This is a genomic window from Bacillus sp. SRB_8, from assembly GCF_003264205.1.
In the GTDB taxonomy this organism is placed as follows: Bacteria; Bacillota; Bacilli; order Bacillales; family Bacillaceae_G; genus Bacillus_A; species Bacillus_A mycoides.
Genome location: NZ_NADT01000032.1, coordinates 1 through 57,671, shown reverse-complemented (window position 1 = coordinate 57,671; position 57,671 = coordinate 1). Strand labels below are relative to the sequence as shown.

Genomic DNA, 57,671 nt, shown 5'->3' with positions numbered 1-57,671 from the left:
ATTGCAATCAACCTTTAACACTTGATCGAAATCTAGAAGGAAAAGAATTTGATGAGAAATATAATAAGAAGAGTTATAAATCATAGGTATATGGAGCTTACAAAACTAAAGAAGTTTCATCTCATTAAAAAGGTGATTTCTTAACTAAGAAATCACCTCTTGTATTTGTTCTTATTAAATTTGATTCTTCACTTAACATTTTAAATCCTCATGAGTCTAACACGATTCCCATATATAATAAAGAAAGAGGTCGACGTATAGCCGTCAGCCTCTTTCTTTATTATATATTACGCCTTATGACACTCTGGACAAACGCCATAAATTTCTAAGCGATGACTATTAATAACGAAGCCTGTCGTTTTTGCAGCTTCCTCTTCAAGCTGTTCCAATCCTCCATAAGGAAAATCAACAATCTTACCACATTTTTCGCAAATCACATGATAATGTTGACTTGTAACATAATCAAATCTACTTGAAGCATCCCCATAAGTTAATTCCTTTACAAGTCCAACTTCTTTAAACACACGTAAGTTATTATAGACAGTTGCAACACTCATATTCGGAAACTTACCTTCTAATGCTTTATAAATGTCATCCGCTGTTGGGTGCGTCATAGATTCCACAAGGTACTCTAAAATAGCATGACGCTGTGGAGTAATGCGTACACCCGTATTTTTCAGCATTTCTAGCGCTTCTTTTAATTCTTCTTTGACCACCGTCATGCACCCCGATTCTATACGGATTATTATTTTATAATTCTTATAAAGAGTGTACTCCTTTTCTTATAAATCGTCAATATTTCTACTATAAGTATGTGGTTTATTTTCGTATATAGCCTTATTCTTATGTATCTTCCCCCATTCCCTATACATTTACATAGAAAAAAGTGCGACATAATCGCACTTGGAATACTATCATCTGAGGAGGTATGCCCTACACTTTCACTTTATGTATCGCAAGAAAATATGTATAGACGCATGCCTTACATATGTATTTTTTCTCCTCATTAATATAGATTTATTTTATATAAGAAAGAACATCCTCAATATGCCCTTTCACTTTCACTTTACGCCACTCATTTACAAGCTCACCGTCTTTATTAATAAGGAATGTAGAACGCTCAATTCCCATGTACTCTTTTCCAAAGTTCTTTTTCAACTTCCAAACATCGTACAATTCTGCTACTTTATGATCTTCGTCTACTAAAAGTACAAATGGAAGCTCATGCTTCTCAATGAATTTCATATGTCTATTTGCTGAATCTGGACTTACACCAAGTATAACCGTATCCTTCTCTTGAAATAATCCATATGCATCACGAAAATCACATGCTTCGGTTGTACACCCTGGAGTCATATCTTTCGGGTAAAAATATAAAACTACATTTTTACCTCGGAAGTCAGCTAAGCGAATTTGTTCTCCGGTACTTCCCTCTAATGTGAATTCCGGTGCTATTTCTCCTACTGTGATCATTGTTATCACTCCTTTTCTTTTCTATTACTATAACAAATGCTACCTTATTTTTCATTGTCCATTACAGTCCTTACCACAAAAGCAAACGGTAATGTATATCCAATTAGTGCTTCTCCAATTGCAATCCATCTTCCGATTCCAATCGGAGCTATATCACCATATCCAACGGACAATAAAGTAACCGCGCTAAAATATAAACATATTTCAACGAGTTGAAAGGAATGAGCACTTAGCCTATCCCCATCTTCTTTTAAAACCGCAAAACCCATTTCCTCTAGCACAACATAGCTTAATCCAAACGCAATCAGTACCGTTGTATAAATTAAAAACAACGTAGCTAAATTGTACAGCGAAAAGAAACGATTGGAATTTGAATATGAACTCCATAATAATTGGACACTTCTCAAAATAGCGATTGCCGCAATTAATAGAATAAATCCCCATAACATGTCCTCCACCTCATTTTATATGTATGAGGACTATAGCTGATTTATCCCTTAGAAACGAACAAGCTTCTATAATTAATTCCCCGCACCACGATATCGTTTAACCCCTTGATTCCAGAGGGTAATTGCAATAGTAAAACAGATAACACCGACAATTGGCGTTGCGAAAGCATAGCTATTCCACTCTGTTTTTCTTAAAAAGTATGCTGCTGGATATACCCCAACAAATGCAAACGGTAAAACAAACGTTAAAACAAAGCCAATAACACGGTTATAAATATCAACAGGATAGCGTCCATAATTCCCTATGTTATACATAAGCGGCATAATGGAACTTTTCGCATCCGACCAAAAGCCAAGACTTGCAAGCGTAACAAATATCCCGCCGTACACAAGTGCCCCTCCCCCTACCATAAGTAGGAATAAGAAGAAATCATACCAGTAAAAAGATAATTGCAGCTCCATTGCTGCATAACCCATCACAATAATCCCCGTAATGGCTCCAATTAAAGATTCAAGTTCCATTCTTTCTAATATAATTTGAAATAAACTATGAATCGGTCTCGTTAATATACGATCCATTTCTCCTTTAATAATGTAACGATCATTAAAATCCCATATATTAAAGAAAGCTGAAAAAATGGCAAACGGTACTAAAAAGAAACCATAAATAAAGATTACTTCTTCTCGGCTCCACCCTTTTAGTGCTTGGGTATGTCCAAACACAACGAGAATGAAGATTAAATTAACAGCTTGTAGTGATAAATCTGAAAGTAATCCGACGATAAAATCGCCACGATACTCCAATTTTGTTTTTATATATTGACTTGCATATTGCAAAAATAATTTTATATATATCATCTCATCATCCCCCTTGTACGATTAGACGTTTTCTCGCCGTTTTCCACATCAGTACAATTGGAATAATAAGTATAATTGCCCAAATCACTTGAAATAATAAAGCTTCATATAACTTACTTCCTTGTATACCTTCAGAGAAAATCATACTTGGAATATAACTAATTGCTTGAAACGGTAAAAACACCATTGCTTTTTGGGCCCATAACGGATAAAAACTAATCGGTAATAATAAACCAGAAAATAAATCGATAACAACACGTTTCGCATACATAATTCCACTATTATTAAATAAGAAGAATGTAAGCATTCCTGTCATTAAATTTATTTGTGTATTAATGATAAAACTAAATATTAAAGATAGGAAGAAATATAACCACGTTTGAAAATTCGTTGTAATTTGTAATGAAAATAATAACGTAACAATAACCATGCCCGGAATCGAAAAGAAAGCGAAACGAAATATCCCTTCTCCAAGCCCTTGCATAACTTTCATACCTAAATAGTTGTACGGACGAATTAGCTCTACCGCCACACGTCCTTCTTGAATTTCCATCGCAATTTCTCTATCTATATTATTGAAATAAAAAGCGCGTGCCATCCATGCGATCGCAATATACGTAGTCATTTGTGAAATAGATAAACTTTCAATATTCTCTTTCCCGCTATAAATTGCTTGCCATAAAAAATAATACGCACCAATGTTAATCGTATAAATTAAAATCCCGCTGTAATAATTTGTACGATAAGCAAGCATCATTAAAAAGCGAATCCGAATCATTTCAATATACTTACCCATGCATAATACCTTCTTCATAAATGTTACGAATAATTTCCTCTGTAGACACTTCGTTAATTTTCAAATCTTTAATTTGAAAGGCTTGTACTACTTTAGAAATCAACATAGAAATGATAACTTCTTCATTCGGTATTTTTGCAACCCATGCGTTTTCTTCTTTCGCTTTTAACCAAACAACATGGCTATCTGGCATAACCATTGATAACTCCTGGTATGAAACTGGGGCAACAAACTGAAAATGTATTTCCTTCTCTACTCCCCACTGCGTACGAAGATTATCTAAAGATCCGTCATACATAATATTCCCTTCATCAAGCATGATGACGCGTTCACATAAAGCTTCAATATCAGTAATATCATGTGTCGTTAATAAAATTGTTGTTTTATAACGTTCATTCATCTCTTTTAAAAATTCTCGTATTTTCAATTTCACAAGAACATCTAGTCCAATTGTTGGCTCATCTAAAAATAATAACGGCGGATTATGAATTAACGCCGCTGCCAATTCACAACGCATTCTTTGACCAAGAGATAATTTCCGTACCGGTTTATCTAACAAAGGACCGATATCTAACGTTTCAATAACATGTTCCATATGTTCCTTATACTGAGCGTCTGATACACCGTACACTTTCTTCAATAAACGAAATGATTCTTGTACAGCAATATCCCACCAAAGCTGGGAACGCTGACCAAACACAACGCCGATTGTTCTTACAAATTCTTCTCTCTGTTTGTGTGGATTCATTCCATTCACTGTAATTTGTCCTGATGTCGGAGTCAAAATCCCTGTAAGCATTTTAATCGTCGTTGATTTACCAGCACCATTCTCACCAATATAACCAACCATTTCACCTTGCTTTACAGTAAAAGAAACATCATTTACTGCTGGTACTATTTTATAATTACGATTTAATAAATCGCGAAATGCACCCTTTAATCCCGGACGACTTGAATAAGCTGTAAACTCTTTACGTAACCCTTGTACCTCAATTACCGATTTCATAATCGGACCCCCTTCCTAAATGTCACAACGAATAGTTTACCCAACTGCTCCTTCTATCACAAACAATACGTCTTTTCAAAAAACATGTTAGAATAATACATAGATTTTTGTAAGGAGATGAATTGTAGTGAATTTCACAAAATCAGAAGCGTTACATAAAGAAGCTTTAGAACATATCGTTGGTGGTGTTAATAGTCCTTCCCGTTCTTTTAAAGCAGTTGGAGGCGGTTCTCCTGTTGCAATGGAACGCGGAAAAGGTGCTTATTTCTGGGATGTAGATGGAAATAAATATATCGATTATTTAGCAGCGTATGGCCCTATTATTACTGGACATGCTCACCCACACGTGACAGAAGCAATTAAAACAGCGGCTGAAAACGGCGTACTATACGGTACTCCAACAGCATTAGAAGTAAAATTCGCAAAAATGTTAAAAGAAGCAATGCCCGCTTTAGATAAAGTCCGCTTCGTGAACTCTGGTACAGAATCCGTTATGACAACCATTCGTGTTGCTCGTGCTTACACTGGCCGCACAAAAATTATGAAATTCGCTGGTTGTTACCACGGTCATTCCGATTTAGTACTTGTAGCAGCTGGCTCGGGTCCTTCTACTCTTGGAATTCCTGATTCAGCGGGTGTGCCACAAAGTATCGCTCAAGAAGTTATTACTGTTCCATTTAATAATGTAGAAACTTTAAAAGAAGCGTTAGATAAATGGGGACATGAAGTAGCAGCTATCCTTGTAGAGCCAATCGTTGGAAACTTCGGTATTGTTGAGCCAAAACCTGGCTTCCTTGAAAAAGTTAACGAACTTGTTCACGAAGCTGGTGCACTAGTAATTTATGATGAAGTTATTACTGCTTTCCGCTTTATGTATGGCGGCGCTCAAGACTTACTTGGCGTAACCCCAGATTTAACAGCACTTGGTAAAGTTATCGGCGGCGGACTTCCAATTGGTGCTTACGGTGGTAAGAAAGAAATTATGGAACAAGTTGCACCGCTCGGCCCTGCATACCAAGCTGGTACAATGGCTGGGAACCCTGCTTCTATGGCATCAGGGATTGCCTGTCTAGAAGTACTTCAACAAAAAGGCGTATACGAGAAATTAGATGCACTTGGCGCAATGCTTGAAAAAGGAATTTTAGATCAAGCTACAAAACATAACATCGATATTACAGTAAACCGTCTAAAGGGTGCATTAACTGTATACTTCACAACAAATACAATTGAAGATTACGATGCAGCCAAAAATACAGATGGTGAAATGTTCGGTAGATTCTTCAAGCTGATGCTTCAAGAAGGTATTAATTTAGCACCTTCTAAATATGAAGCATGGTTCTTAACGACAGAACATACAAAAGAAGATATTGAATATACAATTGAAGCTGTTGGCAGAGCATTTTCTACCCTAGCGAACAATAAATAATCTCTTCATTACAAAAGGAAAAAAGAAAGCCCATCTTTCTTTTTTCCTTTTTTCTATTTCATAAATCCCTCATTAATAGTATAATTATTCATAATTATCTGTTTTATATTCTTTTATATCCTTACTATCCATGTATACAAGGCAGTTCACGCCTTAAATAGTAAGATTATTCAAAATTCATTTTCCAGAGGGGGGATTGACGGATGCTCAACAAAAAAAATAAATGGACACCGTCTTTATTTCGGAATTATAAAAATGCAGAACACGATGCGTGTGGAATCGTTTCCGTTATGGAAAAACGAAGAATTCCTACAAAAGAAAACATCGATCTTTGTATACAATCGCTAGTCAAAATGAATCATAGAGCTGGTTTCATTAATGGCGAAGGAGATGGTATCGGAATTCATATCGACATGCCAAAAGCACTTTGGAATGAAAAACTGAAAAGTAGCGGATATAATCCAACGATTGTGGATCATCCCCACTTTATCGTTGGACATTTTTTTCTAAACAAAAAAGAAAACATTGCTGAGTTAAAAGATTACATTCGCACGCAACTAAACAATGAAAGCTTTACAATTGCTCTCGAAAATGATGATGTAATAAACTCAGATGCACTCGGTCCTCTTGGTAAACAAGAAGAACCTTTATTTTGGCAAATTGCCCTTATCGCCGAAAGTGAAGTTAAAAATATTGAACAAACATTATTTTCTGTAACAATAAAAATCGAAGAAAATGAAGCAATTCATGTTGCCTCATTAAGTCATGAACATGTTGTATATAAAGTTCTCGGTGCTGGCGATACACTCGTTGCTTATTACAATGATTTACAACACCCACTTATCGCTTCAACTATGACACTAGGACATAATCGCTATTCTACTAATACGTTATCTAATTTTTTTCGTGTACAACCATTTAGCATTCTCGGGCATAATGGCGAAATTAACACGATTGCAAAATTACGCGATCAAGCTGAAATGATTAATGTACCACTTACTGCCGGGGGCAGTGATTCCCAAGATTTAAACCGCACCTTAGAAACCCTTCTCGTTCAGTATAACTACAGTTTATTTGAAGCAATGGATATATTATTTCCACCAATTATTAATGAAATAAAACTTTACGAAACAAACTTACAAAACTTATACACTTATATACGTGAGGCTTGGGGGCATTTCGCACAAGGTCCAGCTGGTATTATTTCACGTTATAAAGATGAAGCTGTTTTCAGTGTCGATTCCCTTGGATTACGCCCAGTTTGGAAAGTAGAGACAGAGAGCTCCTATATTTTCTCTTCTGAACCTGGCGTTGTATCACCAACTGAATATGTAGCAGAGCCGAAACCACTCGCTCCTGGAGAAAAAGTTGGCTTAAAATGGAATCAACAAGATGAGCTCGTTCTCTATGAATACGACAATTATCAAATTGAAGTATATAACCGTTTTAAGAAACGAATCGATGTTACCAATTATCATGTAAACTTATCTATCCCTGAAACGAAAGAAACTGAGGGATTATGTGATTCGGTTCAAGTTGAAACGAATCAATACGTCGCTTTCGGCTGGGATCGAGAACATATTCAGCTCCTTGAACAAATGGCGACAAAAGGCGTCGAACCAATTCGGTCACTTGGGCATGACTCACCACTTGCCGCACTTGATACAGATAGACGAAATATTGCTGATTTCATTAAGGAAAGTGTAGCCGTTGTTACAAATCCAGCAATCGATCGCGATCGCGAAGTTGAACACTTCTCCACACGTACTGTACTCGGAGAGCGTCCGGGTTTATTAGATAACTCTAAACAACCATTTGTAATCGAGATGCTTTCACCCATTATTTTAGAAGGGAATTTAGCTCAATCTATCGCGGCAGACTTACACACGATTACGTACGAACAACTTATACAGCTATTCATTACTCATAGCTCTGTCTCTACAATTTCTGTTACATTTAGTCCATCAGAAACTCTACAAATCGCATTAAATCGAATTAGTTCCGAAGCGATAGCAGCCGTTAAAAATGGTGCTTCCCTACTATTATTAGATGACGCTAAATCTCATCAAAATGAACTGTTATGGATTGACCCACATTTAGTTACTGCTAAAGTACATCAAGCATTAACTGAAAATAAATTACGCCGGAAATGCTCTCTCGTTATACGTTCCGGTGCCCTTCGCTCCTTACACGATATCGTCACGCTATACGGATTAGGGGCAGATAGTATTAATCCATATTTATTGTTCGCAACGGTAAATGATGAAACAAAAGTACCAATTACTAATTTGTATACCGCACTTAATAAAGGACTAGAGAAAGTAATTTCAACGATTGGAATTCATGAATTACGCGGTTACGGTCGCCTCTTCTCCTCTATTGGATTACATGAGGAAATCACAAATATATTACAAATTACAAACTTCTGCGGTTCAAATAATTTAGCTTTTTCACTTGAATCACTTGCTGAAGATGCAAAAATTCGAGCTGAGGATTTTAACAATCCAAAAGTTAGAATGCGAAAATCATTTCATATATTCCCGCGGATTTGGAAAGCAATTGGTGATGTTGCAAAAGGAAACTCTTATGATGATTACCGCGACAAGTTAAGTGAATTAGAAGAAAACACTCCCATCGCAATCAGGCACCTTGTTCAAACAAAACAAGCACAGCATGTAGTTCCGACTGAAGAAGTGTCCATCGGCATTCACAATCATGATTTACCATTTATTATTAGTTCTATGTCATTTGGTTCTCAAAATGAAATTGCCTTTCGCGCGTATGCAGAAGCTGCCGATCAGCTAAATATGATTAGTTTGAACGGTGAAGGCGGCGAAATTAAAGATATGATTGGTAAGTACCCACATACACGCGGACAACAAGTTGCATCTGGCCGATTTGGAGTAAACGCTGAACTACTAAATTCATCAAATTTAATTGAAATTAAAATAGGTCAAGGAGCAAAGCCTGGTGAAGGTGGACATTTGCCTGGTTCAAAAGTGACTGCTAAAATTGCGGAAGCACGTAATGCTACAATTGGTTCGGATTTAATTTCACCTTCTAACAACCATGATATTTATTCAATTGAAGACTTGGCTCAAATGATTACAGAAATTAAAACGGCTAATCATCTTGCAAAAGTAGCTGTAAAAGTTCCTGTCGTTCCTAACATCGGAACAATTGCTGTCGGTATCGCAAAAGCTGGCGCTGACTTTATTAACATTAGTGGATTTGATGGCGGAACAGGTGCTGCGCGTATTCACGCATTGCAACATGTTGGTCTTCCTGTAGAGATTGGTGTTAAAGCTGCTCACAATGCGTTACTAGAAGCAAATATGAGACATAAAGTAGAGATTTGGGCAGATGGCGGTATTCGAAGTGTAAATGACGCCTTAAAAATCATGCTCCTCGGAGCAAACCGGATCGGATTTGGCACATTATCAATGATTGCAATTGGCTGTACAACTTGCCGTGGTTGTCATCTTGATACGTGCCACGTCGGAATTGCAACACAAATTGAATCTGAAGCTCAAGCGAAAGAACATGGACTGCGCCGTTTCGTTCCACGTGAATTAGAAAGCGCAGTTACAGGGCTATTAAGCCTATTCACTACTTTCGGTACAGAATTGAAACGTTTAACAGGGCAGCTCGGTTACACAAACTTACAAGATATTATCGGACGATCGGATTTATTAGAACAAACTCGAGGCAAGGACTTATTAGACTTACGTAATTTAATACAAACGATAGAAGATTCATCTGTGAAAATAACGGCATCTGTACAAGAAAAACAATTTGAAACAACAAATTCTCTCCAGTCAAAAGAATTAGTAAGCGTCGGCGTAGAGCAACGCGTAATGGGCGGTCTAGAATCCTGTTATCGTATTCGTAGCAAATTATATGAAAACACTCATCTTGAACCACTTACATTAAAGTATACAAACGGATCTGTTCCCGGAAACGGATTAGGCGCGTACAATAGCGAGAACTTATTTATACACGTAAATGGTGGCGCGCAAGATGGAATTGGAAAAACTTCATTTGGCGGTGGCATTTATATAACGAAAGCAAAAGGAACAGATGGAACATATTATAACGGTTCTGTCGGAAAAGGATTTGGATACGGCGCTCAAAAAGGTGCATTATACGTGCAAGGTAACGCTGATGCTCGTGCTGGCATTCGCCTTTCTGGAGCAGATATGATAATTGGAGGCAGAATTACAAAACCACTCCGCGAAAAAGAACACGGAAATATCGGAGTATATTCTAATATAAAAGGATTTGCTTTTGAATATATGACAAATGGTCGCGCTCTTGTTTTAGGAGATCCTGGTCCATGGATTTGTGCCGGCATGACTGGTGGTGTTGTTTATTTACATCATGAGCCAAACTTAGGTTTAACAGAACACGCTTTAAAAAGCAGAATTGCTAAAGGTGCAAATGTAACATTGCAGCCAATTAGTAAAAATGGTTTGCAAGATGTGAATGAATTATTATTAGACTACATTCGTGTATTAAATGAGCACGAACAATATGAAGAAGTCGCTTTGTTAACACCATTATTAGATGATATCCAGCTTCACTTCTATGAAATTATCCCGAAAAAAGAACAGGCGGATCCATCTATTTCAACTGAATGATATGTACAATATTTATTTTCATAAAAAAATTGACGAAGCGAGCATCGCATAGTAATCTAGAATAACAATTTGAAACCTGCTGAAATTCAGCAGGTTTTTTTATTAAAGAATAGATGTTTAAAGAGAATTTGGAGAAATTATAAATTGATTGGAATTTATTTATTAAACTTTTTAACGTCACTAAAATATCACTTGCTAACATATTGTAATGAATGTATAGTATCATGTTGTACATTCATTATGACAAGAGAAAGGATATCAATAAGGGTATGAAACTTGGTGCTCGCATTTTAAAAACGGGTATTGCCATTACATTAGCTTTATTTGCTTGTATTTTACTTCAATTACCGAGTCCTGTATTTGCGGGAATCTCAGCTATCTTTGCTGTTCAACCGTCTGTATACCGCTCGTATTTAACTGCTCTTGAGCAAATTCAAGCAAACGTAATTGGTGCTGTATTCGCTATCGTATTTGCTACTGCTTTTGGACATAATCCTTTTATTATTGGATTAACGTGTATATTAGTAATTGCTCTTACTTTACAATTACGCTTAGAAAAAACAATATCACTCGCTTTAGTAACAGTTATCGCCATTATGGAGTATCAAGGCGAAGATTTCTTTAATTTTGCCTTACTTCGATTCGCGACGATTATGATTGGAATTATTGCGGCTTCGCTTGTAAATTTAGTATTTATGCCGCCAAAATATGAAACAAAACTTTACCATCGCATCGTTGATAATACAGAGGAAATTGTTAAATGGATTCGTATGAACAGTAGGCAAGCTTCTGATTTTACAACGCTAAAAACCGATATTGATCGCATGAAAGAAAAAATGATAAAACTAAATCATTACTATTTGCTGTATAAAGAAGAAAGAAGCTATACGAAAAAAATACAATTCGCGAAAATTCGTAAGCTCGTTTTATTCAGACAAATGTTAGCGACAACAAGCCGCGCTTTAAGCACGTTAAAATCATTACATCGCACCGAAAATGAACTGCGCTATATGCCAGAAGAGTTTCAGGAATCTATTCAAAACGAACTTGATTCATTAACGCATTATCACGAACAAGTGTTATTAAAATTTATTGGTAAAGCAAAGAAACAACAATCCGTTGAGATGCTTGATGAAGTTGAAACCGGTAAACAAGAATTGATTGATATCTTTATGGATTATCAAAATAAGGACGATGAGGAAGCATATAAAATATGGTTACACCTCTTCCCTCTTATTTCTTCAATTATTAACTACAGTGAGGAAGTAGAGCATTTAGATTTACTTGTGGATAGCTTCTACACATACCATAAACCAGAAAGCGAACTCCAAATCGAAGATAAAAAAGAAGACGAATAAAAAACAGCTCCTTTTACGCTAAAGGAGCTGTTTCTGTTATATGCTGAAGTTGATATAGATTGTAATAAAATCCCCTCTTTTTCATTAACTCTTCATGAGAACCCTTTTCTTTTATTACACCATCTTCAACATAAATAATTGTATCAACATGCGTAATCGTCGCTAATCGATGTGCAATAATAATTGTTGTCCGATCTGCAGCTAACGTTTGCAGTGCCTCTTGAATATATCGTTCATTTTCTAAATCTAAAGCGGAAGTTGCTTCATCTAATATAAGTAAAGACGGATTCTTTAGAAAAACCCGTGCGATTGCTACACGCTGTCTTTGTCCACCAGATAATTTCACACCACGTTCCCCAACGACAGTATCATAGCCCTCTGGCAACTCTGTAATAAAATTATGAATTTGTGCAGCTTTGGCAGCTGAAATCACTTCCGCCTCTGTAGCTTTCGGATTGCCATATAAAATATTAGCCCCGATTGTATCGCTAAATAATAAATTATCTTGTAGCACAATTCCAATATGACTACGTAAATTTTTCATATTATACTTTCTTACATCTACCCCGTCTATATAAACTGCACCTTCAGAAACATCGTAAAAACGCGGAATTAAACTAGCAAGAGATGACTTTCCTCCTCCGCTTGCCCCTACAAGCGCAACCTTCTCTCCCGGGCGCATAGTTAATGACAGATTATGCAATATTTCTTTTTCATCCGCATTATAACGAAAAGAAACATTATCAAATATAACTTCCCCATCTAGCCTTTTCGTTTGCACCGCATTTGGCACATTAACAATATCGTATTTTTCATCCAACAATTCAAACACTCGATCCATCGAGGCGAAAGACTGTGTTAATGTTGTAGATGAATTAACAAGGCGACGAAGCGGACTATATAAACTATCCATATATCCAACAAAAGCAACCATCGTACCCAGTGTTAACGACCCTTGAATTACCTCATATGCCGCAAAACCAATAACAAGTAACGGCCCTAAATCCGTTAACGTATTCACTACCGAAAACGTTCTCGCTGTCCAACTCGTATGAGTTAGTGCTTTCGTTAAAAATTCATTATTTCTCTTTTCAAACTGTCCTCTTTCATACTCTTCTAATGCAAAACTACGTGTCACTTGCATCCCTTGAATACGTTCATGTAAATACCCTTGCATAGTTGCTAACGCTTGCGAGCGCTCTTTCGTCAATTTTCGAAGGCGCCCGAAAAAATATTTCACTGCAACTACATAAATAGGTAAGATTAATAAAGCAACAAAGGTTAATTTTATATTCATAGAAAACATAACGATAATGGCAATAACAATTGTTGCAGTATCTAACCAGACATTCATAAGACCAGTAATTACAAAGTCCTTCGTTTGTTCTACATCATGGATTACACGTGAAATAAGCTCCCCTGTTTTTGTGTTCGAATAATAACGTAAGCTCAATTTTTGCAAGTGCCCAAAAATGTATTTTCGTAAATCGTATAGTATTGTATTGGCAATGCGCTGCGCGAAATATTGACGATAATATTCTATCGGCGGTCTTACTACTGCAAAAATAAAAAAAGCAATCCCAATTGCGGTTATTAATTGAGACGTTTTTTCTTGAAGCGATCCCGTGCCTTGAATAACATCATCAATAATATACTTTAATAACCATGGCATAATAAGCGGGATACCGAACTTCACAAGACCAATAATAATTGTAATAGCAATAAGCCATCGATATGGTTTAACAAATTGTAAATATCTTTTTATACCTTGCACATAATCCCCCCTCTAATAGGACAAACCTGCCGGGAAATTCCCTGCAGGTTTGTTTTAATTTCTGTACATTAAATATCTTTCGTACCACATATCTACGAAATCCGGTGCGAATGGACCTTTTCTTTGATGAATCCACTGTGTTAAATGTGCTACATTTCGTTTTAAAATTGTATCAATAACAGGTGGATACTGCATGATTTGACTATGCTTCTCATACTCATCTTCATCTAAAAGTGTATATGTCATATCCGGATACACTTTAATATCTAAATCGTAATCAATATACTTTAATGCCTCAGAGTCATATGCAAAAGGAGAACTTAAATTACAATAATAATATACTCCTTCTTCTCTCAGCATTCCAATTACATTAAACCAATAATTAGCATGGAAGTAACAAATCGCAGGTTCGCGAGTAACCCATGTTCGACCATCTGATTCCGTAACTACTGTACGATCATTTGCTCCGATCACAAGGCTCTGCGTCCCTTTTAAAATTGTTGTCTCTTCCCACATTCTATGAATGGAGCCATTATGTTTATAACTATGTATTTGTACCTTTTCTCCTTCTTTGGGAAATCCCATATATGCTCCCTTCTTTCAACCGCAAATGCTTTTCTTAAGTTGTCTTAACTACCCCTTGAACTGCATTCACTTTTTTTCTATTATAACTTTTTTGTCAAAATTTTAAAACTAAAGCGATAGGACACTTGTTTTCATGAGGAATATAATGAAGTTTGTATTATTGAATACCACATCACTAACCCTTTTAACGAAGGAACATTTCCTATGAATTAGCAATACGTATTTTAGAAGATTAAACGAAGATATAACAAAAAGAAAAGCCCCCTCACCTCTGTTTAAGAAAGGACTTTTCACCTAAAATCAACAACATATCTCACCCTTAATTTGAAATTATTTTTTCGGTTTCAAAAGATTGAATCACATTATTCGTTTGCTGTTCAAATTTTTCATGCAAAAGTTTTAATGCTATTTCTGTTCTGTATATTTCTTGACGGATAAAATGCAATTCTTTTTTATCGCACGTATCCCTTCCACTCATTTCAATTTGCTGATACTTCTCTAAATGTGATTGTAACTTTAAAAGCTCATCCATCGTTTCCAACTGCTCTCCTACCAACTTATCAAAATCGTTCATCACTTACCCCCTTTTTGATTCATTCGCCAGTTATAATTCCTATTACATATTTTCTAATCGTGAACTTCTTTCTCCTTTGACTATATTTGTTGACTTATTAGAAGTTATGTCGTTCCCTTTATTTTCATTACAGTGACACGCACACAAAGAAAACACTTCTCTCGAATTGGAGAAGTGTTTTTCTTTCATTACTCGTTTGAACTAGAAGATTGTGATTGTTTTGCAGCTGATTGTGCATTTTGTTTTTTCACTGCATGCACATCTGTTTCAGTTGCAAACTCTGTACCATAACTAGCATTTGCACTTTGAGCAGCAGAAGCTTGTGCTTTCTGTGCCTCTGATTGTGCGTTCGCTTGTTTTACTGCTTGTACATTCGTTTCAGTTGCAAACTCTGTACCATAGCTAGCATTTGTACTTTGAATGCTAGCACCAGAAGTTGCCTTATTATAACCTTGTTGTTTTTTACTCATCTTTCTCACCTCCACAATCAATAATGTAACCAATTCACTTAGAAGTTATCCCTAATTTTCTTTTTAAAAATTCACGTATATATCTCTTATCACTCATTCAAACTACATATGATGGAGGTGGGAATATGTATACTGGACGTGATATGACTGAGCTAACTATGATTTCCAAAAATGAATGGAAAGAGGATGAATTAGCTTATTTTCATCATTCATTTCAGCAAATTATGCCTTATCTAAATGTAGAGGGACAAACGATTTATAAAGAAGTTGTGAAAGAAATCGAGTCACGGGGCGGATTATAAACGCGTGGATTTTCAACCTCAAAATACAAATTTATTTTCAATATAAAAAAACGTGTTCCAAAGTTCTGGAACACGTTTTTATTATTTATCCCGCTATTTGCCGGGCAGTAAGACCCCACCTCAAAATGCAGCGAAAGCAAAGAAGTTAGGTTGGGGTCGGGCTGCCCATAAAAGCCCGATTGGTGAGGGCTAATAATCAGTGGGGGATGAAGAAAACCCCCACTGATTAAAGTTTCACTTTACTGCATTGTAATTTTCTCAACACACTTTTCGTAAATTGTACGATGTGATTTCGAGAAAGGTAACTGTTCAAACGCTTCTTTCGATACAAACTTTAATGTATCCGTTTCGACAATATTACCTGTTACTTTTCCGTAAAATATGAAGATATCCCAAGTACGATGTGTAAAAGTATGTTGTACATTCATCGCGTATTCATCAATAGAAACAGAGAGATCAAAGCTCTCCTTCATATAATCCGTAAGCTGTTGTTTTTGATTACGAATACCTTCACTTAGTTCAATATTCGGGAACTCCCACATATTAGCCAGTAATCCCGTACTTTGGCGTTTATTAATTACGTAACGGCCATCTTCAGTTTGAAGTACTCCCGCAACGAGCGGTACCATTGTAGGTGCTTTCGCTTTACTCTTCACTGGTAGTTCTTTTTGAACACCTTCAGCATACCCTCTGCAATGTTCACGTACAGGACAAAGTAAACAAGATGGATTTTTCGGTATACAAATTAATGCCCCTAATTCCATCAAACCTTGGTTAAAATAAGATGGATTTTCTATAGAAATAATTTCACGCACAATCTCTTCAAAAACTTTTCTCGTTTTCGGTTTTGCAATATCATCCCACACTGATAAAATACGAGATAATACGCGCATAACATTTCCATCAACCGCTGGCTCTGGTATGCCATATGCAATACTTAAAATGGCACCTTTTGTATATGGTCCCACTCCTTTTAATTTTTCAATTTTCTTTACATCGCTCGGTACTGTCCCGCCGTATACTTCTTTTACCTCTTTTACTGCAGCATGTAAATTTCGTGCTCTAGAATAATAACCTAAGCCTTCCCATGCTTTTAATACTTCTTCATCATCGGCAGTTGCTAGCGCTTCAAGCGTAGGAAACTTCCCCATAAAATTTGCGTAATATGGTTTTACAGCCTCTACCCTTGTTTGCTGTAACATAATTTCTGAAACCCAAACACGGTATGGATCTTTATTTTTTCGCCACGGTAAATCACGTTGTTCTTTTTCAAACCAACCAATTAAATCATTTTGAAACTGTTCTATGTTAAACTCATTTAATATTTCAAGTGTCAAACTTGATCCCCCTCATTTTTTTGCATATACGTACTATTATAAAGATTTTAGGAAAAAATTTAAGTAAGATGACATAGGAAATAGAAGGCAAAGGACTTGAGGTATCGAATAAAAAGAGTTACATTAATAAAAAACGGAGGTGGATTTCTATGGACACAGCCACTCACCTTGTTATGGGCGTTACTCTAGGCAGTTTGGCAACATTAGATCCAGCTATAGCACAAAGTGATATTGGGCCACAAGCAGTGATGCTTGCAACAATTGCCGGTTCCAATATTCCTGACATCGATACAGTTTTAAAATTGCGTAATAACGCTAAATATATAAGAAATCATCGCGGGATTACTCATTCCATCCCTGCAGTGATCCTTTGGTCACTCCTTATAAGTGGCATCTCTTTCGCCTTCTTTTCAGACGCTCCCTATCTGCATCTACTACTTTGGTCATTTATTGCCGTCTTTCTTCATGTCTTTGTGGATATTTTCAATGCCTATGGTACACAGGCATTAAGGCCCTTCACAAAAAAATGGGTAGCGCTCGGCATAATTAATACGTTTGATACTGTCATTTTCTTTATCCATATACTTGCTATCGCCTGTATGCTTGTCGGAGCACATAAAGGCTATACTGCTTTAGCAGCGTATATATTAATGTTTGTTTACTATATCGGCCGCATTATGATGCATCGAAATATTAAAAGTGTAGTATACAAACGTTTCAAAAATGTAGAGAAAGTAATTATTTCTCCTTCTTACAAATTTTATCATTATCATTTAGCCGTCGTTACAACTGAACATTACTACGTCGCAAGATGGCACCGCGGTAACATCCTTGTATACGATAAATTCGATCGCGTACTGTTCCCGAATACCGCCATTATGCAAGCCGCTGTGCGAGATGAAAATATATCTGCTTTCTTATCTTTCTCGCCTGTATATCGCTGGGATATTTTCGATTATGATAACTATTATGAAGTTCGATTTATTGATTTGCGGTATCGAAGTAAAGATTATTATCCATTCGTCGCAATCGTTCAGCTCGATCAAAATTTAAATATTATTAGTTCATATACAGGATGGATTTTCAGCGAAGAGAAACTTCGAAAGAAACTGGAATTGCTTCCACATTAAAAAAAGCGACCTACGTCGCTTTTTTTAATGTTTCAAATGATCTTCTTGATTGATTAAATGGCTATACTTCGGATTATTTGTACGCATTTCATGAAGGCGCCCTCCATGATTATTAACCCATGTTCGTACCACTTGTTCAGTCATTTCCTCACCTTGGTAACGACCTGATTTAGCATAAGTTGTTCGGAAGTCTTCCCACAATAATTCAACCCATGCACGAGCTTGTGCGTAAGAAAGGTTGTCATTTTTATCTAATAATTCTTTCGTTAATGTTTCATAAATATCATTCATGTTCTATTCTCCTTTTACCTATTTATTCCCTTAATTTCTAAAGGATAGTTTCTTCTATTTTGCACATTCTATAAGTGATACTTCTTAAAGGGGTATCGACTGATAATGAGGGGGCGTTCTTAATGGGTAGACAAGCCGAATTTTGGTCTGAGTCAAAAAACAACAGCAAAATCGACGGTCAACCGAAAGCGAAATCACGCTTCGCTTCGAAACGACCTAACGGCACAATTAACACGCACCCACAAGAGCGTATGCGTGCTGCAAATCAGCAGGAAGAGTAGTACAAATTAAATTCCTACACGAGGTGATAAAGATGAGCTACCGTGACCATTTAGATCGTCGTTCTGAATTATTTAACCATACGTGGACTCGTCCAAAACATGCGAAGGCGCAAGTTAACGGACAGACGCAACAAACCCAGTCTCTCATTATACTGGCAAACGAATGTAAAAAACGCCAATTTTAGAATCTCCTATCTCCTTTAACGCCTACCAAAGATGAAAACCAGAGAGATTCGCTCTCTGGTTTTTATTTTTCTTGTAGCAAGGAAATTGGTATTCCAATCTCTTCATTATCATGTTGCTTATATCCCCAAGCAAATACCCCATTGAAATACGTAATTTTAAATACCACACCAGGTTCTTCTACTAATTCATATGTCTCACCAATATGGAATTTATTTATATCTATCATATAAGCACGAGCCATAGCCATTTTTCTCATTAATACATCGAATTCATTTACAATTCCAAGTTGCTCAGCCTTTACTGCTTGCTCCTTCAAAACCCCAATTTCTTCCCTTAGCTCATGTGGTGTCATTTCACTGTAGCGTTTTGGCGTACCCATCTTATTTCCTCATCCCTCTTCACGTTTCATTTGTAAAAATATATCTATCTCATCAATAGAGAATCCTTTTCGATATAACGCTTGCTTCACCTTATTTTCGAATGTCCAACCATCATACTTCTTATATTTCTCATAATATTTATTCCCATGATAGTGTAACGCTTCTTGTTGCTGTTCGTCATCTTTTTCGTCTTTCAATTCTTCCAAGCAAATTTGAATCACATCTCTAGAATATCCTTTACGAACAAGCATTTCATCTAACTTTAGCTTCATTTGTAAAAATGAATGCTTTTGATAAGATTTTTTCTTCTTTTCTATAAGGAACAAAGCATTCTCCATTTGCTTCTCCTTTGGATACTCTTGTAAACTATGTGTAATGATTAAATCCTGAACACCTTTACTTAATAGCCCTCTCCTAATAACAGTTGGACCTTTTTGATTCACATTACTTTGCGTTCGCACGTATGAAATAGCGTACTCTTTATCATTAATATATCGATCATGTAATAATTTCGAAACGACTTCAGAGATGATGGCCTGTCCCACTTCTTTTTTTCGTAAGAAATCTTCTATTTCTTGTTTTGTTCTCATTTGATAGGATAAATAGGAAATCGCTTGTAAATATGCTTTTTGTACCTCTTCATTGTACAAAATATTCCCTAACGCTACTTCATCAATTTCTAAGCCTTTTTGTAACCCATGTTTCATTAAGATTGATTGATTCACACTAAACCCGTACTCTTCGCCTTGACCTTTATCAATATAAATATTAAATCGTTCTTTCGATCGTTTTTGCACTTCTATTTTTGTAATGACAGTCATACTCTCACCTCTCTATTATTTTAACATAGTCAAGGAACGTTTTTTCTTTTCAAGAATATATATAATGAGGAGGAAATAATTGTGAAAATCGCAATTTCTGGTGGCTCTGGCTTTATAGGCAAATCCCTTTCTAGTTTTTTTATTCAAAAGGGATTTACTGTTTACATTCTTACTCGAAAAAAAATTGCTGAAACTTCACACACTAACCTTCAATACGTACAGTGGACACCGGATTTACAGACCTTCCCTCTCTCCTCTATCGATGTAGTTATTAATCTAGCTGGAGAATCTATTAATAGTAGATGGACAAAAAAACAAAAAGAATCAATTTTAAACAGTAGAATTCAAACAACAAAAGGACTCATTAAACAATTACAAACCCTTGAAACAAAGCCACACACATTTATTAATGCAAGTGCCATTGGATACTATGGGACATCTGAAACCGAATCTTTTACAGAACAGCAAGAGACTCCAGGAGATGACTTTTTAGCAAACACAGTATATTTGTGGGAGCAAGAAGCATCTAAAGTCCGCTCCATTGGAATAAGAACTGTCTACACAAGATTTGGAGTCGTATTGGGCGCAGATGGAGGAGCTCTTCCAAAAATGCTACTTCCCTATCAATTATATATCGGCGGTACACTTGGATCTGGAAACCAATGGTTATCATGGATTCATATAGACGATGTCGTTCGCATGATTGATTTCATCATTCAAAAAAAAGAAATTGACGGACCTTTTAATATTACAGCGCCAACGCCAATACGGATGAAAGAGTTCGGTGAAATTATTGCCACTATAACTAGGCGACCTCATTGGCTACCTGTTCCTTCATTTGTACTTCGCGCTTTACTCGGTGAGATGAGTATACTTGTATTAGAAGGGCAACATGTATTACCCAATAAAGCTATTAAACATGGATATCAATACACATTTCCAACAGTTAACCATGCATTACAAAATATCCTCTTGCATACAATGTAGTACTTTTAAAATACAGTTTTACGGGTAGTCTATCTCCTCCAAGACTTCTTACTTTTTAAACACCGGAGCATTACTACACGAAAAACCTTTCAGTTACTTTGTCTAAACCTATTCTACACATTACAAGGTGACGGAAATGAGGTCTCTATGAAAATATTGCTCAAACAAGCCATTGTATATCCTATTACATCCCAAAAGTTTCAAGGAGATGTACTCGTTATAGGAGAACGCATTGCCGCGGTCAAACCTCATATTGATACTACTCAGGATATGACCGTTATAGATGCACGAGCTCTTCATCTCTTGCCTGGATTTATTGATGTTCATACTCACCTTGGCCTCTACGATGAAGGTACTGGTTGGGCTGGTAATGATGCAAATGAAACATCCGAAGTTTCAACACCACATATCCGTTCTTTAGACGGGATTCATCCTTTTGATATTGCATTTCAAGACGCTGTACAAAATGGTGTTACGACTGTTCACGTGATGCCCGGAAGCCAAAACATTATCGGCGGTACTACTTGCGTAATAAAAACTGCTGGAACTTGTATTGATCATATGATTATTCAGGAACCTGCTGGTTTAAAAATTGCCTTTGGAGAAAACCCAAAAAAGTTCCATAGCAACGGTACAAAAGAATCAATAACACGTATGGGAATTATGGGGTTACTTCGTGAATCATTCTATGACGCACAACACTACGGGCATGAAGCTGATTTTCGAATGCTACCTATTTTAAAAGCACTCCGCCGAGAAATACCGGTACGTATCCACGCTCACCGCGCAGATGATATCACTTCAGCCTTACGCTTTGCGACAGAATTCAATCTTGATTTACGTATTGAACATTGTACAGAAGGACACTTTATTGTTGAAGAGCTTTCGAAACACAATTTAAAAGTTTCAGTTGGACCTACTCTTACGCGACGTTCGAAAATCGAACTTAAAAACAAAACGTGGGATACTTATCATATTTTATCGAAAAATGGAGTAGAAGTTTCTATTACAACCGACCACCCTTATACACCCATTCAATATTTAAATGTTTGCGCTGCCATTGCAGTAAGAGAAGGATTAGATGAGAAAACAGCGTTGGAAGGAATCACTATTTTCCCAGCTCGAAATTTACGTTTGGAGGATAGAATTGGAAGCATTGATGTTGGAAAAGATGCTGACCTCGTGTTATGGACACATCATCCTTTCCATTATTTAGCCAAGCCTGTACTCACTATGATTGACGGAAAAATAATTTACAAAAAAAATAAAAAAAACTAGTTTATTTTTTTGACTAGATACAGTATTATACGATTATAAACTGAATGAAACCATAATCAATTTGTGTCGTGATTATCATTTTCAAATTGATGAATGGGGAAGGCAAATGGTGCGCCACCAGCGTTAGAAACTGGTTCTAGTGGGTTCGATTCCCACCCCGAAATTTTTTAAAGATTGATATAAAAATTTCGAGGGTGGGTGCTTTTTCGTCATGCTACCCTCGTGTGAGGAGGAGTTAGTGTGTTGAAAAAACGCGACTTACACGACAGCCACGTTCTATACGAATTAATGGTGGATCCTGCTGTCTTCCCTTTTGTGCGTCAAAAGGCCTATTCTTATGAAGAATATTTATTTTTAACGAAACAAACAATCGAAGCCGAAGAGCGTGGAGAATTAATCTCACGCACAATTTTAGATGAATGGGGTAACCCCATCGGCACAATTACTTTATTTGATGTGCAAGAAAAAGCTGGATTCCTCGGAACTTGGCTTGGCAAACCATATCATGGTAAAGGATATAATAAATTGGCGAAAGATTCATTTTTTAGCGAACTTTTCTATGAATTAGATATTGAAACGATTTTTATGCGTATTCGTAAAATAAATATTCGGTCTATTAAAGCTGCCGAAAAACTACAATATGTAAATCTAGCAAACGAAACAAGAAAAGCCGTTTATGATGAAATTAACGCGCATGAAGAAGTATATAATTTATATGAAATTCCAAAAGATCAGTATACACTTGCAACAATGCGAGATACAACATTCCAAGAAGCACACCAATTAAAAGAAGCGTAATCTAAAAATTCAGAAATGATAATTAATCATTACTAGTTTGACATATATGTATATCACCCCATGTCTTTGGAAACGATAGATAGTGACTTTAGGACACGAGGTGATTTGTAATGGATAAAAAGAAACGTGATAAAGCAAAAAACACATTATCTAGTACACAAGAAGTTCTCTATCAGCGAGAATTTCGAAAAGCAGATCGTGCAGCGGGCTATCGCTCAAAAAGTATTTAAAGTGAAACTGAATAATTAGAAGGTTTCCCCCCTAATTATTCAGTTTCATTACATAAGATTTTCCAATAAATTAGTAAAAAAGGTTCCTTATTTATAAGGAACCTTTTTTGTGGACAACCTTATCCACAAAAAACGTAGAATTGTGCATAAATTACAAAAGTATTTTACGAATTCATTTATTTAAATGAATTCGTAACGTGAGAATTGTGGATATTTTTCTAAAAATTGTGGATTATGTGGATATAGCTGTTAATATTCCGATTTTACTGTCTAATGAAAGCGTAATCCCTTGTGGATAAAGTGAAACTTTAATCAGTGGGAGTTTTGTTTATCCCACTGATTATTAGCCCTCACCAATCGGGCTTTTGCGGGATAAGTTAATAATTCACGTTTATTTTTTTACAACAATAAAAAAACCCTCTTTAAATGCTTAAAAGAGGGTTTCATATTAAGTAAAAGATTCGGCAAGAACTGGTGATTTAATAGGTATATGATTCGGCTCTGCATGATTTTCTGCCAAAATTGTATCCACAATATGACCAGCTGGCTCAGGACGATAAATACTTTTCATTGCTTCTTTCATCTGAAGAAGCTTCATATCATCTTGTAATAACGCCTCTGTTTTTGCAAAAACTTCACTATCATCACGAATTACAACTGCAGCCCCTTTTTTTTCAAAATACAACGCATTTTCATTCTCTTGTCCTGGGACAGGTTTATATAAAATGACAGGTACTTGTAATGCTGCTGCTTCGCTTAATGTAATACCACCTGGCTTCGTAATCATACAAGAAGTAACACGGAACAATTCATCAATGTTTTCAACATAACCAAATACTTTTAAAGCATCAGAACTTTGTTCCTGTAGTTCCATTAAATCCTGCTTTAAAGCTTCGTTTTTCCCACAAACGACAACTACTTGTAAGTTTGGTACTGACATAAATGACTGGCATAGCTCTTTTACACTCCCTAGCACACCATGAGCACCTGCTACAATTAGTAACATCTTTTTATCCTTACATAACTGATATTTATTATATATAATTGCTGGATTTATCTTTAGCTCAAAACTGCTACGAATCGGAATCCCTGTTTCAACAATTTGTTCTGCAGGTACACCGATATCAACCATCACCTTTTTCACATGATCGGTTGCTACAAAATAACGATCTACTTCTCGATGGATCCATATTTTATGCACGCAAAAATCCGTTAATACGTTATAAACAGGAATAGAAATACCTATTTGCTTTTTCAATTCTGGTACAGCGATGATTGGAAAGGTATTAATAACAATATCCGGTTTCTCCACCTGTAATAGCGTCTTCAAACGCTTTCTCCCAAAATTCGCATACCAAGATGCTATTTTTTTATCATAAATTTTCTCTACACCATAATAAAACAAACGATATAATTCTTTTCCTACCGTATAGCTTTTTAAATATAAATATTTTGTAATATCGGTTATAACTGGATGTGATTCTCCAAACAAGTCGCATACAATTACATCTTCGATTCCTTTTTGGCGAAATGTTTGTTCTAATGTTTTTGCCACTTGCACATGACCGTTACCGTAATGTGCAGTTAATATTAAAACCTTGGGGTTTTTTATCAAACAAATCCACTCCTAGCTTTTTGTTTCTCCATATTGCATATACGACAATAGGAAAAACATTTTCCTTAAAAACTACATACTCGGATTCTAATACTTTCCTGTTAGCTATGTATCTGTCGTGGATATGCAAAGCATATAAGATTGACCCCTTAATCCTATCTGTGCTCATATCTTTACATTATACTTTCCTATAAGAGCTTTCGCAATAACTTACAAATGTTCTATATTCCATAATACTCACTCTTTTACTTCTTAATTCTTTTTACTATTTTGATTTCCCTTTACAATTATGTAAATTTCTCCGCTTATTCTTTACAAAAATATGGATATTCCCTTTTCAGTATACTCTTTTCTAAATATATACTCTAGATTTTATTATGAAGAAACAAAAAGCCTAACCAAATGTTTAGGTTAGACTGCTTGTAAAATATGTTTTGCATGTTCAACATTTTCTTCTGTCGGTGGATTCACATCCGCAAGTGGATACTTATGTCCAAGTGCCTCCCATTTATAAACACCGAGCTTATGATATGGCAGCACTTCCACTTTCTTAACATTAGATAGACTTTGAATAAAGTTTGATAATTTTTGCAAATCCTCTTCACCATCGGTAACACCGGGAACCAATACATGTCTTACCCAAATTGGTTTCTTTCTATCCGATAAATAACGAGCAAATTGTAAAATGTGTTCATTTGGTTTCCCTGTTAATTTACGATGTTTCTTTGAATCAATATGCTTCAAATCCAATAAAACTAAATCTGTATACTTCATTAAAATATCTAGCTTATTTTGGAATTCTGGTTCTTCAGAATAACAACCGCCAGAAGAATCGATTGTTGTATGGATACCAGCTTCTTTGCACTTTTTAAACAACTGGGTTAAGAAGTCTAGCTGTAATAGTGGCTCTCCACCGCTAACTGTTATACCGCCTCCAGAAGCTTCAATAAATGGAAGGTAACATGTCACATCCTGCATCACTTCTTCAACTGTTATTTCTTTACCTTTACCGATTTCCCATGTATCAGCATTATGACAATATTGACAACGTAATAAACACCCTTGTGTAAATATGACATAACGAATCCCTGGGCCATCAACAGTACCACAAGACTCTACAGAATGTATTCTTCCTTTTACCATGTTACTTCCTCCTTTATTGAAACAGCCTCCCTCCGCTATATATTAAAAGCGGAGGGACACTTTTTTCACTTACATGCTTTCATGCATTGTACGGTTTATTACATCAATTTGTTGTTCACGAGTTAATTTAATAAAGTTAACAGCGTAACCAGATACACGAATTGTTAATTGTGGATATTTTTCAGGATGCTCCATTGCATCCATTAATGTTTCACGGTTAAATACGTTAATATTTAAGTGGTGTCCTTCTTTTATTGCATATCCATCAAGCATAGATACTAAGTTGCGTACTTGTACATCATCTTCTTTACCAAGTGCTTTTGGAATAATAGAGAATGTATTTGAAATACCATCTTGTGCATCTTCATATGGTAATTTAGCTACAGATAATAATGATGCTAATGCACCTTTTGTATCACGGCCATGCATTGGGTTTGCGCCCGGTGCAAATGGTTCTCCAGTACGACGTCCATCTGGAGTGTTACCAGTTTTCTTACCGTATACAACGTTAGATGTGATTGTTAAGATTGACATTGTATGAACAGAATTACGGTATGTTTTATGTTTGCGAATCTTGTTCATAAATGTTTTCACAAGATTTACTGCGATTTCATCTACACGATCATCATTGTTACCGTATTTAGGGAAATCTCCTTCGATTTCAAAATCAACTGCAATACCATTTTCATCACGAATTGGTTTTACTTGTGCATATTTAATTGCACTTAAAGAGTCTGCTACTACAGATAATCCAGCGATACCTGTTGCCATTGTACGAAGAACATTTGTATCGTGAAGTGCCATTTCAATACGTTCATAGCTATATTTATCGTGCATATAGTGAATTACATTTAATGTATTTAAGTATAGACCAGCTAACCATTCCATTGTCATATCGAATTTACGCATAACTTCTTCATAATCTAATACTTCAGAAGTAATTGGTGCGTATTCAGGACCAACTTGTGCTTTTGACTTTTCATCTTTACCACCGTTAACCGCATATAGTAATGCTTTCGCTAAGTTTGCACGTGCTCCGAAGAACTGCATTTGTTTACCAATTCTCATTGCTGATACACAACAAGCAATACCGTAGTCATCACCGTAGTCAGCACGCATAATGTCATCATTTTCGTATTGAATTGCTGATGTTTTAATAGACATTTTTGCACAGTAGTTTTTAAAGTTCTCTGGTAATTGTTTAGACCAAAGAACTGTTAAGTTTGGTTCTGGTGCTGGTCCTAAATTATCTAATGTATGCAAGAAACGGAATGAGTTTTTTGTTACTAACGGACGACCGTCTAACGCCATACCACCGATAGATTCAGTTACCCAAGTTGGGTCTCCAGAGAATAGTTCATTATAATCAGGTGTTCTTGCAAATTTCACAAGACGTAATTTCATAATGAAATGGTCAACAATTTCTTGTGCTTTTTCTTCTGTTAAAGTACCATTTGCTAAATCTCTTTCAATGTAAACATCTAAGAATGTAGAGGTACGTCCAAGGCTCATTGCTGCCCCGTTTTGCTCTTTAATTGCTGCAAGATAAGCAAAGTATAACCATTGGAAGGCCTCTTGTGCATTTGTAGCTGGCTTAGAAATATCGAATCCATGAGAGGCAGCCATCTGTTTTAACTCTTGAAGTGCACGCATTTGCTCAGATAATTCTTCACGTAAACGCATTGTATCTTCGCTCATTACACCGCCAGTTAAATTATAATCAGCTTTTTTCGCTTCAATTAAATGATCTATACCATATAGCGCTACGCGGCGATAGTCACCGATAATACGTCCACGTCCATACGCATCTGGAAGACCAGTAATAACACCTGATTTACGAGCCGCTTTCATTTCTGGTGTGTATGCATCAAATACACCTTGATTATGAGTTTTACGCCAGTCTCTGAAAATCTTGCTAAGTTCTTTATCCATTTCATATCCATACGCTTCACAAGCTTGTTCTGCCATACGAATACCACCATATGGTTGTAAAGAACGTTTAAATGGTTTATCAGTTTGGAAACCGACCACTTTTTCAATATCTTTATTTAAATATCCTGGTTCATGTGATGTAATAGAAGAAACAATTTTTGTATCCATATCAAGAACGCCACCGTTTTCACGTTCCTTTGTTGTTAAATCCATTACTTGATCCCAAAGTTGTTTCGTTGCTTCAGTTGCTTCCGCTAAGAAAGAGTCTTCTCCCTCGTAAACGTTTACATTATTTAAAATGAAATCGCGAACATCAATCTCTGCTTTCCATTTTTCACCTTTAAAGTTTTCCCACGCGCTTTTTACATTTTCTAATACTTGAGTCATCCTAATCTCCTCCATTTTTGATTAGTACAGGACTACGATTTTTTATATAACAGCTTACACACTTAGAATACTACTTTTTTTCGGAAGTGGACGAAATAGTTGTGACATGTTTGTGAAATGTTGAGCAAACTACTACATGCATAGTGTTAACCTCATATAAAACTCTTTAGAATTAACCCTTTCTTTAATTGTATTTTTTTGGTATTCTTATATACGAGTCCTATTTTGTAATATAAGAACGATACCCATTGTAGAGCTGTAATACTCTTATCTCCTAATCTGTTATAGTTTTTATAACAGAGCAAAAAAGTGTACATACGTTGTACACTTTTTTTGTTACCACTATAAAACATCTCTTTTTCTATTTCCATCGTAAAATCCACCACGACTGTTTGTTAATGCAATTAATTGCTCTAATCCTTCTATATGATCACCAATAATTCGAAGGACAGCTGGAGGATGACCTATTTTTGCGAAATGTTCACTGGGACGAATACGGTTCATCTTATCAACATCGACACGACTTACACAAGCGATTTCAAAACCTGAAAGTACAGCTTTCACTTGTGCTACACAAGGTGACAATAATGATTTATACCCTATTTCCTTCAAACAAGTACGACTAAACGCATTAGGTACAGCAATAAGAGAGCCTACTCCTAAATCTTTTCTATCACAAGCTAAATTTAATGCATATTTAAATGCTGTTACAAGATGAAGTGGTACTCTCAAATCTAAATAATGATTTAAATCATTTAATGCGACATCCGTTCCATCTGCAATAGCTTTTGCAAAGGGATATAGCTCACTAGCTGGAATAACAAAATCACCGTCTATAAATAAAACAATTTCTCCTTTTGCAAAATAAGTTCCAAGCGAACGCCCCACATCGTTTCCAAGTGCTTCTTTATACACAATTGTTGTTGCTCCCTTGTCTTTTGCAATTGTTGCCGTTTTATCGGACGAACCATTTACAACAACGATGATTTCAAAAGGTTCAATTTTGCGAAGCTCTTCTATAACGTTTCCAATTGTTTTCTCTTCATTTTGCACAGGAATAATTACCGATAATTGCTCTCCTTTATACAAATTAGATGTAACGCCCCATCCTTGATAAAAATCTTCAAAATTTAGAGTATGATAGACACTCTCTCTTTTCCTATTTCCATCATAATATCCTCCGCGCCCATCGCTGCCTAATATCCGCTCTGCTACAGCTTCTATATGATCACCTATCATTCGTTTTTCAGATTGAGAAAGATCCGTGCCATATGCAGCATGCTCGAATGGACGAAATTTATTTGGCGTAATAACGTCAATTGCACAATGACGACTAATTCTCCATTTACTTTGTGCTAGGCGTAGATGAGCCACAATAGGATTAACAAAACATTCGTCTTCAATACTTTGCACAACTTCCTTCGTCAGCGCATGAGGTACAGATAATAAAGAATCAATTTTTAATTCTTCACGCTCTAACATTGCATTTAATATTTGGCGCCATACTGTCACGGAGTACGGTTTTTGTTTCTTTAAAAATAATGCGTCCAAATTATTTAAAACGATGTCCGCCTGATCATGTAAAATCGGATTAAGGAATAATTGTAATTTTGAAGTTTGAATAGCAAAATCTCCATCTACAAACAGTAATACATCACCTATCGCATGTTTTGCACCAACTGCGCGTCCAACGTCGTTACCAAGTGACTCTTTATGCTGGATTACTGTACATCCTAAGCTCTCAGCAATCGCTTCTGTACCATCATTACAACCATTTGCTACTACAATAATCTCTACTGGATTCAATGGTTTTACCGATTGAACCACATCTGAAATCGTATCCACTTCATTACATACGGGAATAATAACTGATAACGACTTAGCCATTGTTTTCTTCACGAAACCATTTAATAGTTTCTTTCAATCCTTGTTCCCACGTTACTTTCGCTTGAAACTGAACGAGTTCTCTTAATTTCGTTACGTCTGGTCTTCTATTTGGAATCTCTTCAAATCCATGTGGATATACTTCCTCAAATGGAACGTGCACAATTTTGGAAATAGACTTCGTTAACTTTTTTATATCTTCCGCTACTACCCTTATATTTTTTTCATTCTCAGAACCTATATTAATAATTTCACCATTTACCTTCTCATCCATTGCACGAATTGTTGCCTCGACCGCATCACTTACATACGTAAAGCAGCGTGTCTGCTTTCCATCTCCATACACGAGAATATCGTCACCTTGCAAAGCCGCACGAATAAATCGTGGAATTACTCCTGCGTACGGACCATCTTTCGCTCTTGGACCATAAATATTAAAATAACGAACAATCGTTACAGGTAAACCTTCTAATGCGTACCCTAAACATAATGTTTCCTCTAACGTTTTACAAATTGCATAACTCCAACGTATTTTGGAAGTTGCACCGTATAAACGATCTCCTTCTTCAGAGAATGGCGGCTCTCCCTTTCCATATACTTCAGAAGTAGATGCAAATACTACTTTCTTCTTCCCTTTTAACGCTGCTTGTAAAATATTTCTCGTTCCATCGAAATTTGTTTCAATAAGCTCTACACTTTTTTCCATTGTAGTTTTGACTCCCAAAATTGCAGCTAAATGAAACACCACATCATGTTGATTCACTAATTCATAAATTGAATTTTTATCTAAAACGCTTATTGGAATAACCCGGAGCTCTTTCATTAACTCATTATGATATTTATTTTTTCCTTTATAGAAGTTATCCACAATAGTAACTTCATAACCTCTTTTCACCAACTCTTCAGCTAAATGCGAACCAATAAATCCTGCTCCACCTGTAATTAAACATTTTTCACTCATACACTCACCTTCTTTACGATTCCACGTGTATCTATTAATCGCTCAATCCCTTTAAAAAGATTCCAATCGATGCTAGAGTGATCCGTTACAATTAAAATACAATTTGCTTGTTTAATTCTTTGTTCATCTAATGGAACAGATTGATATAGTGTATCTCCAATTTTCGCTGTAGAAATATACGGATCATGATATTCTATCTTGTATCCTTCTTTTATTAATAATTGAATAATTGGCAACGCCGGTGATTCTCTCAAATCATTTACATCTTTCTTATATGCAATCCCTACTATTAAAACCGTTGCGGGTGATTGCACCACACCTTTTACTTTCCCGATTATTTTCGCTGGCATTTCTTCATTAATTACATGTGCTGCCTCAATTAATTGACTAATTGCTCCAGCCTTTCTTATTCTCCATTGAAAATATAAAGGATCTACCGGAATACAGTGTCCTCCTATTCCTGGTCCTGGCCAATACGGAGTAAATCCAAACGGTTTTGTAGATGCCGCTTCAAGCACCTCATAAAAATTAATATTCAAACTTTCACAAAGTATATTTAACTCATTTACTAATGAAATATTAACTAAGCGCTGAATGTTTTCAAATAGCTTACACATCTCCGCTACTTTCGGAGAACTAACTGGAACAACTACATCAAATATAGTGCTATACAAATCCTGTACTTTTTGTTTACACTGCTCGGTTTGTCCACTAATAACTTTTGGAATTGTTTCAACTGAATACTGGCTATTCGCTGGATCAATTCGCTCTGGAGAATACCCAATATAATAATCTTCTCCTACCTTTTTACCTGTTTGAGAAATAATAGGAATGATAACTTCCTCCAGTGTACCTGGATATGTGGAGCTTTCAAAAATGAAGGTTTGTCCTTCTTGAAGGTGTTGTTGTATATAATGGGAGGCTGAAACGAGTGCACTTAAATCGGGTTCTTTATTCTCATTAATTGGCGTAGGCACAGTCACAATAACATACTCACTATTTTGGAACTCCGCAAAACCTTTATCTGGTGTATTTACTATTAATTTTCTCTCGTTCAATAAATTTTGTAATACGTTAGAAGAAACATCAGGAATATAACTTTCTCCTTTAATTATTGATTCTATCTTCCTATTATCTTTATCTAATCCAAGTACAGCATGTCCTCTTTCTGCAAAAAGGACCGCTAAAGGAAGGCCAACATATCCTAATCCAATAATGGTTACTTTACTACTAGCATTCATCTATATTCTCTTCTTCCCTTCTCAGTTGTAGTATTATATCTCTATCCCTTTCTCCGTCTGTAAAACTCCCGCGCCCATTCGTATGTTGTAATAAATAAGCAATCGCCTCAAGCTGATCACCGAAAATACGATCGAATGCAGGAATTCTTCCATTTACAAACCCATGTTGCTCTGGACGTACTCGATTTGTTTTTATAACATCTACAAATTCCACTGCTGTAATAGAGCATTCTTCTAAAATAGCTTTCATTTGAGCTAATGGTGGGATGATAAGGGAATCATATCCAATTTTCTCTATTACCTTTTTATGCATAGCATGTGGCACTGCCGTTAATGAGTTGTTCCATAAATCTGGTCGTTTCGCTACCAAATTCACGAAATATTTCCCCATACTAATTGGATCTGCCGGGTGAAACATATCTAACAAACATTGCAAATCATTTAACGCCACATCATTTCCGTCTTCAATAGCATGCAAAAATGGAATTAGCTTTTTTGCCGGAATAGCAAAATCACCATCAACAAATAAACAAATATCTGCCGTAGCATGCATAGCCCCTATCGCTCGTGCTACATTATGTCCAAGTGCCTTCTCGAATTCAACTACAATAACATTCTCTAGCTTTGCTTGTTTAATTGTCTCGGCATCTGCTCCATTCGCAACAACTATAATTTCATCTACACCTGCCTTTTTCACTTCCTGTATGACAGATCTTATAGTCATTTTTTCTTCTGATACGGGTATAATAGCACTGTATTTCGCTTTTTCCTTTTGTAATAAAACTGGTTTATACTTCCCTATAAACTCTCTATCCCTGTTTCCCTCCGAAAAACCGCCACGTTTACCATATGTTTCGATTACGTATTGCAAAGCACACAAATGATCACCCATAATACGACTAGTCGCCTTCGGATAAGGAGAACCAGGTGATGTACCCGTATGCACAGGACGAACCTTATTCGTGTGAATTACATCGACCGAAGCCATATCGGCAATATCTACTCCTCTAGACATCGCCATCGCTTGAAATAGTGCTGGATCTGCTAAATTCCACCACCCAAGATTCTCAATAACATCCCGATTCATCGCATGTGGAATTGCGATTAAAGAATCAACAACAAGCTCTTTTTTATTCAAATAACGATTCAACATGAATTTTCCAACTGTCGTATAGTGTGGTCTCATCTTTAAATAAACAGACCATGTTAAATTATTCACAACAATTTGATGCCCTTGCTGAACTCCTTTCACGAAACTTTGTAGCTCTTTACTCTCAATAACGATGTCACCATCTAAAAACAATACAATTTCACCTTTTGCTTCTCTAGCTCCAATTGCCCTTCCTACATCATTACCAAGAGAATGTTTATAATAAATTACATGGCAACTATGCTGTAATGCGACTTCATTCGTTCCATCTGTCGATCCATTATCTACTACAATAATTTCATACGGCTTCAGCTTCTCCACTTCTACTAAAACTTGTGATAAAGTACTTGCTTCATTATGCGCTGGAATAACAACTGATATTCTCATACTTGTATCACTCTTACCCTTCCAAGCGAACATAAGCAATAATAGGAATACGCACAAGTACATCTTCAGGTGGTCCATAAGAAGGAGATGTACGAACACTTACTGCCCCGTCCGTAACAGATAAAAGAATACCTGCAACAATTTCAACAGCTGTCACAACTTGCACTAATTCACCAACATGGTTACGCAATTCATCAGTAAATAACATATATAAGTCTCCTTTCTTACACTTCTTTCATTGATATAATACTTGTAAATGGTAATAAAACTTCAGTTCCTATTCCTTCTTGCAGCGTTAAGAAATCGTCACCAACTGCTACAATAACACCTGTTAACTGTCCAACTGTCACAGTAATTTCTACGTTTTTCCCTAAATATTGCTTTGCAATTTCTTTAAAAGGTGATGTATTACATTCTTTTAAAATGTTACAAATAATAGATTGAAATTGACTTGATTCTATAAACTCTTCCGTAGCTTGCTTAGAATTTCTTTGAATAAATCTCGCGAAGTTTTGCGAAAATAAAAGTCGTTCCACAGCAGGCAGTAACTTGTCATCTAAAAAATAACCTAATTGTCTATTAAACAGTCTGGATAATTTGTGCCAATATTTTCTGAACAGACACATACGCTTCTCCTCCTATTATTTTTAAAGTATAAAAATTTATATCCATACATCTTAATTTATACAAATCAGACTTTTTTTGTGATAGGTAAGGCATACATTTTCTAAAAGAAATAATTGTTTCAGGGCATAAAAAAAGATAGATGGTTTCCCATCTATCTCTTTGCTAATCTTTAATTTTTAATTGTCACAATGGCAGCTACGCCGTAATATACCGCTCTTGATAATTCTGCTTGTCCGGATATAGAAGCTGTAACAAGGGATCCACCACTTGCCGAAAAATATTTTGCAGCTTCTAACGGAATACCATCTTCTTTCACATCAATATGTGTTCCATCTTGCCAGTCTATTTTCTGCATTGTTGCTGAAAAGTCCCCAGTCACTTTACCAATTTCCTTACCATTCATCTCTAAAAATATCCATTCCCATTTTGTTAAACTTAGTACTTGTTTCAACTCTCCAATTTTCTTTCCATTTACACTATAAAATATATAGAAGTTACGCACGCCCATCTTCTTTTGAACACGCAGCAATCTTTCTCCCGATTGATTATATAAATAAAATTGTTGCTTATGTAGTCCCTTAAAAAGAAAAGAAAGTGCACCTTTCCATATACTTTGAATAACGGAATTATACTCTTCTTTTAAAAACCCTACTGCACTGCCATCTAATCCAAAGTACGTTATTACTTGAAATACCCCTACCTCTCTACGAACAACGAACTTTTGTTGTTCAAATAATCTAGAGCTCCCTATATTACAATTATCCTGTCTAAGCATTTTTGCTCTTCGTTTTTCTATAAAACTATATATTAGTAATCCAAACGCTGGTAGCAAAATACCTATTAATTTCAGAATTTCTTTATCTGAAGTGAATATTGTTCCTTTTTTATATTCCATAACTAATCCAATTACAACGATAATCCATACAATGATAGCTATAAACAAAGTTCGTTTCGCATTGCGTGCATGATGCTTATGTATACTCATAAACCTCCCCCTTTTCCATTTATTTCATTATCGCACCGCACATATATTTCCTCAATGCAAAAAAGACTATCCAAAAGGACAGTCTTTTACACTTCTATATTTCGTAACATCGTATAAATGTCGTTATTCACTTTACCAAATGATTTAATGTTATTTTGAATGTTAGATAATAAAACCACATATACACTACCATTTTTACTAAAACCATTTAAGCAATTCCAACCTGGCATTACACCGTGATTTGAATAGCTTCCTGGATCTACATACCAGCCAAATCCATAATCCTTTTTCACGGCTGTAAACATTTGATTATAACTCTCTTTTGAAATTAATTTTCCAGAAAAGAGTGCTTCATTAAATAAATATAAATCATGCGCGCTCGTATATATATCACCACAACCATATAGTTGTGACATGCTCGGAATATTAGGTGTTGTCATATTGTTATTCACTATTTTATAACCCGTTGATGGGAATCTTGTTTGTTCCAACGCTGTACCGAAACCAGAATGTTTCATACCCGCAGTCGCAAAAATATGTTGTTTTATATATTCTTCGAGCGACTGTCCACTTACCTTCTCAGCAATGTAAGCAAGTATAGAGTAGTTCGAATCGGAATACTTCCATTTCTCTCCTGGACTCCCGATACGCTTTTGATTTCCTATCCGCTTTATCAGTTCTTCATGAGAAATATCCTCTTTTCCCTGCTCATATTCCGGAATGCCTGATGTATGTGTTAATAGATGTTTTAACTGAATGCTATTACCTTGAGGAAAGTCTGGAATATACTTTGCAACTGTATCCTCTACTTGTAATTTATTTTGATCTTTTAATTGCATAATAGCAGTCGCCACAAATGCTTTTGAAATAGAACCAATATAAAAGGTCGTCTCTGAATTATTCGGCACTTGCTTCTCTTTATTAGCCATGCCGTATCCTTTATTCACAAGAACTTTCCCATTCTTCACAATAACAGCTGTCCCACTAAATCCCATGCTCTGTAAATATTGATCCAATTGAGCGTTTTCATTAATTTCTTGAGGCGGTCCTTCAGTAGGTTTCTCTATAACTTGCGCCTGTTTTATCTGTTCTTCCTGTTCTTTTTGTTTTCTTTGTTTTTCAGCTTCTTGCCTTTTCACTTCTTCTATCTTTTTTATCTCTTCTCGCTTCTTCATTTCTGCTGCTGCTTTTAAAGTTTCTTCTTTTTTATTATGCGCAACAATTTTTGTATACATGAAATATACAAGTGAAAATAGTAGGACGAGAATGATTGTTCTTTTTATGTATACAATCGGACGACGTACTTTCCCATTAACAGTATTTTTTTCCTGATCCATGATTACCTTTTTCCCCTTATTTACCGATAATTTAATTCATCTACACAAGACTTTCTCCAAATCATTTCAGTAGATTATAGACATTCCATTCTATATCATCCCTACTTTATCATGCGCTGAACATATTACCAACCTATATGTATAAAAAAGAAAAAGAAAATTTACAAAAGTAAGATTCCCTTTAAAATTTCAACATAATAAAAGAGGATATCCTGTAAAAGACTGGTGTTATCAATCTTTTTGGATATCCTCTTATCTAACTATTTATACGTGTTTTTTCATATCATCGGCAACAGATTCAACATTTGTACCTACGATAACTTGTACACTTGTGTTACTTAATTTCATAACGCCTTTTGCACCTGCGCGTTTTAATGCTGGTTCATTTACTAAACCTGCATCTTTCACTTGTAAGCGTAAACGCGTTGCACAGTTATCAATAACTGTTAAGTTTTCTTTTCCGCCTAAAGCTGCTACGTAAGTTTCACCAATTGAACCTGCAACTGGTGCATCACCCTCTTCAGCTAACTCATCGTCATCTTCACGACCAGGAGTTTTTAAGTCGAACTTCTTAATTAAGAAGTAGAATACTACGAAGTAAATTGCTGCGTAAATTAAACCGATTCCTGCTAGTAACACTGGTTTTGTTGCAATACCAAAGTTTAAGAAGTAATCAATTGCACCGGCACTAAATGTGAAACCATCGTGAATGCCAAGTGATGTTGTTACGAATAAAGATATACCTGTTAACACGGCATGAATACCATATAATAATGGTGATAAGAACATGAATGAGAATTCAATAGGTTCTGTAATACCAGTTAAGAATGAAGTTAATGCTAGGCCACCTAACATACCTGTAACCATTTTACGTTTTTCTGGTTTAGCAGCTGCAATCATTGCAAAACATGCTGCTGGTAAACCGAACATCATAACTGGGAAGAAACCAGTCATAAACATACCTGCTGTTTTATCCCCTGCAAGGAAGCGAGCGATATCACCATTTACAACATTACCTGCTGCATTTGTAAAGTCACCAAATACGAACCAGAAATATGTGTTCATTACATGGTGTAAACCAATTGGGATTAATAGACGGTTTAATAAACCAAATAGACCTGAACCAACTGCACCTAAATTAACAATTCCATGAGCTAATGCATCGATACCATTTTGAATTGCTGGCCAAATTTGTGCGAATAGAATTCCTAATATTAGCATTACAACCGATGTAACAATCGGAACAAAACGTTTTCCAGCAAAGAAACCTAACCATTCTGGAAGTTTAATTTTATGGAATTTATTATAAAGGAATCCTGCTATAACACCGACAATAATACCACCTAAAACTTTCATATCCACTTTAGTCGATAATTCGGCTGCCTTAGATACTTGTGTCATTGTATCTGCAAGCTTAGATGGATCTACATTTGCGCTATTTCCTATTAAATCTTGGACTTTACCTAATTTATCTTGTAATTCTGCAGTAGAATATCCCTTACTAAGTGCATCAATACTGTTTTTCATAACTAGATAACCAATTGCACCTGCAAGACCTGCTGCACCACTACCATCAACTGAAAGACCGATTGCAATACCAATTGCAAAAATAAGTGCTAAATTATCAAAAACCGCTGCGCCGGCCTGTGCCATAACAGGAATATTAAATACATCTGGTTGCCCTAAACGAAGCAATAATCCTGCTGCTGGTAGTACGGCGATTGGAAGCATTAACGCTTTACCAATACGTTGTAAAAACTGCAACATCTTAATTCCCCCTATCAAATTTATGAAATCGTTATCATTATAAGTACGCTTTAGAAAACGCTTTCTATTACATAACCATAATAACATATAGTTGTATAGATGTGTAGTTTTTATTTCCGAACTTTTTATGGATAAATCTCCTATTTCCAAACTGTTATATAAAAGGAAAATTTTCCTTTTATAACACGGAATAATCGAAACTGAAGACTCACTATAGAACATTCAACTTTCGTTTTATCATTCCACTTTTTCATGTTATTATTTATTTCCGAGCATATCGGGAAAAGTAAACTTAGCTAATTCGAAATAGGAGCGTTGGTACTATGCAGTGCATTGAAACAAACAACTTACAGCAGTTGTTAGAACAAGTAAAACCATATACGAAAAAAGGAAAACTTGCTACTTATATCCCCGAACTAGGAAATGCAAATCCAGATGATCTAGGGATTGCTATTTTTCATAAAGAAACAGAATATATCCATGCTGGTAACTCACAAACACTATTTACTCTTCAAAGTATTTCTAAAGTAATTACACTTGCCCTTGCCCTTTTAGACCGTGGTGAAGAATATGTATTTTCTAAAGTTGGAATGGAACCAACTGGTGACCCATTTAATTCTATTATTAAGCTTGAAACGACAAGTTCTTCCAAGCCTCTTAATCCAATGATTAATGCGGGTGCATTAGCTATTACAAGTATGCTAGCTGGTAATGATAACGAGGAGAAGATGGAACGCATTCTTCAATTTGTGCGTGATATAACAGACAATCCTACTATTAGTTATTCTTCTAAAGTTGCCACTTCTGAATTAGAAACAGCTTACTTAAACCGTTCACTTTGTTACTATATGAAACAAAATGGCATCATCGATAACGATATTGAAGAACTTATGGATTTATATACGCGTCAATGTGCAATTGAGGTTAACTGTATCGATCTAGCACGTATTGGTTTAATCTTTGCAATGGATGGATATGATCCTTATAAAAAGAAACAGATCATCCCTAAACATATTACGAAAATTTGTAAAACATTTATGGTTACTTGCGGGATGTATAATGAATCTGGTGAATTTGCAATTCGTGTTGGAATCCCTGCAAAAAGTGGTGTAGCGGGCGGAATTTTCGGCTGCGTAAAAGGCGAAATGGGAATCGGTATTTTCGGACCAGCTTTAGATGCAAACGGAAATAGTATCGCTGGTTTTAAAATTCTTGAATTACTTTCTGCCCAAGAAGGTTGGAGTATGTTTTAATTTAGAAGTTATCCTGCTATATTGGCAGGATTTTTTATTTCACAAAAATCCGTTCTACTAGGCATCAACACACTTCAAAAAACAGTAATAAAAGTTCTCTTTATTATGCATATTTGCTCCCCCCTCCTGAATAATATAGTACAACCTAGCGCTGTATGTGGAGGTGTAAAAGATGAAACTCATATTTCAAATGGAGAAACAACCTGTTCTCGAAAAAACAATTCTTCTTTTCATATTGAGTATTGTAGAAAGTTTGAAACTAAAAGTTGTTTCACTCGATGAAGCTCACCGATACATATTCAATTTAGAAGTGCTTGAACTATTAATGGATCGGAACATCGATGATCAAGTACTAGAACTTATTCATTTCGGAATGGGACTTGAAGACATTTACCATGTACTTCCCGAAGAACTTGAGCATAGTATCGAAGAACTGAAATGGCTTTGTATTCAAGTTTTAAGTGAGTACAGTATGCATGATGATGAATGTGCACAACTAATTGAAGATATACGCTAAAAAGCACCTATGCAGGTGCTTTTACTTTTTTAAACCTTTTTACACACAAAGATTTGTATAATACTTACAATCTTTCATTACCGTGAAAAGATTTCACGTCGATATATGCAATTTCTTAGTGTATTTCCAAGGAAATACTCGAATACTGTTTTCCCTATCATTCTTACAACAATTGATCAATTCCAATAAGAATTAATAACACACCTGCAATTACAGTTGCCCATTTCCCTAAGTATTCAGCTAAAAATCTTTTACCAACATACGTAAAACCACTAATACAAATAAAACTAAAAACTCCAGAAATACATGCCGTAAGCCAAAGATTTAAATTTGTTACTCCAGCATCAAATCCACCTGCAATATTGTTTATGGACAATACAACTCCTAAAACAATTGCTTCAGAAAAACTAATTGTTTTAGAACCATCAAAATCTGCTTTTTCTGGATTACGTAAAACCCCCATAAGTACACTACTATCTTTAGATTCTACGGTATCTTTTTGACTCAAGAAAGGCTGACATAAAATAAACACCCCGATTATTCCTAAAACGATTGCTCCAATAATGTTTGCTGTGAACTCTGAAATAAATAATGCGATCCAATTCCCAAAGAATCCAGCTAGTAAAGTAAATAAAAATCCAAAAAATGCGATGATAAAATTGTTAAGCCACGAAATTCGAATTTTACGAATGCCATATGCAATCCCAACACCTGCATTATCTAAATTAGACGCAATCCCGATTAAAAAAATTGAAAATAAACCTGCCGTACTCATCGTACAGTCACCCCTTTTCTCACTTTTCGTTGCATATTATGAAAATGTTGAGCAACTGTGCCTGTCTGTTTCATATACTTGTAATAAATGCTCAACATTTTTTCAACGATAGACAATAGAAAAGGAGTGCCTACATTATGCCCAATGAAAATCCAAATGAGCGGCTCGGTAAATTAATAAAGAAACTGTTAAAGGAGCGCGCTCTATCTATGCGCCAACTAGGAACACTTACAAATATTGATCCTGCAACAATTTCAAGAATAATTAATGGCAAACAACAACCGAAGCAAAACCATTTACAAAAATTCGCAAACTGTCTACAAGTTCCACCGCAATTATTACTTGATGAAATGTACCCTAACTCTCCACACATAAATAAGGAAAAAGCAGATATGTACACATCTCTCGATACAATTCAACAAACATTACAATCCTCTAACCTATTCGACTTCGAATACACAACAACTCGTGTAAAACAAGAACTTGAAAATTACGAGCGCTATGCTCAAACTACTGAAGGTGAAAAACGTATTCACGAGAGTTTCAAAAGTAAAATAGAACAAATTGATAGTGCTGGTCCTTTCATTGAGCAATTAACAAATATGTACCAACAATTTTGTACAGAAACCATTTCAACCGAAGAGCGTGCAATTATTGGGGGTGCCTTACTATATTTCATTTTATCAACAGACATTATCCCCGATTATCTTTTTCCAATCGGCTATTTAGATGATGCGATTGCCGTTGAATTAGCTAAAGAGAAATTAATTGAAATAAAACGAAAAACATAGAAAAATAAAGAACTATTTCAGTTGTTTATGTTCAACTCTGAAATAGTTCACTAAAAAAGCGTACAAGTACATACCTGTACAATTTCAATATACTAATCTATTTTTTTGTATGACACCATTCATATATGAACGCTGTTATTACTTTTGTAAATTCAATTAACTGCTCAACTTCAACTTTCTCATTTATTGAATGAGCTTCTTCTAATGTACCTGGTCCGTAAATAACAGCTGGAATGTTAAACTCACTAAACCATCCGCCATCAGTTACCGTTGCTGACATATCTAAAATTGCATTTTCAGATAAAATAGATTCATGTACTGAACTTAGCGTTTTGACAGCAACATGTTCGCTATCTACTTCTAAAGAAGGAAAAATTTCGCCACGATCCACAATCATTGATTCTCCGCCCCACTTAAATTGTGGTGGGTTCTCTCTTAACCATGGATCTGCTGCTGCCACTTTTCCTAAATACTCTTCTATTTCTTCTATTATTTGTTCATGCGTTTCATTTGGATAAAAATGTACGGTTATCCACAATCGGCACTCATCCGCAATAAATGCCGCATGACGTCCTCCTTCAATAACAGCTGGATTAATTGTTGTTGTTCCAGATGGATAGCCTTCATATGTTTTCATGACTGCCCAATGACGCTCTAACTCTTGTAAGCTTTGGACAATCTTCATCATTTTCTCAATCGCACTCGCTCCAAATAGACGTCCTCCAGCATGGATCATTTGTCTACGTGTTGCATCATGAAACGTTTGCGGGCTTTTCACTGTAATCCATCCAGTAATTACGCCGCCCTGCCCTTGCATATGTAAATTACTTGTATCAACTACTACTGCAAAATCAGCATCATAACCACGCTTACAACATTGAAGTGTCCCTGCTTCTCCTACTTCTTCGCCAATTACCGATTGAAAAATTAAATCTCCAGGTAATTCAATCCCCACTTCTTCTAAAAGCTGCATAGCAAATAAGGCTCCAGCTAGTCCACCTTTCATATCTGCCGCGCCTCTCCCAACTAACCAACCATCTTTTATAAACGGCTCAAACGGCTTTGTTTCCCACGGTTCGTCCTTTGATACTTCTGCAACATCTATATGTCCATTAATAATGAGACTTTTATGTGACTCACTTGCTGTCCCCTTTTTCACTCCAACAACATTCGGATCATTTGGATATACATCCCATTTATCAATACTAAAATTTCGTTTTTTTAGAAACTCCGCAACAAATTCTTGCGCCTCATTTGTATTTCTTGCTGGTGGTGCTGGTGTTTCAAAACGAATTAAAGTTTTTGTAAGTTCTAGTAGCTCCTCTTTTCGTAAATCAATCTGTTCTAATAGCTGTGAAACTTCTTGATTCATTGCTAATTCCCCTTTGCATACGTAGTATGTTTCCAAATTTATTTTCACAAAAAAAGAGACTGTTTACAATCTTACAGTCTCCAAATTAATCACTATTATAAACTTTCTAATTCGGTTGTATTTGTCTTTTCAGTATGTTCTACTTTACTTCTCTTATTTCTAGTAGCACGGTAAAACAGTAAACAAACGATCATAAATGGAATACCACAATATAATGCCATTCTTTGTTCTGGAATAAAAGCCATAGCTACAATTACTGTTAAATTTAATACTAAAGCAAGAATTGGAACAAATGGATACAGTGGTGTTTTAAATTTCAAATCCTTAATATCTCCCCCTTGCTTCACGTATGTCCTTCTAGCTAATAGGTTAGATAAAGCAATAGATGCCCAAACTAATATCGCTCCAAACCCAGCAATAGAAAGAAGCCATAAATAAACTGTATCTTCCGCATAAATACCTGATAGTAATGAGAGACACCCTACAAACGTACTTACAATCAATGCATAAATAGGAACACCGTTTTTAGATAATTTACCAAAAATCGGGCTAATCATTCCTTGATTAGACATAGACCATAGCATACGGGAAGTTGCATATAATCCTGAATTCGCAACTGATAGTACAGCTGTAATAATAACGAAATTTATAATATCAGCCGCATAAGGAATACCAATTTTATCAAATACAACTACGAATGGACTTTCTATCACTCCTGCTTGCTGCCAAGGAAATAGTCCCGCAAGAATAAAAATAGATAGTACAAAGAAAATAAGTATGCGCCAAACTGTATTATTAATTGCCTTCGGGATAGTTTTCTCTGGATTTTCACTCTCACCAGCTGCAATACCAACTAGTTCTGTTCCTTGGAAGGAAAAATTAACTGCAATCATCGTAATTAAAATGGCTGATAATCCATTTGGGAACAATCCACCATAATCAGTAAAGCTAGAAAACATCGGCGCTGGTTCATTTCCTTTCATATCTAGAAAACCAAACATTGCTGCCCCGCCCAAAATGATAAATGCAATAATTGTAATTACTTTAATACTTGCAAACCAGAATTCAACTTCCGCAAAACTTCTTGAAGATAACGCATTAATAACAAAGAGTAATACAGCAAACACTACGCACCAAATCCATGATGATACATCTGGAAACCAACGTTTCATTAATATACTAACTGCAATTAATTCAATGCCTATCGTAGCCGTCCAGTTTAGCCACGACATCCATCCCACTACATAACCCGCTGCAGGTGAAATATGTTTTGTAGCATATGTTTGATACGATCCTGCATCAGGCATCGCAACCGCTAACTCTCCAAGACAGAGCATCGTTAAATACATAACAAATCCACCGACAAGATACGCTACAATCGCTCCTCCAGGTCCAGCTTCATGAATTGTATAACTGGATCCTAAAAAAAGCCCAGTACCAATAACCCCTCCGAGTGCAATCATAAATATGTGCCGACTTTTCAATTCTCTTTTTAATCCTTGGTTTTGATCCATCATATAAATCCCCCCTTTTCACTTTGCAAACCCATTTAATGTAAGCGTTTTTAAAATTCTTCATAGTAAAAATAATTATTTAAAAGAGCAAAAATACATACTACTTATATTAATCACTACCTGTTATTAAAAGGTCATCCCTCACTGTTATTAATAGTTTTTGATCAGCGATAGCTTGTCCTTCTACCACTTCTAATGATTCGATATAACCACTGATTCCCACTTTAATTTCCACCTGCTGCTTATCTATTGTTTCAATTAACGCTAATTTTTCCCACTCATATACGTAAGAACTTTCAGTAACAAATAATTTCTCTACTTTCCCGTAACAAGGACTATACACGCCTTCTATAACCGTCTTCACTTTATAAATTCCTCCCTCTTATTAATTGAAACTGAAACGTTGCATACACTATAAAGATTCATAATCCCCCTACTCTTTAAATTTAGAGATCTTAACTACTATTCATGCAAAATACGTACCAACCTCAATACCTATGTAAAATTAGGATTTCTTACGAAAAAAATCTGCATAACCGCAAAATTTTTCTATCATTTGAAAATTTTTAAGAGAAAATAGCAAAAAAATTTTGCGATTTTATAAGAATTTTAATAAAATTATAAAAAGTCAGTCTTCATAGGGTATAACGAGGAGAAGATAATACATGCATACAGAAGAAATCAATTTTAAAAAGATTATTGAAATGAATGTGCTATACGAAACTTTACTCAATGAACTAGATATTGGGATCCATATTATTAATGAGGAAAGTAAAACGATTATCTATAACCGTAAAATGATGGAAATTGAATCAATGGATCGCTTAGATGTGCTAGATAAAAATCCTTTAGAAGTATTTGCATTTGAAGAAAATAAAAATAGTACTCTTATAGAGGCTTTAAAACTTGGAAAAACAAACAAAAATATAAAACAAACGTATTTTAACAATAAAGGACAAGAGATTACGACGATTAACGATACTTTTCCTATAATAGAAAATGGAAAAATTAAAGGCGCTATTGAAATTTCAAAAGAGATTAGTCATTTAAAACAAACAATGAAAACGAACCTTTCTCGAAAACAAAATACTAAGTTTACCTTTGATCACATAATTGGTGATTCTAGAGCTATTCAATCGGTCATTACAGAAGCAAAGAGAGTAATACGTACGCCATCCTCCATACTTATCATCGGGGAAACAGGGACCGGTAAAGAGCTATTTGCACAAAGCATCCATAATGAAAGCCAGCGTTCAACAAAACCATTTATTTCGCAAAACTGTGCCGCTATACCAGAAACCTTAATGGAAAGTTTACTATTTGGTACAAATCGAGGTGCTTTTACAGGAGCAATAGATAAACCTGGTTTATTTGAAGAGGCAAATGGGGGAACTTTGTTATTAGATGAAATCAACTCATTAAGCCCAGCACTTCAAGCTAAATTATTGCGTGCTATACAAGAGAAAACAATACGAAGAATTGGGGGGGCGCAAGAAAAAGAAATTGATGTTCGTATTATAGCAACTATTAATGAAGATCCTCTTGAAGCAATAGCACACAATCGATTAAGACAAGACTTATATTACCGATTAAGCGTTGTTACTTTATGTCTTCCACCTTTACGGGAACGAAAAGAAGATATTGCATATCTTGTTCAACACTTTATTGAAAAATACAATATCCAATTTGATCTTAGCGTAAAAGATGTAGATTTAAACGTAAATAACTTCTTCTATAAATACGATTGGCCTGGTAATGTGAGAGAACTAGAACATATAATTGAAGGCTCCATGAACTTAATAGAAGATGAAGATATCATTACAGCGTTCCATATGCCAACGCACTTTCGCGAACTAGCAAAAAAGGAACTGAATATGCAGACTCCGCTAACTAGTCACAATACTGATACGCCACAAACTTTAAAACGTATAATCGAAGAAATGGAAAAGAAATATATCCATCAAATTCTTAAAGAAAATAAAGGTAATATCTCACAAGCCGCAAAATTTTTAGGATTGAGTAGACAAAACTTACAATATCGAATTAAAAAATTGCACTTACACATATGAAATGAATCTTTCTCCAAGTGTAAAGAAACTGGTAAAATATGTTATAATAAACGTATAATATGCTAGAAAGGGGCAATGTATATGAGTAATGATAAGAAGTTGAAGTTATTACACTACTTAGGTCTTTTCCCTACCATTCTATGTATAATGCTATTCATTGATATGAGCAGCTTTCCTCATGCAAAGCTCTTAGGCACAATTAGCGGCTCCTTTGCAGCTATTATGCTTGCTGCTTTTTGGAATTTGAAGCTACGTATGAAGAAAGAGAAATCTTCTTAATTTCAGAGTGCAAAAAAATCGAGCCTTATCAGCTCGATTTTTTTACTTATTATTAAAATTCAACATTCTCCAAATACAATCCACTCGCCTCAGCAAGACAATTAATTTGATTACGTTGTTTTTCCTCTAAAATGTTTGGAATTGCGTCCGCCTCTAATTGCCCTAATCCAACTTCAATTAATGCTCCAACAATTTTCCGCACCATGTTATGAAGGAATCCGTTACCACTTACTCTAATTTGTACAAATCCTGATTCTTCGGAAACATCAAGTGTATACACTTCTCGAACCATAGATTTTTTCTTAGACTTTGCATTTGAAAAGGCAGTGAAGTCATGTGAACCAACTAAATGTTTCGCAGCTTCTTTCATGCTTTTCACATTTAATTGTTTATTCACGTGCATGCTGTATTTACGCATAAATGGGTTCGTATGCTCTTCATTCCAAATTTTATAAAGATATGTTTTTGCTTTAGAATTGTAACGAGCATGGAAACGATCTGGTACTTCTTCTACACTCGTAATACTAATATCATTTGGTAAATATTGATTTAAATACTTTTTTACTTTATGTTCTACTAACTTCTCATCACTTTGAAAGTTAGCTACTTGATTCAAAGCGTGTACACCAGCATCCGTTCTACTACAGCCGATAATTTCAATTTCTTTTCCGACCATTTCAGATATTATACTTTCGATTTTCCCCTGAATCGTATTGTCATTATTACCAAGACGTTGCCACCCTTTATAACGCGCACCATCATATTGAATCGTCAATTTATAATTGTTCATTATATTCTCCTTACTTCCATTCGCTAAATAAAATATACCCTCACATAGCTCCTGCTTTGTGAGGGACATATCCTTATTGAATGTTACTTTCTAACAAGTTTCACTACATTTTCTACATGCGCAGTATGCGGGAACATATCAACTGGTTGTACATACTCCACTTCATAGCTCTCCATTAATGTTTCCACATCACGTGCTAATGAGGAAGGGTTACAAGACACGTAAACAACTTGTTTCGGTTTCACTTTTAAAATCGTTTCAAGTAATTTATCATCACAACCTGTACGCGGTGGGTCGACAACAATGACATCTGGACGCCAGCCTTCTTTTACCCACTTTGGTAACCATTGTTCCGCTTTACCAGCTTCATACTTTGCATTTGTGAATCCGTGGCGTTTTGCATTTTTCTTTGCATCTTCAATCGCTTCTGGAATTACATCCATACCACGTACTTCCGCTGCATCATTCGCAAGCCAAAGTCCAATCGTACCGACACCACAATACGCATCCACAATCTTCTCGTTTCCTGTTAAAGCAGCTGCTTTTTTCGCTTCATCGTATAAAACAACTGTTTGTTCTGGATTTAATTGGAAGAATGCGCGTGCTGATAATTCAAATGATAAATCACCTAGTGTTTCTTGAATTACTTCTTTTCCAGCTAATTTAAATGTTTTATCACCGAAAATAACAGATGTTTTACGCCAGTTTACGTTTTGCATAATTGATTTAACACTTGGCATTTGTTTTTGCACTTCTGCGATAAATTGATCTTTATTTGGTAATTCTTCTTTTGTTGTAATAAGTGTGACTTGCACTTCCCCTGTTTGAACTGCAGTACGTGTCACAATTGTGCGTACTAAACCTTTTTGTTTTTTCTCATTGTAAATAGAAACATTTAATTTTTCTAATATACGTCTTACAACTTTTGTCGCTTCATTCGTTGCTTTATGCTGAATCATGCAATGAGAAATATCAATTAACTGATGTGAGTTTTGCTTATATAACCCTGTAATAACCTTTTCGTCTTTACGCCCCACTTGCAATTGACTTTTATTACGATAATGCCATGGATTTTCCATACCAAGCGTCGGACGAATTTTCTCTTCCAGACTGTTATTCATGTACTTCTCAAATGCTTGTACAACGATATCACGCTTTTGATTTAATTGTTCTTTATAATCTAAATGCTGCAATTGACAGCCACCACACTCCTCATATACTGAACATGGTGCTTTCACACGATGTGGTGAGGATTTACGAACTTTTTTCACTTTCGCTTCAGCGAAGCCACGCTGAATTTTCGTTGCTTCAGCAACAACTTCTTCTCCTGGTAATGCCCCTGGAATGAAAACAACTTGTCTCTTAAAATAACCAACGCCTTCTCCGTTAATCCCAAGACGTTTAATTGTCACAGGAAACGTTTGACCAACTTCCAACTTACTCTCTTGTTGCTTTTGTATCATTATTACACCTCTACTCTATACTTTTCCATAAATATAACGCTGCATAACTGCAATATGGTTCACACTCTTGTTTCACTTTTTCTAAAAATGCATCATCAGGCTTATTATCTAATTGAAATACACCTTGCACTGCGCGCTGAATTCCAATGTCTGCTTTTGGAAACATATTTTTCCGACCAAGCCCAAACATTAAAAAGTTTTGCACTGTCCATGCTCCAATACCCCTTATTGGTAACAATTGTGCCGATACTTCTTCTTCTGTTTCGTTTTGTATCCTTGCTAAATCTAATTTACCGCCTACAATATGTTTTGCTAATCCTACTATATATTCGGCTTTTCGCTGACTAAACTTCTGCTCTCTCAATTCTTCTATTGAAATGTTTGCTACTCTTTCTGGTGTTGGGAAAAAGAAAACGCCGTTCTTCTCTGTCCCATATCGTTTTACAAATTGATCTGTTAGCACAGTAGCAAATTTCAAATTTATTTGTTGATGAATAATACAGCGAAGAAGACAAGCGAAATAATCAAATTCTAAAATAATTGGAGTATAAGCATATGTTTCAAATAGTGGACGTAATGATGTGTTTAAAAAATGATTTTGTATATTTTGAAACGGTTCATTCCAGTGAAAAATGGATCTCATTCGTTTCATTACTTTCTCTTGATCTCCTGCCTGACTAGAGATCCAAAACTGTGGATTTTGAACAGTACCAATCCCTTGCAAACGAACAACAATCTGTTCTTCGTCTATAAAAAGCGGGACATAAATTACTTTCTCGTCTAATTGAATAACGTTTAACGGGTCGAAAGATAAACGCTTTAGTACTTCCTCAAAATGGTACGGATATTCTAACGTAACATGTTCGCTCCACATACGTTTCCCCATCCTTTTTACACATCATTATAGCATGAGAAAACCGCAAGCATACATGCTTACGGTTGATTGCTTTTTACTAAATCATCTAGGCTTTTAAAATGATACCCTTTCTCGCGCAAATCATCAATGATTTTCGCAAGTGCTTCTGCATTATCTTTTGATATTGCATGAAGTAACAAAACAGATCCTGGATGAATCATAGTCATTACATTATTATGAGCGTATTGCCATCCTCTTTGCTGATCTACTTTCCAATCAAGAAATGCAAGCGACCAAAACACGTTATAATATCCCATGTCTTTCGTAAGCGCTAGCGTTCTTTCACTAAACACGCCTCGCGGAGGGCGTACATATTTCACTTCTTTTTGCCCAGTAACTTTTTTAATCTCTTCCGTTACGCTCGTTAATTCTTCACGAAGTTTTGCATCATTTACTGTTGTAAAATCTGGATGACTCCAAGAATGATTACCAATAATATGTCCTTCATTTTTCATTCTTAATAATAAATCTTTTTGTGTTTTTATATAATGTCCCGTCACAAAGAAAGTTGCTGGTACTTTTTTCTCCTTCAGTACATCTAAAATCTTTCCTGTATATCCATTTTCGTATCCATTATCAAATGTTAAATAAATATCTTTTTTCTTCGTATCTCCTAAATAAAACCCACCATTTTTTTGTAGTAATTCTGTATATAGTTTCCCTGCATCTGGCACCGTTTCATTTTTAGGACGTGGGATTCCCCAGTTATGTGGTGTATTCGTATAAGCAAATGTTGAAACTGGAACAAGTGCCATCATAATTGAAAAAATGAGACCTATATATAACCATTTATATTTCATAAATAGTCTCCTTTCCATATATAATCGTACCTGTAGTTTCTGTTTCCCTGCTTTCTTTCATGCTGAACATGTTTTTCTATATATACCAAAAAAATGCACCTCGAATAATTCGAGATGCACTTCTCTTTACTTAAATACAGGTTCTTTAAAGCTCGCCAATTTTTCAAGTGATGTTTTATCAACATCAGCATGTAGACTTTTACCATGAGAATCCATCGTTACAACTGCTTTAAAACCATCGATACGTAAATGCCACATTGCCTCTGGGATACCGAATTGTAAGAAATCAACATCTTTCACTTCTTTAATACATTCAGCATAATATTGCGCTGCACCACCAATTGCATTTAAGTACACACCACCGTGTTCTTCTAAAGCTGCTAATGTTTTAGCACCCATACCGCCTTTACCAATTACAGCACGAATACCGAACTTTTTCATAATATCGCCTTGATATGGCTCTTCACGAATGCTTGTCGTTGGACCTGCCGCTTTAATTTGCCAATTGTCATTCTCATCCTTCACTACAACTGGACCACAGTGATAAATAATTTGTCCCTTTAAATCTACTGGACAATCGTTATCCATTAAATGTTTATGAATCGCATCACGTCCTGTATACATCATGCCGTTAATTGTAACAACGTCACCAACACGAAGTTCACGAATTTGCTCTTCTGTAATTGGAGCTTGTAATACGATTTCACGCTGCTCTGTTTGTTCTTGCGCAGCGTCTTGTTGAAGTGTATCTTCACCTTCTTGGTATAACCAATCCATAATTTCACCTGTTTCAGGATGAATTGTTACGCCAAGACGACGATATGCCCAACAATTATACGCAACAGATACGTAGAAGCTCGCTGGCAAACGATTATATACTCCAATTTTACAACCTAATAAAGTTGTTTCTCCGCCAAATCCCATCGTACCAATGCCAAGCTTATTCGCATTCTCTAATACATACTCTTCAAGCTTGTGTAATTCTGGAACTGGATTTACATCATCTAATGTACGGAATAATTGATTTTTTGCTAATTCGTAACCTGATGTGCGGTCTCCCCCGATACCGACGCCGATTACTCCTGCGCTACACCCTTGACCTTGCGCTTGATATACTGCATGAAGAAGGCATTTACGAATTCCTTCTAAATCACGCCCAGCTCGTCCAAGTCCTTCTATTTCACAAGGCAGGCTATATTGAATATTTTTATTCTCACAACCGCCGCCCTTTAAAATTAAACGTGCATCAATGTAATCTTTTTCCCATTGTTCAAACTTAATAACAGGTGTACCTGGTCCTAAATTGTTTCCGCTATTGTCTCCAAAAAGAGAATCAACAGAGTTTGGACGAAGTTTACCATCTTTTGTCGCCCGCTCAAGCGCACTATAGATAGCTTCCTTCAGTTTTAATTGATTCACACCAACTGGTGTATAAATTTTAAACGTTGGCATCCCTGTATCTTGGCAAATTGGCGAGATATTATCATCTGCCATTTTAATGTTATTCGTAATTGTGCCAAGTGCCATCGCTGAACGAGTCCCTGCATTTTCTCGCTCTTTCGCTTGTTGAATCGCACGACGAACATCCTTCGGTAAGTTCGTTGACGTTTCAACAACTAGTTGATACATGCTTTCTTGAAGCTTTTCCATTGTACTTCCCCCTCAATTGTGAACGCTACCAAAACGTTATGAGATGAAAATTCCATTGTTATGCTCTTCAGCTTTTTATTTATCCCGCATTAACGGGCAGTAAGACTCCCACCTCAAAATTCAGGTGGAGCAAAGAAGTTAGGTTGGAGATCAACTGCCCGTAAACGCCCGATTGGTTCAACTAATACTCAGTGGGGAATGACCCCCCACTGAGTAAAGTTTCACTTTATTTCACGCTATTAAAGTATAAATGAAATTTTTCACAACTTGATTATACCTTTTTTTCTATATTCCTTCTATTATCCGCACAGAAAAAGGCTGCCAATTTTGTAGTGGCAGCCTTTTTAATATATTATTCGTCTTTTTTAAATTGCTCACATTTCAGTTCTAATTCATCTAACATTGCAAGAAGACGATCTACATCTTCTAATTCTACCTCTTCTGGTTCAATCGTATCAATTACTTCAATGAACATATTTAAACGTTCTTTCAAATATACTAGTTGTGAATCTTTACCTTGAATTGCTTTTCCCATGAAGGCACTCTCCTTTTAATTCGAGTTGCTTTTATTATACCGCAAAAATGATTGCTATGGGCATGTAATTTCATCAATTTCGTCACAGTAATTCATTATAATGTAAGCCCTCTCTCTTTTTTCACAAAAAAGTTTCACTTTATAAAAAGCTCATATTCTTCTATTATAGAGAATGGACAAATTGTTATTTCAATAGTCAAAGGAGTATTTCATATGACGATATCACAAATAATGAAGCCGATTACTCCTTCTTACGATCCATGGGAAGCGTATATGGACCTTGAAGAGTACGGCAAACTACTATTAACAAACGTTGAGTTTACAACGACGACGTTATGCAATATGCGTTGCGAGCATTGCGCTGTTGGTTACACATTACAGCCGAAAGATCCAAACCCGCTTCCGATGGAGCTTTTATTAAAACGATTAGATGAGATTCCTCATTTACGTTCTTTAAGTATTACAGGCGGAGAACCTATGCTTTCAAAAAAATCCGTCGACAACTATGTAACACCACTCTTAAAATACGCCCATGAACGAGGCGTTCGCACTCAAATTAACTCAAACTTAACTATAGATTTAGCACGTTACGAACAAATTATTCCCTACTTAGATGTATTGCACATTTCACATAACTGGGGAACAATCGATGACTTCGTTGAAGGCGGATTTGCAATGATGGAGCGTAAGCCTACTTATGAACAGCGCGCTAAATTATTTGAAAGAATGATTACAAATAGTAAAGCTCTATCAGAGGCAGGTGTACTCGTATCAGCCGAAACTATGTTAAACAAACGAACTCTACCACATATTGAACATATTCACCGTCAAATCGTTGAAGAAATGGGCTGTAAACGTCATGAAGTTCACCCGATGTATCCGAGTGACTTCGCTAGCACACTTGAAATTTTAACAAAAGAAGAAATTCGAAATGCAGTTGAACATTTATTAGAGATCCGTGATGAAAATGTGTGGATGTTATTCGGAACATTACCTTTCTATGCATGTAGTGATAATAAACACGATTTAGCTACACTAAAGAAATTACATGAAAGTAAAAATGTAACTGTCCGCAATGATCCAGATGGTCGTTCTCGTTTGAACGTAAATATTTTCGATGGAAATATTATCGTGACCGACTTCGGTGATGTCCCGCTTCTAGGTAATGTACAAACAAATACACTACAAGAAGCTTACGACAAATGGTGTGACTCAAAAACAGCAAAATCATTAAGTTGCCATTGTCCTGCCGTGAAATGCCTTGGACCAAACGTTCTTGTAAAAAATAGCTACTATCCAAAAGAAGATTTCTTATCAAAAACATCAAACATTATGTTATAAAGTGAAACTTTAATCAGTGGTTGTTTTGTTCATCCCCCACTGATTATTAGCCCACACCAATCGGGAGTTTACGGGCAGCAGGGCCTCCCACCTAACTTCTTTGCTCCAGCCGAATTTTGAGGTGGGAGTTTTACTGCCCGCAAATAGCGGGATAAATAAAAAACGTCAGCTTATAGGCTGACGTTTTTTATTTCATTGTGCATGCGATGAAGAAACAAATTTAAAAAATAAATGATCATGAATTGGAATAGCGGCTCCGATTCCTTGAGATGTAATATTTTTCACGACAAGCTTTTTTTGATTCCCTTTTAACACAAGGTAGACTTCTCCAAATGTTACTTTTCCTTTTTCATTTACTGCTGGTGTATACGCATATAAATATCCAAGTTGACTTGGACTAATATTATAAACACGCTCATGTCCGGTACCATAACCAATGGTTGTTTTAAATGAAAGTGGCAATTGTACTTTTTCAAGCGCTTTTAGAAGCATCATTTTTTTCACATCTGTAGTATCTTTCATATCTGCTGTTAAATCACCTTCGATTGTCTTTTGGGTTTCTTGCTTATAGCGAAGTGGGTATAAGCGATCCCCTCCGCGATTATCATATACATTTCGATTTACTTGCTTATATTCCCAATTAATCGATGTGTCTATTGACTCATAATTTAATGCCCATTGCCCTAAATAAATTTTCGCTCGGTACCCTACTGCAAGCGGTGCATTCGAAATTGTCGTTTCATTAAACATTCGAATTAAATCTGGGTTTTCAATTTTGATATTTGCTGTTTTCAATAGTTCTTGCGCAAACTTACTTGGCTGTAAACGCGGTAAATCTTGTGCGTCATTTGGAAATGTATTATCCTTTGAAATATTTAAAACAGATGAAGGCATTTTTACTTCTACCGTTGTCTTTGCAAAACTACTGTTAGGAAATAATAAAATAAACGAGACCATGGTTGAAAGACATATGCTGTATACTCGTTTCACCTGTCTGGCTCCTTCCTATGTAAAGGTATATAAATTACTGTATTTAGTGTTTTCCCTCTGAAGCATTGTTATCCCTATTTTTCATAATAAATAAAAACCAATTCCCATAATGACATACGCAGCTAATAAAGTGCCTCCTTCAAACCAGTTTGTATCCCCATCATTTGAAATGGCGATAGTTAAGAAAACAGCTGTAATCATAGAAACAAGTTCTGGTATTGTAAATACTAGAGGCATCTTTTGTGCAAAAAGCATCGAAAGAAGTACTAACACAGGAGCAACAAACATGGCGATTTGTAATGTAGAACCTACTGCAATTTCAACGGCGATATTCACTTTGTTTTTATACGCCATAATAATTGCAGATGCATGTTCTGCTGCATTACCAACAATCGCAACGATAATAACCCCTATAAATAACTCTGACCAGCCAAATGACTTTGCAACCGTTTCAAAAGTATGTACGAGTGCCTCTGAAACATAAGCTACCGCAATTGTTGCTATCGCTAAAACGAGTAGCGCTTTACCTTTCGACCACTCAGGCTCCTCCTCATGTACTTCTTCATCGCTCTTATGTTGATATACACCGCGGTGCGTAACTAACTTAAATAGCAATGCAGCAAGGTACATAATGATCATGATAATAGAAACACCAATACTTAATTGATACGTCTTTCCAGCATCCATCTTCATTGAAAAAATCTCTGGAATAACAAAGGCTACGACAACAGCAAATATTAATAAAGCTGAATTATGTCTTGCATCATAAACATTGAAACTTTGTCTTTTATACTTAAGGCCACCTATAAAGAAGGATAACCCTCCTACCAGTAATAAGTTTCCAAGTACAGAACCAGTTAAGGAAGCTAAAACAACTTCTGTTAATCCTGCCTGGAGTGCAAAAATTGAAATGATAAGTTCCACGGCATTACCGAAAGTTGCATTTAATAAACCACCTATCCGAGGCCCAGAAACAATTGCTAAACTTTCTGTCGCCCTCCCCATAAAACCAGCTAATGCAATAATAGTAATGCAGTATACAGCAAACATAATAGTTTGTGGCCAATGAAGTGTTTTTCCGATTACAGAAAGTGGTACACCTATAAGCGCTACTATGAGAAATATTTTATTAAACATGCTTTTCATCCTTCCATCGTATGTATTTCTCCTCGATATTATTATTATTCATCTCCTAACTTGTCCGATTTCATCACAATTACGTTTAAAAAATCGGATTGAAGAAAACAGTATGAAAGATATTTAAATTATCTTGTCCAGACAGAAAAAATTATGAATTATGAAAAGAGGCTAAAAATATGCACTTAAAAGAAAAAATCGCAACTATTATTCAAGGTCAACGCACTGGTGTATTATCTACTGTACGTAACGATAAGCCACATAGCGCCTTTATGATGTTTTTCCACGAAGATTTTGTACTATATGTTGCAACAGATCGAAATTCAAAAAAGATAACAGATATTGAAAAAAACCCCAATGTACATGTACTACTTGGACGTGAAGGAAAGAAATTAGATGAGGATTACATTGAAGTTGAAGGTATAGCTTCCATCGAAGAAGATCAAACATTAAAAAACAAATTTTGGACTAATAGCTTAAAACGCTGGTTACTCGGTGCGGAAGACCCTAATTACGTACTAATAAAAATCAATCCCGATACAATTTATTACATCGATAGTGCTGGTACGACCGAGCCCGAGTTTTTACGACTATAAAATAAAAACAAGCCCCCCTTTGCAGTGACCCCTGTCA

Annotated in this window: 58 protein-coding genes (1 of these 58 running past the window's edge); 19 read left to right on the top strand and 39 right to left on the bottom strand. The window is 35.8% G+C overall.

What is annotated here, in order from left to right:
- Nucleotides 1–86 carry the end of a YgzB family protein gene (locus tag B5P40_RS24870; protein WP_002125074.1) on the top strand. It extends 271 nt beyond the left edge of the window, so only the last 86 of its 357 coding nucleotides appear in the window; its start codon lies beyond the left edge, outside the window; its stop codon occupies nt 84–86.
- Nucleotides 87–287: 201 nt separating this feature from the next.
- Here B5P40_RS24870 and perR read toward each other — a convergent pair whose 3' ends face one another.
- The 6 genes from perR to B5P40_RS24840 form a co-directional block, all read right to left on the bottom strand.
- Entirely contained in the window at nt 288–716 is a 429-nt protein-coding gene (gene perR / locus B5P40_RS24865; RefSeq protein ID WP_000237831.1) for a peroxide-responsive transcriptional repressor PerR, read from the bottom strand.
- 301 nt (nt 717–1,017) lie between these two features.
- Nucleotides 1,018–1,473 (bottom strand): thioredoxin-dependent thiol peroxidase, encoded by a 456-nt coding sequence (gene bcp, locus B5P40_RS24860; protein WP_078176020.1) that lies wholly within the window; start codon nt 1,471–1,473, stop codon nt 1,018–1,020.
- A gap of 44 nt (nt 1,474–1,517) precedes the next feature.
- The gene (locus B5P40_RS24855; RefSeq protein WP_002091112.1) at nt 1,518–1,922 is read right to left on the bottom strand and encodes a potassium channel family protein; all 405 of its coding nucleotides are present in this window, start codon (nt 1,920–1,922) and stop codon (nt 1,518–1,520) included.
- 72 nt (nt 1,923–1,994) lie between these two features.
- A complete protein-coding gene (locus B5P40_RS24850; RefSeq protein ID WP_002091114.1) occupies nt 1,995–2,780 on the bottom strand; it encodes an ABC transporter permease in 786 nt (261 codons plus the stop codon).
- 4 nt (nt 2,781–2,784) lie between these two features.
- Entirely contained in the window at nt 2,785–3,576 is a 792-nt protein-coding gene (locus B5P40_RS24845; RefSeq protein ID WP_000521522.1) for an ABC transporter permease, read from the bottom strand.
- The gene (locus tag B5P40_RS24840; RefSeq protein WP_002010347.1) at nt 3,569–4,582 is read right to left on the bottom strand and encodes an ABC transporter ATP-binding protein; all 1,014 of its coding nucleotides are present in this window, start codon (nt 4,580–4,582) and stop codon (nt 3,569–3,571) included. Before B5P40_RS24840 ends, B5P40_RS24845 begins: the two co-directional genes overlap by 8 nt.
- Nucleotides 4,583–4,709: 127 nt before the next feature.
- Here B5P40_RS24840 and hemL point away from each other — a divergent pair, with 127 nt between their 5' ends.
- From hemL to B5P40_RS24820, 3 genes are all read left to right on the top strand, one after another.
- On the top strand, nt 4,710–6,008 hold the full coding sequence (hemL, locus tag B5P40_RS24835; RefSeq protein ID WP_113710097.1) for a glutamate-1-semialdehyde-2,1-aminomutase: 1,299 nt from the start codon (nt 4,710–4,712) through the stop codon (nt 6,006–6,008).
- A gap of 203 nt (nt 6,009–6,211) precedes the next feature.
- On the top strand, nt 6,212–10,648 hold the full coding sequence (locus B5P40_RS24830; protein ID WP_113710096.1) for a glutamate synthase-related protein: 4,437 nt from the start codon (nt 6,212–6,214) through the stop codon (nt 10,646–10,648).
- A gap of 269 nt (nt 10,649–10,917) precedes the next feature.
- A complete protein-coding gene (locus B5P40_RS24820) occupies nt 10,918–12,006 on the top strand; it encodes an aromatic acid exporter family protein (protein WP_002063696.1) in 1,089 nt (362 codons plus the stop codon).
- 13 nt (nt 12,007–12,019) lie between these two features.
- Here B5P40_RS24820 and B5P40_RS24815 read toward each other — a convergent pair whose 3' ends face one another.
- The 4 genes from B5P40_RS24815 to B5P40_RS24800 form a co-directional block, all read right to left on the bottom strand.
- Nucleotides 12,020–13,780 (bottom strand): ABC transporter ATP-binding protein, encoded by a 1,761-nt coding sequence (locus tag B5P40_RS24815; protein WP_113710095.1) that lies wholly within the window; start codon nt 13,778–13,780, stop codon nt 12,020–12,022.
- Nucleotides 13,781–13,834: 54 nt separating this feature from the next.
- The gene (gene ntdP, locus B5P40_RS24810; protein ID WP_000506630.1) at nt 13,835–14,365 is read right to left on the bottom strand and encodes a nucleoside tri-diphosphate phosphatase; all 531 of its coding nucleotides are present in this window, start codon (nt 14,363–14,365) and stop codon (nt 13,835–13,837) included.
- Between the two features lie 319 nt (nt 14,366–14,684).
- The gene (locus B5P40_RS24805; RefSeq protein ID WP_002010338.1) at nt 14,685–14,939 is read right to left on the bottom strand and encodes a YgaB family protein; all 255 of its coding nucleotides are present in this window, start codon (nt 14,937–14,939) and stop codon (nt 14,685–14,687) included.
- Between the two features lie 188 nt (nt 14,940–15,127).
- Nucleotides 15,128–15,409, bottom strand: a complete 282-nt coding sequence (locus tag B5P40_RS24800) for a gamma-type small acid-soluble spore protein (RefSeq protein ID WP_002125062.1) — start codon at nt 15,407–15,409, stop codon at nt 15,128–15,130.
- A gap of 125 nt (nt 15,410–15,534) precedes the next feature.
- Between B5P40_RS24800 and B5P40_RS32950 the strand changes: the two genes are divergently transcribed.
- Complete coding sequence (locus B5P40_RS32950; RefSeq protein ID WP_002091123.1) at nt 15,535–15,711, top strand: hypothetical protein; 177 nt, start codon at nt 15,535–15,537, stop codon at nt 15,709–15,711.
- Nucleotides 15,712–15,950: 239 nt separating this feature from the next.
- On the opposite strand, the gene mutY is transcribed toward B5P40_RS32950, so the two are convergent.
- The gene (mutY, locus tag B5P40_RS24795) at nt 15,951–17,048 is read right to left on the bottom strand and encodes an A/G-specific adenine glycosylase (protein WP_113710094.1); all 1,098 of its coding nucleotides are present in this window, start codon (nt 17,046–17,048) and stop codon (nt 15,951–15,953) included.
- Nucleotides 17,049–17,197: 149 nt separating this feature from the next.
- Between mutY and B5P40_RS24790 the strand changes: the two genes are divergently transcribed.
- A complete protein-coding gene (locus B5P40_RS24790) occupies nt 17,198–18,178 on the top strand; it encodes a metal-dependent hydrolase (protein ID WP_002029634.1) in 981 nt (326 codons plus the stop codon).
- A gap of 24 nt (nt 18,179–18,202) precedes the next feature.
- Here the strand turns inward: B5P40_RS24790 and B5P40_RS24785 are convergent, their stop codons facing one another.
- Entirely contained in the window at nt 18,203–18,469 is a 267-nt protein-coding gene (locus B5P40_RS24785; protein WP_002010328.1) for a YfhJ family protein, read from the bottom strand.
- Between the two features lie 122 nt (nt 18,470–18,591).
- Here B5P40_RS24785 and B5P40_RS24780 point away from each other — a divergent pair, with 122 nt between their 5' ends.
- Both B5P40_RS24780 and B5P40_RS24775 read left to right on the top strand, forming a co-directional pair.
- Nucleotides 18,592–18,750, top strand: coding sequence for a small, acid-soluble spore protein K (locus B5P40_RS24780; protein ID WP_002010326.1), 159 nt, complete (start codon nt 18,592–18,594; stop codon nt 18,748–18,750).
- A gap of 32 nt (nt 18,751–18,782) precedes the next feature.
- A complete protein-coding gene (locus B5P40_RS24775) occupies nt 18,783–18,935 on the top strand; it encodes a YpzG family protein (RefSeq protein ID WP_002010325.1) in 153 nt (50 codons plus the stop codon).
- A gap of 62 nt (nt 18,936–18,997) precedes the next feature.
- Here B5P40_RS24775 and B5P40_RS24770 read toward each other — a convergent pair whose 3' ends face one another.
- Nucleotides 18,998–19,315, bottom strand: a complete 318-nt coding sequence (locus B5P40_RS24770; protein WP_002010323.1) for a YfhH family protein — start codon at nt 19,313–19,315, stop codon at nt 18,998–19,000.
- 9 nt (nt 19,316–19,324) lie between these two features.
- Nucleotides 19,325–20,137, bottom strand: a complete 813-nt coding sequence (gene recX, locus B5P40_RS24765) for a recombination regulator RecX (RefSeq protein WP_002029629.1) — start codon at nt 20,135–20,137, stop codon at nt 19,325–19,327.
- 81 nt (nt 20,138–20,218) lie between these two features.
- Here recX and B5P40_RS24760 point away from each other — a divergent pair, with 81 nt between their 5' ends.
- The 4 genes from B5P40_RS24760 to B5P40_RS24745 all read left to right on the top strand — a co-directional run bounded on the left by B5P40_RS24760 (nt 20,219) and on the right by B5P40_RS24745 (nt 23,430).
- Nucleotides 20,219–21,124, top strand: a complete 906-nt coding sequence (locus B5P40_RS24760) for a TIGR01777 family oxidoreductase (RefSeq protein WP_002191853.1) — start codon at nt 20,219–20,221, stop codon at nt 21,122–21,124.
- A 147-nt stretch (nt 21,125–21,271) separates the two neighbouring features.
- A complete protein-coding gene (locus B5P40_RS24755; RefSeq protein WP_002010318.1) occupies nt 21,272–22,402 on the top strand; it encodes an amidohydrolase in 1,131 nt (376 codons plus the stop codon).
- Between the two features lie 240 nt (nt 22,403–22,642).
- Nucleotides 22,643–23,200 carry a GNAT family N-acetyltransferase gene (locus B5P40_RS24750; protein WP_002091129.1) on the top strand — a complete coding sequence of 186 codons (558 nt, stop codon included), beginning with the start codon at nt 22,643–22,645 and terminating at the stop codon, nt 23,198–23,200.
- Nucleotides 23,201–23,310: 110 nt separating this feature from the next.
- Nucleotides 23,311–23,430 (top strand): YfhE family protein, encoded by a 120-nt coding sequence (locus B5P40_RS24745; protein WP_000358484.1) that lies wholly within the window; start codon nt 23,311–23,313, stop codon nt 23,428–23,430.
- Between the two features lie 448 nt (nt 23,431–23,878).
- Here B5P40_RS24745 and B5P40_RS24740 read toward each other — a convergent pair whose 3' ends face one another.
- The 13 genes from B5P40_RS24740 to nagE all read right to left on the bottom strand — a co-directional run bounded on the left by B5P40_RS24740 (nt 23,879) and on the right by nagE (nt 38,846).
- Entirely contained in the window at nt 23,879–25,045 is a 1,167-nt protein-coding gene (locus B5P40_RS24740; protein WP_002139554.1) for a diglucosyl diacylglycerol synthase, read from the bottom strand.
- A gap of 411 nt (nt 25,046–25,456) precedes the next feature.
- On the bottom strand, nt 25,457–26,188 hold the full coding sequence (gene pflA, locus B5P40_RS24735; RefSeq protein ID WP_002191852.1) for a pyruvate formate-lyase-activating protein: 732 nt from the start codon (nt 26,186–26,188) through the stop codon (nt 25,457–25,459).
- Nucleotides 26,189–26,257: 69 nt separating this feature from the next.
- Nucleotides 26,258–28,507 carry a formate C-acetyltransferase gene (pflB, locus tag B5P40_RS24730; RefSeq protein WP_002029623.1) on the bottom strand — a complete coding sequence of 750 codons (2,250 nt, stop codon included), beginning with the start codon at nt 28,505–28,507 and terminating at the stop codon, nt 26,258–26,260.
- Between the two features lie 152 nt (nt 28,508–28,659).
- Entirely contained in the window at nt 28,660–28,878 is a 219-nt protein-coding gene (locus B5P40_RS24725) for a hypothetical protein (protein ID WP_002125049.1), read from the bottom strand.
- Nucleotides 28,850–30,394 carry a glycosyltransferase family 2 protein gene (locus B5P40_RS24720; protein WP_113710093.1) on the bottom strand — a complete coding sequence of 515 codons (1,545 nt, stop codon included), beginning with the start codon at nt 30,392–30,394 and terminating at the stop codon, nt 28,850–28,852. Before B5P40_RS24720 ends, B5P40_RS24725 begins: the two co-directional genes overlap by 29 nt.
- Complete coding sequence (locus B5P40_RS24715) at nt 30,387–31,352, bottom strand: NAD-dependent epimerase/dehydratase family protein (RefSeq protein WP_002140285.1); 966 nt, start codon at nt 31,350–31,352, stop codon at nt 30,387–30,389. The genes B5P40_RS24720 and B5P40_RS24715 overlap by 8 nt, the downstream gene beginning before the upstream one ends.
- Nucleotides 31,349–32,593, bottom strand: a complete 1,245-nt coding sequence (locus tag B5P40_RS24710; RefSeq protein ID WP_002140284.1) for a nucleotide sugar dehydrogenase — start codon at nt 32,591–32,593, stop codon at nt 31,349–31,351. The genes B5P40_RS24715 and B5P40_RS24710 overlap by 4 nt, the downstream gene beginning before the upstream one ends.
- Complete coding sequence (locus B5P40_RS24705; RefSeq protein WP_113710092.1) at nt 32,583–34,130, bottom strand: glycosyltransferase family 2 protein; 1,548 nt, start codon at nt 34,128–34,130, stop codon at nt 32,583–32,585. The genes B5P40_RS24710 and B5P40_RS24705 overlap by 11 nt, the downstream gene beginning before the upstream one ends.
- A gap of 13 nt (nt 34,131–34,143) precedes the next feature.
- Nucleotides 34,144–34,338: an LSm family protein gene (locus B5P40_RS24700; RefSeq protein ID WP_002029614.1), complete on the bottom strand. Its 195-nt coding sequence runs from the start codon at nt 34,336–34,338 to the stop codon at nt 34,144–34,146.
- 16 nt (nt 34,339–34,354) lie between these two features.
- Entirely contained in the window at nt 34,355–34,756 is a 402-nt protein-coding gene (locus tag B5P40_RS24695) for an LSm family protein (protein ID WP_016103463.1), read from the bottom strand.
- Nucleotides 34,757–34,926: 170 nt separating this feature from the next.
- The gene (locus B5P40_RS24690) at nt 34,927–35,742 is read right to left on the bottom strand and encodes a hypothetical protein (protein ID WP_002029609.1); all 816 of its coding nucleotides are present in this window, start codon (nt 35,740–35,742) and stop codon (nt 34,927–34,929) included.
- Between the two features lie 86 nt (nt 35,743–35,828).
- On the bottom strand, nt 35,829–37,079 hold the full coding sequence (locus B5P40_RS24685) for a serine hydrolase domain-containing protein (protein WP_113710091.1): 1,251 nt from the start codon (nt 37,077–37,079) through the stop codon (nt 35,829–35,831).
- Nucleotides 37,080–37,343: 264 nt separating this feature from the next.
- Nucleotides 37,344–38,846: an N-acetylglucosamine-specific PTS transporter subunit IIBC gene (nagE, locus tag B5P40_RS24680; RefSeq protein WP_003187209.1), complete on the bottom strand. Its 1,503-nt coding sequence runs from the start codon at nt 38,844–38,846 to the stop codon at nt 37,344–37,346.
- A 323-nt stretch (nt 38,847–39,169) separates the two neighbouring features.
- Here nagE and glsA point away from each other — a divergent pair, with 323 nt between their 5' ends.
- A complete protein-coding gene (glsA, locus tag B5P40_RS24670) occupies nt 39,170–40,099 on the top strand; it encodes a glutaminase A (protein ID WP_002151698.1) in 930 nt (309 codons plus the stop codon).
- A 172-nt stretch (nt 40,100–40,271) separates the two neighbouring features.
- On the top strand, nt 40,272–40,616 hold the full coding sequence (locus B5P40_RS24665) for a DUF3969 family protein (protein ID WP_002091149.1): 345 nt from the start codon (nt 40,272–40,274) through the stop codon (nt 40,614–40,616).
- A gap of 163 nt (nt 40,617–40,779) precedes the next feature.
- On the opposite strand, the gene ytaF is transcribed toward B5P40_RS24665, so the two are convergent.
- Complete coding sequence (gene ytaF / locus B5P40_RS24660; RefSeq protein WP_113710090.1) at nt 40,780–41,391, bottom strand: sporulation membrane protein YtaF; 612 nt, start codon at nt 41,389–41,391, stop codon at nt 40,780–40,782.
- A gap of 137 nt (nt 41,392–41,528) precedes the next feature.
- Between ytaF and B5P40_RS24655 the strand changes: the two genes are divergently transcribed.
- Nucleotides 41,529–42,182, top strand: a complete 654-nt coding sequence (locus B5P40_RS24655) for a helix-turn-helix domain-containing protein (RefSeq protein WP_002169221.1) — start codon at nt 41,529–41,531, stop codon at nt 42,180–42,182.
- Nucleotides 42,183–42,279: 97 nt separating this feature from the next.
- Here B5P40_RS24655 and B5P40_RS24650 read toward each other — a convergent pair whose 3' ends face one another.
- The 3 genes from B5P40_RS24650 to B5P40_RS24640 all read right to left on the bottom strand — a co-directional run bounded on the left by B5P40_RS24650 (nt 42,280) and on the right by B5P40_RS24640 (nt 45,432).
- Nucleotides 42,280–43,602 (bottom strand): acetylornithine deacetylase, encoded by a 1,323-nt coding sequence (locus B5P40_RS24650; protein WP_078176008.1) that lies wholly within the window; start codon nt 43,600–43,602, stop codon nt 42,280–42,282.
- 47 nt (nt 43,603–43,649) lie between these two features.
- Entirely contained in the window at nt 43,650–45,071 is a 1,422-nt protein-coding gene (locus tag B5P40_RS24645; RefSeq protein WP_002125032.1) for an amino acid permease, read from the bottom strand.
- A 106-nt stretch (nt 45,072–45,177) separates the two neighbouring features.
- Nucleotides 45,178–45,432 (bottom strand): biotin/lipoyl attachment domain-containing protein, encoded by a 255-nt coding sequence (locus B5P40_RS24640; RefSeq protein ID WP_002010281.1) that lies wholly within the window; start codon nt 45,430–45,432, stop codon nt 45,178–45,180.
- 301 nt (nt 45,433–45,733) lie between these two features.
- On the opposite strand from B5P40_RS24640, the gene B5P40_RS24635 reads away from it, so the two are divergent.
- Entirely contained in the window at nt 45,734–47,137 is a 1,404-nt protein-coding gene (locus B5P40_RS24635; RefSeq protein ID WP_002191842.1) for a sigma-54 interaction domain-containing protein, read from the top strand.
- Between the two features lie 81 nt (nt 47,138–47,218).
- Nucleotides 47,219–47,416, top strand: coding sequence for a hypothetical protein (locus B5P40_RS24630; RefSeq protein WP_002140273.1), 198 nt, complete (start codon nt 47,219–47,221; stop codon nt 47,414–47,416).
- A 52-nt stretch (nt 47,417–47,468) separates the two neighbouring features.
- On the opposite strand, the gene truA is transcribed toward B5P40_RS24630, so the two are convergent.
- From truA to B5P40_RS24600, 6 genes are all read right to left on the bottom strand, one after another.
- A complete protein-coding gene (gene truA, locus B5P40_RS24625; protein WP_002125027.1) occupies nt 47,469–48,206 on the bottom strand; it encodes a tRNA pseudouridine(38-40) synthase TruA in 738 nt (245 codons plus the stop codon).
- Between the two features lie 83 nt (nt 48,207–48,289).
- Nucleotides 48,290–49,669 carry a 23S rRNA (uracil(1939)-C(5))-methyltransferase RlmD gene (gene rlmD / locus B5P40_RS24620; RefSeq protein ID WP_002029595.1) on the bottom strand — a complete coding sequence of 460 codons (1,380 nt, stop codon included), beginning with the start codon at nt 49,667–49,669 and terminating at the stop codon, nt 48,290–48,292.
- Nucleotides 49,670–49,679: 10 nt separating this feature from the next.
- Nucleotides 49,680–50,543: a DNA-3-methyladenine glycosylase family protein gene (locus B5P40_RS24615; RefSeq protein WP_002125025.1), complete on the bottom strand. Its 864-nt coding sequence runs from the start codon at nt 50,541–50,543 to the stop codon at nt 49,680–49,682.
- Between the two features lie 59 nt (nt 50,544–50,602).
- Nucleotides 50,603–51,385, bottom strand: coding sequence for a delta-lactam-biosynthetic de-N-acetylase (gene pdaA / locus B5P40_RS24610; RefSeq protein WP_002029593.1), 783 nt, complete (start codon nt 51,383–51,385; stop codon nt 50,603–50,605).
- 126 nt (nt 51,386–51,511) lie between these two features.
- Nucleotides 51,512–53,035 carry a class I fumarate hydratase gene (gene fumA / locus B5P40_RS24605; protein WP_002091168.1) on the bottom strand — a complete coding sequence of 508 codons (1,524 nt, stop codon included), beginning with the start codon at nt 53,033–53,035 and terminating at the stop codon, nt 51,512–51,514.
- Nucleotides 53,036–53,387: 352 nt separating this feature from the next.
- Nucleotides 53,388–53,570 (bottom strand): SE1561 family protein, encoded by a 183-nt coding sequence (locus B5P40_RS24600; protein WP_002010264.1) that lies wholly within the window; start codon nt 53,568–53,570, stop codon nt 53,388–53,390.
- Nucleotides 53,571–53,783: 213 nt separating this feature from the next.
- Here B5P40_RS24600 and yfkAB point away from each other — a divergent pair, with 213 nt between their 5' ends.
- Complete coding sequence (gene yfkAB, locus B5P40_RS24595; RefSeq protein ID WP_063219475.1) at nt 53,784–54,911, top strand: radical SAM/CxCxxxxC motif protein YfkAB; 1,128 nt, start codon at nt 53,784–53,786, stop codon at nt 54,909–54,911.
- 192 nt (nt 54,912–55,103) lie between these two features.
- Here yfkAB and B5P40_RS24590 read toward each other — a convergent pair whose 3' ends face one another.
- Both B5P40_RS24590 and cax read right to left on the bottom strand, forming a co-directional pair.
- Nucleotides 55,104–55,901, bottom strand: a complete 798-nt coding sequence (locus B5P40_RS24590) for a YfkD famly protein (protein WP_002125017.1) — start codon at nt 55,899–55,901, stop codon at nt 55,104–55,106.
- An 81-nt stretch (nt 55,902–55,982) separates the two neighbouring features.
- On the bottom strand, nt 55,983–57,038 hold the full coding sequence (cax, locus tag B5P40_RS24585) for a calcium/proton exchanger (RefSeq protein WP_016103262.1): 1,056 nt from the start codon (nt 57,036–57,038) through the stop codon (nt 55,983–55,985).
- A 179-nt stretch (nt 57,039–57,217) separates the two neighbouring features.
- On the opposite strand from cax, the gene B5P40_RS24580 reads away from it, so the two are divergent.
- Entirely contained in the window at nt 57,218–57,634 is a 417-nt protein-coding gene (locus tag B5P40_RS24580) for a pyridoxamine 5'-phosphate oxidase family protein (protein ID WP_002140268.1), read from the top strand.
- Nucleotides 57,635–57,671: the final 37 nt, after the last annotated feature.

Bases quoted from the DNA above. Each gene is read 5' to 3' on its own strand.
- bcp (WP_078176020.1), bottom strand. From the start codon at position 1,473: ATGATCACAGTAGGAGAAATAGCACCGGAATTCACATTAGAGGGAAGT.
- B5P40_RS24685 (WP_113710091.1), bottom strand. From the start codon at position 37,079: ATGGATCAGGAAAAAAATACTGTTAATGGGAAAGTACGTCGTCCGATT.
- pflB (WP_002029623.1), bottom strand. From the start codon at position 28,507: ATGACTCAAGTATTAGAAAATGTAAAAAGCGCGTGGGAAAACTTTAAA.
- ytaF (WP_113710090.1), bottom strand. From the start codon at position 41,391: ATGAGTACGGCAGGTTTATTTTCAATTTTTTTAATCGGGATTGCGTCT.
- B5P40_RS24655 (WP_002169221.1), top strand. From the start codon at position 41,529: ATGCCCAATGAAAATCCAAATGAGCGGCTCGGTAAATTAATAAAGAAA.
- B5P40_RS24780 (WP_002010326.1), top strand. From the start codon at position 18,592: ATGGGTAGACAAGCCGAATTTTGGTCTGAGTCAAAAAACAACAGCAAA.
- B5P40_RS24850 (WP_002091114.1), bottom strand. From the start codon at position 2,780: ATGATATATATAAAATTATTTTTGCAATATGCAAGTCAATATATAAAA.
- truA (WP_002125027.1), bottom strand. From the start codon at position 48,206: ATGAACAATTATAAATTGACGATTCAATATGATGGTGCGCGTTATAAA.
- glsA (WP_002151698.1), top strand. From the start codon at position 39,170: ATGCAGTGCATTGAAACAAACAACTTACAGCAGTTGTTAGAACAAGTA.
- pflA (WP_002191852.1), bottom strand. From the start codon at position 26,188: ATGGTAAAAGGAAGAATACATTCTGTAGAGTCTTGTGGTACTGTTGAT.
- B5P40_RS24805 (WP_002010338.1), bottom strand. From the start codon at position 14,939: ATGAACGATTTTGATAAGTTGGTAGGAGAGCAGTTGGAAACGATGGAT.
- B5P40_RS24580 (WP_002140268.1), top strand. From the start codon at position 57,218: ATGCACTTAAAAGAAAAAATCGCAACTATTATTCAAGGTCAACGCACT.
- cax (WP_016103262.1), bottom strand. From the start codon at position 57,038: ATGTTTAATAAAATATTTCTCATAGTAGCGCTTATAGGTGTACCACTT.
- nagE (WP_003187209.1), bottom strand. From the start codon at position 38,846: ATGTTGCAGTTTTTACAACGTATTGGTAAAGCGTTAATGCTTCCAATC.
- B5P40_RS24800 (WP_002125062.1), bottom strand. From the start codon at position 15,409: ATGAGTAAAAAACAACAAGGTTATAATAAGGCAACTTCTGGTGCTAGC.
- yfkAB (WP_063219475.1), top strand. From the start codon at position 53,784: ATGACGATATCACAAATAATGAAGCCGATTACTCCTTCTTACGATCCA.
- B5P40_RS24745 (WP_000358484.1), top strand. From the start codon at position 23,311: ATGGATAAAAAGAAACGTGATAAAGCAAAAAACACATTATCTAGTACA.
- B5P40_RS24600 (WP_002010264.1), bottom strand. From the start codon at position 53,570: ATGGGAAAAGCAATTCAAGGTAAAGATTCACAACTAGTATATTTGAAA.
- B5P40_RS24775 (WP_002010325.1), top strand. From the start codon at position 18,783: ATGAGCTACCGTGACCATTTAGATCGTCGTTCTGAATTATTTAACCAT.
- B5P40_RS24665 (WP_002091149.1), top strand. From the start codon at position 40,272: ATGAAACTCATATTTCAAATGGAGAAACAACCTGTTCTCGAAAAAACA.
- B5P40_RS24770 (WP_002010323.1), bottom strand. From the start codon at position 19,315: ATGGGTACGCCAAAACGCTACAGTGAAATGACACCACATGAGCTAAGG.
- ntdP (WP_000506630.1), bottom strand. From the start codon at position 14,365: ATGGGATTTCCCAAAGAAGGAGAAAAGGTACAAATACATAGTTATAAA.
- B5P40_RS24790 (WP_002029634.1), top strand. From the start codon at position 17,198: ATGGACACAGCCACTCACCTTGTTATGGGCGTTACTCTAGGCAGTTTG.
- B5P40_RS24700 (WP_002029614.1), bottom strand. From the start codon at position 34,338: ATGTTATTTACTGATGAATTGCGTAACCATGTTGGTGAATTAGTGCAA.
- B5P40_RS24845 (WP_000521522.1), bottom strand. From the start codon at position 3,576: ATGGGTAAGTATATTGAAATGATTCGGATTCGCTTTTTAATGATGCTT.
- B5P40_RS24830 (WP_113710096.1), top strand. From the start codon at position 6,212: ATGCTCAACAAAAAAAATAAATGGACACCGTCTTTATTTCGGAATTAT.
- B5P40_RS24710 (WP_002140284.1), bottom strand. From the start codon at position 32,593: ATGAATGCTAGTAGTAAAGTAACCATTATTGGATTAGGATATGTTGGC.
- pdaA (WP_002029593.1), bottom strand. From the start codon at position 51,385: ATGAAATATAAATGGTTATATATAGGTCTCATTTTTTCAATTATGATG.
- B5P40_RS24855 (WP_002091112.1), bottom strand. From the start codon at position 1,922: ATGTTATGGGGATTTATTCTATTAATTGCGGCAATCGCTATTTTGAGA.
- B5P40_RS24615 (WP_002125025.1), bottom strand. From the start codon at position 50,543: ATGTGGAGCGAACATGTTACGTTAGAATATCCGTACCATTTTGAGGAA.
- rlmD (WP_002029595.1), bottom strand. From the start codon at position 49,669: ATGATACAAAAGCAACAAGAGAGTAAGTTGGAAGTTGGTCAAACGTTT.
- B5P40_RS24720 (WP_113710093.1), bottom strand. From the start codon at position 30,394: ATGGCTAAGTCGTTATCAGTTATTATTCCCGTATGTAATGAAGTGGAT.
- recX (WP_002029629.1), bottom strand. From the start codon at position 20,137: ATGACTGTCATTACAAAAATAGAAGTGCAAAAACGATCGAAAGAACGA.
- B5P40_RS24820 (WP_002063696.1), top strand. From the start codon at position 10,918: ATGAAACTTGGTGCTCGCATTTTAAAAACGGGTATTGCCATTACATTA.
- B5P40_RS24690 (WP_002029609.1), bottom strand. From the start codon at position 35,742: ATGAGTATACATAAGCATCATGCACGCAATGCGAAACGAACTTTGTTT.
- B5P40_RS24630 (WP_002140273.1), top strand. From the start codon at position 47,219: ATGAGTAATGATAAGAAGTTGAAGTTATTACACTACTTAGGTCTTTTC.
- B5P40_RS24705 (WP_113710092.1), bottom strand. From the start codon at position 34,130: ATGAGAATATCAGTTGTTATTCCAGCGCATAATGAAGCAAGTACTTTA.
- B5P40_RS24645 (WP_002125032.1), bottom strand. From the start codon at position 45,071: ATGATGGATCAAAACCAAGGATTAAAAAGAGAATTGAAAAGTCGGCAC.
- B5P40_RS24725 (WP_002125049.1), bottom strand. From the start codon at position 28,878: ATGGAAATAGAAAAAGAGATGTTTTATAGTGGTAACAAAAAAAGTGTA.
- B5P40_RS24840 (WP_002010347.1), bottom strand. From the start codon at position 4,582: ATGAAATCGGTAATTGAGGTACAAGGGTTACGTAAAGAGTTTACAGCT.
- B5P40_RS24635 (WP_002191842.1), top strand. From the start codon at position 45,734: ATGCATACAGAAGAAATCAATTTTAAAAAGATTATTGAAATGAATGTG.
- fumA (WP_002091168.1), bottom strand. From the start codon at position 53,035: ATGGAAAAGCTTCAAGAAAGCATGTATCAACTAGTTGTTGAAACGTCA.
- B5P40_RS24695 (WP_016103463.1), bottom strand. From the start codon at position 34,756: ATGTGTCTGTTCAGAAAATATTGGCACAAATTATCCAGACTGTTTAAT.
- B5P40_RS32950 (WP_002091123.1), top strand. From the start codon at position 15,535: ATGTATACTGGACGTGATATGACTGAGCTAACTATGATTTCCAAAAAT.
- B5P40_RS24715 (WP_002140285.1), bottom strand. From the start codon at position 31,352: ATGAGTGAAAAATGTTTAATTACAGGTGGAGCAGGATTTATTGGTTCG.
- B5P40_RS24755 (WP_002010318.1), top strand. From the start codon at position 21,272: ATGAAAATATTGCTCAAACAAGCCATTGTATATCCTATTACATCCCAA.
- B5P40_RS24785 (WP_002010328.1), bottom strand. From the start codon at position 18,469: ATGAATGATATTTATGAAACATTAACGAAAGAATTATTAGATAAAAAT.